The organism is Acinetobacter sp. YH12134, from assembly GCF_013418555.1.
In the GTDB taxonomy this organism is placed as follows: Bacteria; Pseudomonadota; Gammaproteobacteria; order Pseudomonadales; family Moraxellaceae; genus Acinetobacter; species Acinetobacter indicus.
The window spans coordinates 1-46,221 of the sequence record NZ_VPBT01000024.1; the positions used below are offsets into that span (position 1 = coordinate 1).

The 46,221-nt window shown below is 46.8% G+C and carries 40 protein-coding genes, 4 tRNA genes, 2 pseudogenes and 1 riboswitch; of the genes and pseudogenes, 25 read left to right on the plus strand and 21 right to left on the minus strand.

Going from position 1 to position 46,221, the window contains the following annotated elements:
• Positions 1–641 (plus strand): annotated as a pseudogene (locus FTU69_RS12395) (IS30-like element ISAba125 family transposase); the annotation flags it as partial.
• A 62-nt stretch (positions 642–703) separates the two neighbouring features.
• Here FTU69_RS12395 and FTU69_RS12400 read toward each other — a convergent pair.
• Positions 704–1,456 carry a DUF4184 family protein gene (locus tag FTU69_RS12400; RefSeq protein WP_180103966.1) on the minus strand — a complete coding sequence of 251 codons (753 nt, stop codon included), beginning with the start codon at positions 1,454–1,456 and terminating at the stop codon, positions 704–706.
• A 143-nt stretch (positions 1,457–1,599) separates the two neighbouring features.
• Here FTU69_RS12400 and znuD point away from each other — a divergent pair, with 143 nt between their 5' ends.
• Both znuD and FTU69_RS12410 read left to right on the plus strand, forming a co-directional pair.
• Entirely contained in the window at positions 1,600–3,750 is a 2,151-nt protein-coding gene (gene znuD, locus FTU69_RS12405) for a zinc piracy TonB-dependent receptor ZnuD (protein ID WP_180103967.1), read from the plus strand.
• A 105-nt stretch (positions 3,751–3,855) separates the two neighbouring features.
• Positions 3,856–5,319 (plus strand): phospholipase D family protein, encoded by a 1,464-nt coding sequence (locus tag FTU69_RS12410; protein WP_168383308.1) that lies wholly within the window; start codon positions 3,856–3,858, stop codon positions 5,317–5,319.
• Between the two features lie 236 nt (positions 5,320–5,555).
• Here FTU69_RS12410 and FTU69_RS12415 read toward each other — a convergent pair.
• Together FTU69_RS12415 and FTU69_RS12420 are read right to left on the minus strand one after the other, a co-directional pair.
• Positions 5,556–5,935: pseudogene (locus FTU69_RS12415) on the minus strand (transposase); the annotation flags it as partial.
• Positions 5,936–6,136: 201 nt separating this feature from the next.
• The gene (locus FTU69_RS12420) at positions 6,137–6,592 is read right to left on the minus strand and encodes a hypothetical protein (protein ID WP_005180018.1); all 456 of its coding nucleotides are present in this window, start codon (positions 6,590–6,592) and stop codon (positions 6,137–6,139) included.
• Between the two features lie 183 nt (positions 6,593–6,775).
• On the opposite strand from FTU69_RS12420, the gene FTU69_RS12425 reads away from it, so the two are divergent.
• Positions 6,776–7,201, plus strand: a complete 426-nt coding sequence (locus tag FTU69_RS12425) for an RcnB family protein (RefSeq protein ID WP_180103968.1) — start codon at positions 6,776–6,778, stop codon at positions 7,199–7,201.
• A 147-nt stretch (positions 7,202–7,348) separates the two neighbouring features.
• On the opposite strand, the gene FTU69_RS12430 is transcribed toward FTU69_RS12425, so the two are convergent.
• The 4 genes from FTU69_RS12430 to FTU69_RS12445 form a co-directional block, all read right to left on the minus strand.
• The gene (locus tag FTU69_RS12430) at positions 7,349–7,846 is read right to left on the minus strand and encodes a phosphate-starvation-inducible protein PsiE (protein ID WP_005180016.1); all 498 of its coding nucleotides are present in this window, start codon (positions 7,844–7,846) and stop codon (positions 7,349–7,351) included.
• A gap of 151 nt (positions 7,847–7,997) precedes the next feature.
• Positions 7,998–9,779 carry an acyl-CoA dehydrogenase C-terminal domain-containing protein gene (locus tag FTU69_RS12435; RefSeq protein WP_180103969.1) on the minus strand — a complete coding sequence of 594 codons (1,782 nt, stop codon included), beginning with the start codon at positions 9,777–9,779 and terminating at the stop codon, positions 7,998–8,000.
• A gap of 173 nt (positions 9,780–9,952) precedes the next feature.
• A complete protein-coding gene (locus FTU69_RS12440; protein ID WP_180103970.1) occupies positions 9,953–11,755 on the minus strand; it encodes an acyl-CoA dehydrogenase C-terminal domain-containing protein in 1,803 nt (600 codons plus the stop codon).
• 297 nt (positions 11,756–12,052) lie between these two features.
• Entirely contained in the window at positions 12,053–12,664 is a 612-nt protein-coding gene (locus tag FTU69_RS12445; RefSeq protein WP_180103971.1) for a hypothetical protein, read from the minus strand.
• A 134-nt stretch (positions 12,665–12,798) separates the two neighbouring features.
• Between FTU69_RS12445 and baeS the strand changes: the two genes are divergently transcribed.
• The 3 genes from baeS to FTU69_RS12460 all read left to right on the plus strand — a co-directional run bounded on the left by baeS (position 12,799) and on the right by FTU69_RS12460 (position 15,703).
• Positions 12,799–14,469: a sensor histidine kinase efflux regulator BaeS gene (gene baeS, locus FTU69_RS12450; RefSeq protein WP_180103972.1), complete on the plus strand. Its 1,671-nt coding sequence runs from the start codon at positions 12,799–12,801 to the stop codon at positions 14,467–14,469.
• 15 nt (positions 14,470–14,484) lie between these two features.
• Positions 14,485–15,171: a response regulator gene (locus tag FTU69_RS12455; protein ID WP_005180005.1), complete on the plus strand. Its 687-nt coding sequence runs from the start codon at positions 14,485–14,487 to the stop codon at positions 15,169–15,171.
• Between the two features lie 265 nt (positions 15,172–15,436).
• Positions 15,437–15,703, plus strand: a complete 267-nt coding sequence (locus tag FTU69_RS12460) for a hypothetical protein (RefSeq protein WP_180103973.1) — start codon at positions 15,437–15,439, stop codon at positions 15,701–15,703.
• 69 nt (positions 15,704–15,772) lie between these two features.
• Here the strand turns inward: FTU69_RS12460 and FTU69_RS12465 are convergent, their stop codons facing one another.
• The 3 genes from FTU69_RS12465 to FTU69_RS12475 all read right to left on the minus strand — a co-directional run bounded on the left by FTU69_RS12465 (position 15,773) and on the right by FTU69_RS12475 (position 18,955).
• The gene (locus FTU69_RS12465; protein WP_180103974.1) at positions 15,773–16,153 is read right to left on the minus strand and encodes an MmcQ/YjbR family DNA-binding protein; all 381 of its coding nucleotides are present in this window, start codon (positions 16,151–16,153) and stop codon (positions 15,773–15,775) included.
• Between the two features lie 75 nt (positions 16,154–16,228).
• Positions 16,229–17,674 (minus strand): YdiU family protein, encoded by a 1,446-nt coding sequence (locus FTU69_RS12470; protein WP_180103975.1) that lies wholly within the window; start codon positions 17,672–17,674, stop codon positions 16,229–16,231.
• Positions 17,675–17,788: 114 nt separating this feature from the next.
• Positions 17,789–18,955 (minus strand): acyl-CoA desaturase, encoded by a 1,167-nt coding sequence (locus tag FTU69_RS12475; RefSeq protein WP_005179996.1) that lies wholly within the window; start codon positions 18,953–18,955, stop codon positions 17,789–17,791.
• Positions 18,956–19,183: 228 nt separating this feature from the next.
• On the opposite strand from FTU69_RS12475, the gene FTU69_RS12480 reads away from it, so the two are divergent.
• Positions 19,184–19,675, plus strand: coding sequence for an META domain-containing protein (locus FTU69_RS12480; RefSeq protein WP_005179993.1), 492 nt, complete (start codon positions 19,184–19,186; stop codon positions 19,673–19,675).
• Positions 19,676–19,737: 62 nt separating this feature from the next.
• Here the strand turns inward: FTU69_RS12480 and FTU69_RS12485 are convergent, their stop codons facing one another.
• From FTU69_RS12485 to FTU69_RS12495, 3 genes are all read right to left on the minus strand, one after another.
• Complete coding sequence (locus tag FTU69_RS12485; protein ID WP_180103976.1) at positions 19,738–20,451, minus strand: glycerophosphodiester phosphodiesterase; 714 nt, start codon at positions 20,449–20,451, stop codon at positions 19,738–19,740.
• A gap of 145 nt (positions 20,452–20,596) precedes the next feature.
• The gene (locus FTU69_RS12490; protein WP_104504091.1) at positions 20,597–21,178 is read right to left on the minus strand and encodes a cob(I)yrinic acid a,c-diamide adenosyltransferase; all 582 of its coding nucleotides are present in this window, start codon (positions 21,176–21,178) and stop codon (positions 20,597–20,599) included.
• Positions 21,179–21,273: 95 nt separating this feature from the next.
• Positions 21,274–23,127 (minus strand): TonB-dependent siderophore receptor, encoded by a 1,854-nt coding sequence (locus FTU69_RS12495; protein WP_180103977.1) that lies wholly within the window; start codon positions 23,125–23,127, stop codon positions 21,274–21,276.
• A 37-nt stretch (positions 23,128–23,164) separates the two neighbouring features.
• A riboswitch (cobalamin riboswitch) is annotated at positions 23,165–23,386 on the minus strand.
• Positions 23,387–23,531: 145 nt separating this feature from the next.
• Here FTU69_RS12495 and FTU69_RS12500 point away from each other — a divergent pair.
• From FTU69_RS12500 to FTU69_RS12515, 4 genes are all read left to right on the plus strand, one after another.
• The gene (locus FTU69_RS12500; protein WP_075168221.1) at positions 23,532–24,176 is read left to right on the plus strand and encodes a phosphoribosylanthranilate isomerase; all 645 of its coding nucleotides are present in this window, start codon (positions 23,532–23,534) and stop codon (positions 24,174–24,176) included.
• Positions 24,157–25,401 (plus strand): tryptophan synthase subunit beta, encoded by a 1,245-nt coding sequence (gene trpB, locus FTU69_RS12505; protein WP_005179981.1) that lies wholly within the window; start codon positions 24,157–24,159, stop codon positions 25,399–25,401. Before FTU69_RS12500 ends, trpB begins: the two co-directional genes overlap by 20 nt.
• Positions 25,402–25,770: 369 nt before the next feature.
• Complete coding sequence (locus tag FTU69_RS12510) at positions 25,771–26,289, plus strand: DUF1543 domain-containing protein (protein WP_180103978.1); 519 nt, start codon at positions 25,771–25,773, stop codon at positions 26,287–26,289.
• A gap of 167 nt (positions 26,290–26,456) precedes the next feature.
• Complete coding sequence (locus FTU69_RS12515; RefSeq protein ID WP_005179978.1) at positions 26,457–27,449, plus strand: DUF2804 domain-containing protein; 993 nt, start codon at positions 26,457–26,459, stop codon at positions 27,447–27,449.
• A 99-nt stretch (positions 27,450–27,548) separates the two neighbouring features.
• Here the strand turns inward: FTU69_RS12515 and FTU69_RS12520 are convergent, their stop codons facing one another.
• Entirely contained in the window at positions 27,549–28,427 is an 879-nt protein-coding gene (locus FTU69_RS12520; protein WP_168397002.1) for a metal-dependent hydrolase, read from the minus strand.
• Between the two features lie 120 nt (positions 28,428–28,547).
• Between FTU69_RS12520 and FTU69_RS12525 the strand changes: the two genes are divergently transcribed.
• Positions 28,548–29,633 carry an AraC family transcriptional regulator gene (locus FTU69_RS12525; RefSeq protein WP_160241008.1) on the plus strand — a complete coding sequence of 362 codons (1,086 nt, stop codon included), beginning with the start codon at positions 28,548–28,550 and terminating at the stop codon, positions 29,631–29,633.
• 11 nt (positions 29,634–29,644) lie between these two features.
• Here the strand turns inward: FTU69_RS12525 and FTU69_RS12530 are convergent, their stop codons facing one another.
• A complete protein-coding gene (locus tag FTU69_RS12530; protein WP_163145459.1) occupies positions 29,645–30,976 on the minus strand; it encodes a Na+/H+ antiporter NhaC family protein in 1,332 nt (443 codons plus the stop codon).
• 364 nt (positions 30,977–31,340) lie between these two features.
• Here FTU69_RS12530 and trpA point away from each other — a divergent pair, with 364 nt between their 5' ends.
• From trpA to FTU69_RS12550, 4 genes are read left to right on the plus strand one after another with little or no spacing between them, the layout of a single operon-like run.
• Positions 31,341–32,144 (plus strand): tryptophan synthase subunit alpha, encoded by an 804-nt coding sequence (trpA, locus tag FTU69_RS12535; protein ID WP_180088782.1) that lies wholly within the window; start codon positions 31,341–31,343, stop codon positions 32,142–32,144.
• Entirely contained in the window at positions 32,141–33,037 is an 897-nt protein-coding gene (gene accD / locus FTU69_RS12540; RefSeq protein WP_005179967.1) for an acetyl-CoA carboxylase, carboxyltransferase subunit beta, read from the plus strand. The genes trpA and accD overlap by 4 nt, the downstream gene beginning before the upstream one ends.
• Entirely contained in the window at positions 33,034–34,317 is a 1,284-nt protein-coding gene (gene folC / locus FTU69_RS12545) for a bifunctional tetrahydrofolate synthase/dihydrofolate synthase (protein WP_180088780.1), read from the plus strand. The genes accD and folC overlap by 4 nt, the downstream gene beginning before the upstream one ends.
• On the plus strand, positions 34,314–35,354 hold the full coding sequence (locus FTU69_RS12550) for an SPOR domain-containing protein (protein ID WP_180103979.1): 1,041 nt from the start codon (positions 34,314–34,316) through the stop codon (positions 35,352–35,354). The genes folC and FTU69_RS12550 overlap by 4 nt, the downstream gene beginning before the upstream one ends.
• Before the next feature lie 33 nt (positions 35,355–35,387).
• Here the strand turns inward: FTU69_RS12550 and FTU69_RS12555 are convergent, their stop codons facing one another.
• Positions 35,388–35,969, minus strand: a complete 582-nt coding sequence (locus FTU69_RS12555; protein ID WP_180088776.1) for a dual specificity protein phosphatase family protein — start codon at positions 35,967–35,969, stop codon at positions 35,388–35,390.
• A 135-nt stretch (positions 35,970–36,104) separates the two neighbouring features.
• Positions 36,105–36,746 carry a peroxiredoxin gene (locus FTU69_RS12560; protein ID WP_005179960.1) on the minus strand — a complete coding sequence of 214 codons (642 nt, stop codon included), beginning with the start codon at positions 36,744–36,746 and terminating at the stop codon, positions 36,105–36,107.
• A 339-nt stretch (positions 36,747–37,085) separates the two neighbouring features.
• Here FTU69_RS12560 and secA point away from each other — a divergent pair, with 339 nt between their 5' ends.
• The 8 genes from secA (at position 37,086) to FTU69_RS12600 (ending at position 43,460) form a co-directional block, all read left to right on the plus strand.
• Positions 37,086–39,803 carry a preprotein translocase subunit SecA gene (gene secA, locus FTU69_RS12565; RefSeq protein ID WP_005179958.1) on the plus strand — a complete coding sequence of 906 codons (2,718 nt, stop codon included), beginning with the start codon at positions 37,086–37,088 and terminating at the stop codon, positions 39,801–39,803.
• 156 nt (positions 39,804–39,959) lie between these two features.
• Entirely contained in the window at positions 39,960–40,313 is a 354-nt protein-coding gene (locus tag FTU69_RS12570; protein WP_005179954.1) for a hypothetical protein, read from the plus strand.
• Positions 40,314–40,473: 160 nt separating this feature from the next.
• Positions 40,474–41,694 carry a bifunctional glutamate N-acetyltransferase/amino-acid acetyltransferase ArgJ gene (gene argJ, locus FTU69_RS12575; RefSeq protein WP_016658664.1) on the plus strand — a complete coding sequence of 407 codons (1,221 nt, stop codon included), beginning with the start codon at positions 40,474–40,476 and terminating at the stop codon, positions 41,692–41,694.
• Between the two features lie 144 nt (positions 41,695–41,838).
• Complete coding sequence (nadA, locus tag FTU69_RS12580) at positions 41,839–42,906, plus strand: quinolinate synthase NadA (RefSeq protein WP_016658665.1); 1,068 nt, start codon at positions 41,839–41,841, stop codon at positions 42,904–42,906.
• A gap of 154 nt (positions 42,907–43,060) precedes the next feature.
• Positions 43,061–43,137 (plus strand) — tRNA-Pro (locus tag FTU69_RS12585).
• 41 nt (positions 43,138–43,178) lie between these two features.
• Positions 43,179–43,255 (plus strand) — tRNA-Arg (locus FTU69_RS12590).
• Between the two features lie 34 nt (positions 43,256–43,289).
• A tRNA-His gene (locus FTU69_RS12595) sits at positions 43,290–43,365 on the plus strand.
• An 18-nt stretch (positions 43,366–43,383) separates the two neighbouring features.
• Positions 43,384–43,460: transfer RNA gene (locus tag FTU69_RS12600), tRNA-Pro, on the plus strand.
• Between the two features lie 133 nt (positions 43,461–43,593).
• On the opposite strand, the gene FTU69_RS12605 is transcribed toward FTU69_RS12600, so the two are convergent.
• From FTU69_RS12605 to FTU69_RS12615, 4 genes are all read right to left on the minus strand, one after another.
• Positions 43,594–44,073, minus strand: a complete 480-nt coding sequence (locus FTU69_RS12605) for an OmpA family protein (protein WP_168370024.1) — start codon at positions 44,071–44,073, stop codon at positions 43,594–43,596.
• A gap of 7 nt (positions 44,074–44,080) precedes the next feature.
• The gene (locus tag FTU69_RS12610; protein WP_168381532.1) at positions 44,081–45,169 is read right to left on the minus strand and encodes a sensor domain-containing diguanylate cyclase; all 1,089 of its coding nucleotides are present in this window, start codon (positions 45,167–45,169) and stop codon (positions 44,081–44,083) included.
• Positions 45,166–45,309: a hypothetical protein gene (locus FTU69_RS14820; RefSeq protein WP_016658668.1), complete on the minus strand. Its 144-nt coding sequence runs from the start codon at positions 45,307–45,309 to the stop codon at positions 45,166–45,168. The genes FTU69_RS12610 and FTU69_RS14820 overlap by 4 nt, the downstream gene beginning before the upstream one ends.
• Before the next feature lie 70 nt (positions 45,310–45,379).
• Positions 45,380–45,763 (minus strand): YfiR family protein, encoded by a 384-nt coding sequence (locus tag FTU69_RS12615; protein ID WP_257223648.1) that lies wholly within the window; start codon positions 45,761–45,763, stop codon positions 45,380–45,382.
• Positions 45,764–46,221: the final 458 nt, after the last annotated feature.

Below are 46,221 nucleotides of genomic sequence, written 5' to 3' on the forward strand. Positions count from 1 at the left end.
CAAAGGGTGAGTTGAAAAAAGACTTATTATCCTGTCTGCGTCATGAAAATAAAAAGCGAAAAGCTAACGGTGAACCTAAAAAAGATTCTATATTACAGGATATTAAAACTATTCATGAGCGCCCAGCCGAAGTTCAAGAAAGAAAAATACCGGGTCATTGGGAAGCCGATTTAATTAAAGGTAAAGACAATAAAAGTTCGATAGCAACACTTATTGAACGAAATACACGGCTCTGTATCTTGGCAACATTACCTGATGCAAAGGCAGAATCAGTGCGCAAGGCTTTAACTGAAGCTCTGAAATATTTACCTGCAGAACTACGTAAAACGTTGACCTATGACCGTGGACGTGAGATGTCAGAACATAAAATCCTCGAAGAAGATTTAGGCATAGATGTATATTTCTGTGACCCACATTCGCCATGGCAGAAAGGTACATGCGAAAATATGAATGGTTTAATTAGGCAATATTTACCTAAAGGGATTGATTTAAATCAGGCAGATCAGCATTATTTAAATCAAGTTGCCATGTCACTGAATACTCGTCCTAGAAAAGCGTTAGATTGGCTTACACCATTAGAGAAGTTTGCTCAGCTTGTTGATTATCATAAGGCTTTTGAAACTGTCGCACCTCATGTTTGAATTCGCCAAGCAATCTTGACGAAATAACTGTAAAGAATGGCCTAGATTTTAAAGTTAGGTCATTAATTTTTATCCAATGCTAAAAATAAAATACAACCTAGGGTTAAAGCTATGAGTGCACCCTGACTAAACTCATTAAAAGCCCGGCCCAGAAAATAATAACGATGGCTATACCACAGTTCATCACTGAAATAGCGGGCATAATCCCAGACCGAATAAGTACCTAGCAAAATGGCCAGGCCAATCAGGATGGCTGCCGCTTGTTTGACCTGTCGGCTCACTGGCCAGTGCTGACGATAGCGCTGATAATAGCGCCAGCACATCCACAGCAAAAACGGCAGGGCCAGAAGCGAACTGCCAATCTGCAAAATAAAATGCAGTGGATAGGTCTGGGAAAACCAGGACACCGGCTGGCTTAAGACGTTATGAAAGGCAAAAGTGCGAAAGTCGACGTGAGTTAAACCATCCCAAATTAAATGGGTGGCATTGCCCAGCAATAGCCCGAGGACTACCGCAAGCAAAAAACCAAGGGTCGACTTGAACGAATCCAGATTGAGCTCATGTTGTATGCCTAGCGCCCGATACAGCACCGGACGATAAATCAGATACCACGCCGCACAAAAAGCCAGACCCAGCCATAAATTTGGATGAACAATTGAACTCCATAAATGGTTCAAGCCGCCCTGATCGGTGGTAAATAAACGGCTTAAATCGGGCAGCATACAGCCAATGGCAAGGGCCGCAACGGGAAGACGATGACCTGTCAGCTGGGCAATGGGGGGTGCTAAAACCGCATGAGATAAGGTAAAGGGCATACAGGCGTAGACAATAAAAACAGAAAAATCCGCGAGGCCCTATAGCTTAACCAAGCAAAGATGAATTTTATGTTTTTTATTGCAAAACAGTTGAAATGTTATATTATAACATTTCATTGAATTTGTTACTCTGAGCCTGAGTCATGTCCTTCCATAAGAATTTAATAACACTGTCTATTTTCGCTGTTGTGGCCCCTGTAGTTTTTGCAGATGAGGCGAATCTATCCAATGCACAGCAACTTGAAACCATCCAGCTAAAAGCCCATCCTCTGGTTCAGACTGCAGCAGACTTTGCGGTAGCAGATCAGGTGGTGGAACAGAAAGTATTGGCGGAACGCTCAACAACCATTGGTGATGCACTGGCTGATGAACTGGGTGTATATTCAAATCAGTACGGCACAGGTTCAAGCCGTCCCGTGATTCGTGGTCAAGATGGCCCGCGTGTCAGAGTCTTACAACACGCATCTGAAACTGCCGATGTATCGACTTTATCTCCAGACCATACGGTTACGGTAGATCCAATTCTGGCAAAACAGGTTGAAGTGATTCGCGGTCCATCGACTTTACTCTATGGTGCTGGTACCGTCGGTGGTTTGGTCAATGTAACCGATCAGAAAATTCCAACCCAAATCCCAGCAGATGGCTTAGAGGGCACCGTCGGCGTGCGCTATAACTCGGGTAGCGATGAGAAGCTGGCCAGTGCGGGGGTAACAGCAGCAATTGGTGACAACTTTGCCTTACGTGTAGAAGGCTCCAAACGTAAAGCAAATAACTATATTACGCCGGATTACTGGGTAGAACATCATAATGATGAAGCTGGCCATGAAGATCATGATCATGGACATGATGCTGAAGAAGAACATGAAACACATTTTGATAAAGCCCGTCGTGTAGACAATACCTTTGCAGAAGGGCAAACCGTGAATATTGGCGGCTCATGGATTCATGACCGTGGTTTTGTCGGGGTGTCTTATAGCAACCGTCAGGACAAATACGGTTTACCAGGGCATAGTCATGAATATCATGACTGCCATCCTCATGGTAATGAAATTCATTGCGGCGGACATGGCGTTTCAGCTCCAGATGAGGATGGGGGCGAACATGCTCATGGTGGTCCATGGGTCGATCTGGAATCACACCGTTATGATGTCCGTACAGAACTGGATCAGCCATTTGCCGGTTTTGACAAGTTACGTGCCCATGCCAGCTATACCGATTATGAACATGACGAGCTGGAAGAAAGTGAAGTTATCAGTAATTTTAAAAGCAAAGGCTATGATGCCCGTTTAGAGTTGGTTCATAAACCAGTCGCGGGTTGGGAAGGGGTCTTTGGTACCCAATATAGCCAACAGAAAATTAATCTTGCGGGTGGTGCGGAAGAACATGATGGGCATTCTCATAGTGGCGTGCTGATGGCAGACACCAAGACCGAAAAATATAGCCTGTTCGGTTTAGAACATAAGCAGTTTGGTGATGTGCATGTGGAATTGGGTGCACGTGTAGAACATCAAAAAATTGATGTAGATTCAACTCAAAAAGACTATTCGGATACCGGTGTGTCAGGTTCAGCAGCAGCCAATTGGGAATTTGCTCCAAACTATAAGCTTTCTGCGGTTGGCTCGCATCAGCAACGTTTACCACTGGCACAAGAGTTGTATGCGGACGGTATTCACTTTGCCACCAATACCTATGAGCGTGGAAATGAGGATCTGGATGTTGAGAAGTCAAATAACCTTGAGTTAGGTCTGCATTATGAAGGTGAAAAACTCGACTATCATGTGCATGTTTATCACAACTGGTTTGATAACTATATTTATGGCTCAACAACCGACAGCGAAGGAACATTCCGTCTAGTTGATTATAAACAAGACAAAGCCCGTTTCTACGGTACAGAAGCGCAGTTAGGCTATGCCATTAACGATGCTTATAAAGTTAGCCTGTTTGGTGACTATGTGCGTGGCAAAATTGATGGTGAAAATGCCCCGCGTGTACCCGCAGGCCGTTTAGGTACCAAAGTAGAAGCCGATTTTGCTGATGGCTGGTCAGGTCTGGCAGAGTACTATCATGTCTTTAAACAGGACCAGATCGCCAGCTATGAACAGGAAACCCAAGGCTATAACATGGTCAATGTCGGTCTGGCGTATGCAGGTGCCATGGCGAATAACCAGGACTACCGCGTGTTCTTTAAAGCCAATAACCTGCTGGATGATCAGGTTTATTCACACACCTCATTCCTGTCCAATATTCCGCAAGTGGGCCGTAATTTTACCGTTGGTTTAGAATATAACTTCTAAGCAGAACTTAAATTTATTGCCAAAATCAAGAGGATGTCACGGAAATCCTCTTGAAAAAAGCCTGAAGAAAACCTAGCCTGAGCTGATTGGGTTAGGTTTTTTCTTATGCGTATCTTTCAACGAATTCACAATAAACTGAACTGGTCACCACGGCGTTATCTGGGCGTGATGATGGGCCTGCTGGCGTTAAGCTATTTATCCTCGGCACTGTATCATACCTATAAGCCCTTACCGGATGGTTTGAATTATGCGGGACCACTACGTCATGCCGAAGTCAAATTTCTGGCCGATCAGACCTATCTGGATGCACAGGGCCAGCAGCATTATGATCATCAGATTTTTAATGAAATGCTGCGCCTGATTGATGAAGCACAAAGCTTAATTGTGCTGGATATGTTTCTATTTAATCCGCAAACCGGAGCATCACAGGCCCAGCATCAACCGCTCAGTCAGCAATTGACCGATGCACTGATTCAAAAACGCCGTACCCAGCCGGATATTGAAATCAAGCTGATTACCGATCCGATTAACTCGGTTTATGGCGGGCTTGCGCCAGAGCATTATCGGCAACTGCGCCAGGCCGGAATTGATGTGATTGAAACCAATTTAACCCCGCTACGCGCTTCCAATCCGATGTGGTCCGGGTTCTGGTACATCTGCTGTCAGGGCATCCGCAATAATCCGGATGCCGGCTGGCTGGCCAATCCGTTTGGTGAGGGCAAAATCACCCTGCGTAGTTATTCCGAGCTGCTGAATTTTAAGGCTAATCACCGTAAAACCATTGTGGTTGATACCTCGGACGGCTGGGAAGCTCTGGTGACCTCAATGAATCCGCATGATGCCAGTTCCCATCACTCCAATGTGGCGCTGGTGGTCAAAGGCAACACCGCGGTAGATATTCTGAAAACCGAGCAGTCGGTGGCGCTCATGTCCGGCAGCAATATTCCCGGGGTGATTGTCGGTGAGTTTCAGGCCGCTGCTACTGAACCTCAGGTGCAGGTACTAACTGAAAAAGCCATTTATGATGCGACCTTAAACCTGATCAATAGCGCTAAAGCCAATGAACAGATTGATCTGGTGATGTTCTATCTGTCCGAGCGCCAGATTATCAAAAGCCTGCTTGCAGCCCATGAGCGTGGGGTGAAATTGCGGGTGCTGCTGGATGCCAATAAAGATGCGTTTGGTCTGGAAAAAAATGGTGTACCGAACCGGCCAGTGGCAGCAGAATTACATCAGGCTGGTATTCCACTGCGCTGGTGTAATACCCAAGGCGAGCAATGTCATAGCAAAATGCTGATCAAGCGCAATGCCCAGCAACAGGAGATGATTTTAGGTTCGGCCAATTTCACCGCGCGGAATTTAAAAAATTATAATCTGGAAACCAATTTACGCGTGTTAGGCCCGGCTCAAGCACCGGTATTTCAAGATGCCCAGCAGTATTTTGATACCGCCTGGTCAAACTTAAATGGCCGTCAGATGAGCGTGGATTATGCCCAGTATGCCGATGAATCGACGCTGAAATATGGGCTGTATCGTTTGATGGAATGGAGTGGCTGGTCGACGTTCTAATCTCCCTTATTCCACGCTTCTGTTTGGGAGCCGTGGCTTCTGCTTATAAGAGAGCTGGAAGAATGAGTTTTCTTCCACCTTGTAGAGAGGGTTAAGGAGGATGTAGTGGTCAACAAATATTGGACACAGTTTTAAGTTTTTGTTCAGCCTCATAAGGGCTGATCCCTTGATTAAAATGATGTGGTCGGATGCGGTTGTAGTACTGCATTAAATAAAAACCAATGTCTGCTTTAGTGATAGTAACTTGAACGCAGAATACCAAAGGCACGACAGACCAACTCAACAGGACGTAACTTTCTTAACTGGTCTATCAGTGCATATGTTTGAACTCGTCTGACATTAAGAGAGCTGTAGCCTTTTTTAGAATCATCTTCTCCTGTTCGAGCTGATAAATACGGGCTTCAAGTTCTTGTATCTTGCGCTGTTCAGGAGTTAAAGCATTTACTACTGGAGTTTGTCCGCTACGTTCGAGTTGAAGCTGGTCAACCCAGCGTCTCATAGCAGTTTGACCAACATCTAAAGCGCGGCAAGCCTGTAAGATAGAATAGCCCTGATCGAGTACAAGGCTAGCAGCTTCAACTTTAAACTCTGGAGTAAATGTACGTCTTGGTTTCATAAGCACCTCATTGGTGAATCTATTATCACCTAATTTGGTGTCCAACTTTATTAAACCACTACAGGAGCAATTTCCTTTTTCTTACAAGGGGAGTTAGGAACAATAGCTTTTTCTCCTCCTCGTAAGAGAAGGTTAGGGAGACACATTTTCCCTCTCCTGGTAGGAGAGGGTCAGGGAGAGGTCAGTATTAAGGTTTAACGCTTAGTTTTGCCCCGGATTCGGTGGTACCAGTTCATCCAGATCTTTATCAGACAGCTCATCCAGCTCGCTCAGGTCGGTTTTAATTTTCCACTGGCTTTCATCCTCAACCGGATTCGGCAAACGCGCTTCCAGCCAGTCGCAGACCACATCGGGCGGGAAATCGGCATGATTACACTGAATTACCCAGGACAGAAAATCTTTGGCCTCACCATTCATATAAGGTGGTGGCGATACCGGTAAAAACTGCGTTGGCAAACGTTCATTCTTGGAAATATAGTTCAGCACATGACCCAGTTCCTGTACGGTTTGCCAGGCCAGTGGATGCGCTACATTAATCTGAAATTTAAACCACCATGCCTGAGCACCATCTGTGCCATAGGCATCGATCAAGTTTTTTTGAACACTGGGTACTTTGCAGAAATATTCATAAAGACGATCAAAACTTAAATCAGACACAAGCATGAACCTAGTATGAAAAAAAGCGAGTGTAGCATAAAAGTAGGCCATTATTTTCACTGAGAAATACGGCCGATCTGCCACCATTCATCTAAAAAAGCTGGATAAAGTATGTATGTTCATTTTTTATCCTTAATCCTGTTTTATAGTAAAATCAATGGGCTGATGTTTGGGAGTCGGGTAATGAAAAGAATGCAAACAGGTTTATGGTTGGGCATTGGGTTATCTGCCATCTCGACATTGTCGCTGGCCGATACCAATCGCTGGGCCAGTTATCAGGGTGTGGAGCGTAAATCGCATGCGCAGCATTATCCACAGCATCGCCCGTCTTATCCGCAGCACAGGCCGCCACAATATTATCCACCACGTCCGCATTGGGGCCATCAACCGGTACGTCCGGGTATTAGTATTCAATATCAGGCGCCCACCACCATTTACCAGAATTCGCAAAGTTATAGCTGGGTCAATGGTGACCCGAATGTGGCCCGGATTGAAAGCAGCACGCAGACCATCATTACCGACTGGCGCCGTTTAGGTTTGCCGGCTCCGCCAAATGGCAGCTACTGGATTTATGAAAATGGCCGTTATATTTTGGTGCCGAACCGTTAGATCATCTGGAGCGCTTAAGCGCTAAGGCAAACTATTTGAACCAAACTGATGATCTGATGAATCTTCACTCAAAAATCAGCGCGCCGTAGTGGTATCCAGGCGCGCTTTTTGTTCTTCAGATTTGAATGATGGATGTGATTTTGGTGTTTAGGCCAGTTCATCATCTTCCGGGCGTGGGGTCTTGCCTTGTGGCAATGGTTTTTCACTGTGTTTATCCCGAATCACCGATGGATAATTCCAGGAAGCAAAACGTACCACCAGAATCGCAAAGGCTAGAATCAGAATCGAACCGGTAATAATCACCAGGTCAATATCCGCTTTATGGTCGTGCTGGATATCGGAAATCAGCAGCCGGGTCAGGGCGGTAATGGCAATATAAATCAGGAAGCGTACTGGCATGTGGTTGGTTTTAAAGTAAATACCCACCATGGCACCGAGCTCCAAATAAATGAACAGCAGTAAAATATCATCAATCGTGGCATATTGTTTGACGGTCAGAATATCGACCACAGTATGGCCGGCCGACCAGATCACCATACAGCCAATCACGAACAGGGCAATATAGTGAAAACTTTCAACGGCCAGATTACCCAGCCGGTCGAGGAGGGTTTCTATTTTTTCTACTTTGGGATGCCGTGCTGTCATATGCTCCTCCTGATGATGATGCTGAATGAATGAGACAAACTCATGCAAAAACTGTGCACAACTACAGGAAAAGTGGTGTAAAAACAGCAGGAAAACATGGATGCTATAAAAAAACGCCTGACAGTGCAGGCGTTTTTTAGAGATAAAAAGCTTAAGCCTGATGAGTGAAATAATCTTCCGAGAATTTCATGATCACATCAGAACCGGCTTTGATACGGGTAATCCGCATTTCCAGTTCTGGCAGAATGCGTTGTACAAAGTACAGACCCAGCGCCAGTTTGTTCTGATAGAACTCACCCTGTTTGGCCTGCGCTGCTTGAGCAATACGGGCAAACATATAGGCAAAGCTGAGCAGGCCAACCGCGTGTAAATAATCGACCGCTGCCGCATTCGGGAATTCCGCATTTTCAGACGCCGCATTCAGAATGTATTGCGTTACCGATTCGACTTCTGTGGCTGCATCTAAGGTCGCATCTTTAATGAAGTTCAGATCGGCATCTAACTGGTTGGCAAAGTCACGGATTTCAGCAATATATTCTGCAATATAGGCTCCCTGACATTTAATGGTTTTACGGCCAATTAAATCTTGTGACTGGACGCCATTGGTACCTTCGTAAATTTGCGCAATACGTAAATCACGTACACATTGCTCCATGCCCCATTCACGGATATAGCCATGACCACCGAAGCACATTTGCGCATCCAATGTTGCCTGTAAAGCGGTATCGGTTAAATAGGCTTTGGCAATTGGCGTTAGTAGCGCCACACGGTCATTGGCTTTTTTCACCGCGTCTGCATCAGTCGAGAATTTGGTGATGTCCAGCTGTTGCCCGACGTACACTGCAAATGCACGAGATGCTTCGTTGTTGGCACGCACATTCAAGAGCATACGACGTACATCGCCATGTACTAAAATGCTGTCAGCCGGTTTGTTTGGTGATTGTACACCTGAAGCGCTGCGGCCCTGTAAACGGTCAGTCGCATATTGTGCTGCATTTTGATAAGCAAATTCAGACGCACCTAAACCTTGGATGCCCATTGAAAGACGTTCATAGTTCATCATCACGAACATGGCTGCCAGGCCTTCATTTTCTTTACCGACCAGATAGCCTTTGGCACCATCGAAGTTCATGACACACGTGGCAGAGGCTTTAATCCCCATTTTGTGTTCGATAGAGCCTGGGCCAACGGGGTTACGTTCACCGAGTGAACCATCGGCATTGACCAGGAATTTCGGCACGATAAACAGCGAAATACCGCGTGAACCGGCAGGTGCATCTGGGGTTTTGGCCAGTACCAGGTGAATGATGTTTTCAGCCAGGTCATGATCACCACCGGTAATAAAGATTTTGGTCCCGGTAATGTTATAGCTGCCATCTTCGTTGCGTTCCGCTTTGGTTTTAATAATCCCCAAATCGGTACCGGCATGTGGTTCAGTCAGACACATGGTGCCAGACCATTCACCTGAATAAATTTTTGGTAAATAGGTTTCTTTTTGTTCCTGAGAAGCATAGCTGCTCAGCGCCATACCCGCACCAACTGACAGCAGTGGATACAGCATGAATGACGGGTTAGTAGCAAAAATCATTTCATCTGACAGAACGGTCAGCATTTTTGGCATGCCTTGACCGCCCCATTCTTCATCGGCACCCAGGCCAATCCAGCCGCCTTCAGCATATTGCTTGAATGCTTCTTTAAAACCGGCCGGGGTAGTTACGCTGCCATTGTTATATTGAGCACCTTCTTCATCACCAGTGCGGTTTAAGGGCAGGGTAACGTTCTGGGTAAATTTGGCCATTTCTTCAAGAATGGCTTCTGCGGTTGCAGCATCGAGGTGGGCGAGATTTTCGTTATTTTGCCAGAATTGTTCTGCTTGGAAGACATCATTCAGGATGAATTTCATATCGGCAAGCGGTGCGTTATAAATTGGCATAGTTCATTTCACCTGTTTCTTGTTTATTCATAGTGATCAGGTCAGTCTAAACGATGAGATTTCAATTGATTAGACGACGAAAGGTTAATATAGCGCGATAAATAGAGAAAAAGGACCGCCAACAGCTGGCCGTCCTTTTTACATCCATTACAAGTTACTACACATCACGTGCATTAGAAGGCAAAGTGTTCAGCATCAAGCGCCATCAATGGATCCAGGCCAGTCGCAATCACGTCAACATGCGAGCGTACACGTGGCAGGATCTTCTTGAAGTAGAAGCGTGCAGTGGTTACTTTGGCATTGTAGAAGTCGACATCGGTAGTACCCGCAGCCAAGGCTTCTTGTGCAACCAGTGCCATACGAGCCCATAGGTAAGCAAGCGTTACATAGCCAGAGAAATACATGTAATCAACTGCCGCAGCACCGACTTCTTCAGGGTTTTGCATTGCACGCATACCAATTTGCATGGTCAAATCGCCCCATTCTTTGTTCAGCGCTGCAAGCGGTTCAACAAATTCTTGCATTGCTGCGTTGTCTTTGTTGGCTTCTGCGAATTTGTGAATGATCTTGGTGAAGTCTTTCAGCATCGCGCCTTGCGTACCCAGAACCTTACGACCTAACAAGTCAAGTGCTTGGATTTCAGTAGTACCTTCGTATAAGCAAGCAATACGTGTATCACGTACGATTTGCTCCATACCGTGCTCGGAAATAAAGCCGTGACCACCAAACACCTGTACACCGTGTTTTGCAGCTTCTGAACCGGTTTCGGTCAGGAAGGCTTTGGCAATTGGCGTCAATAAAGACAAGATGTTGTCAGAGAATTTACGATCTTCTTCAGTTGCACCTTGTTCAACGATATCTGCGTGTAGACTCAACAGATGCACTAGTGCGCGACCACCTTCTGCAAATGCTTTCTGCGTCAACAGCATGTTACGTACCGCAGGATGCACAATGATTGGATCTGCTTCTTTTTCAGGGGCTTTCGGGCCAGAAAGTGAACGCATTGCCACACGGTCTTTGGCATAAGCCAATGCACCTTGGAAAGAACCTTCAGATGCTGCAAGACCTTGAACGGCTGTACCAATACGCGCAGTGTTCATGAACGTGAACATGCAGTTTAGACCACGGTTTTCAGGGCCAATCAAGAAACCTTTCGCGTTATCAAAGTTGATCACACAAGTTGCGTTACCATGAATCCCCATTTTGTGTTCGATTGAACCGCAACGAACTGCGTTACGCTCCCCTAAAGAGCCATCTGCATTTACATTGAACTTTGGTACGATAAATAAAGAAATACCCTTAGTACCTTTAGGTGCGCCTGGTAAACGTGCCAATACGATGTGCACGATATTCTCTGCCATGTCATGTTCACCAGCAGAGATAAAGATTTTCTCGCCAGAAATTGCATAGCTACCGTCTGCTTGTGGTTCAGCTTTAGTACGGATAATACCTAAGTCAGAACCTGCATGAGATTCGGTTAAACACATGGTACCCGTCCACTCACCTGAAACAAGCTTTGGCAGATAGGTTGCTTTTTGTTCATCTGAACCGTGATGTTCTAAAGTACGTACAGCACCATGAGAAAGACCTGGGTACATGCCCCATGCCCAGTTCGCAGTACCCACCATTTCTGAAATCACGTTTCCTAAAGAAACAGGTAGACCTTGACCGCCATATTGCTCTTCAGCAGAAAGCGATGGGAAACCCAGTTCGATATATTTTTGATACGCTTCTTTAAAGCCGGTCGGCGTGGTGACTACACCATCGTTCCAGGTACAGCCTTCGCGGTCGCCCACCTGGTTTAAAGGAGATAATTCGTTTTCACAGAAGTCTGCAGCAGCTTCTAAATATTGGTCAACTAACTCACGGCTTACGTTTCCAGAGAATGCAGGGAGTTTTGCATAATGTTCTTCAGCATTTAATAATTCATGCAAAACAAATTGCATATCACGTAGTGGCGCTTTGTATTGTGGCATATCGGGTTCCTCAATACTGGTTTAACCAGCGGTTATAATCCTAAATCAGTGAGTTCACGCGCCTTCACAGGCGCATCTTGAATGTTTTAATCGTGCAACATCTTCTAATTGGGTACAAGCATTTCAATGGCTTTTCTTGGTGACTGTAAAGTCAAAGATTTTTAACTTGAAATAGCTAAGTGTATTGAGTGTAAACAGATTTATCGGTATAGGAAGTGGACAAATAGTCAAAAACGTAAACAGATATGTCCAATAAAAAAGGCGCACCATGCGCCTTTTTTTATTTGCTGACTTCGCTTAAGCCACTTTGGCCGGAATGGTCACAGCGGTATTCGGTTTAAAACGCAGGCTGCATTGACCATTGACCGATTTATCCCCCAGTTTAATCTGGACAGTCTGACCGGTGGTTTTACCGTTACAGGCATTGGCCATAGCCTGTTGACGAGCCTGACGCTGTGCCAGGCGCTGATCATACTGTTTCACCAGTTCGGCACGTTTGGCATCGGTTAAGGCACCCGTCTGAGCAGCATGCTGTTTAAACTGGCGTACATCACCACGCATTGGACGATGTTCACGGCTGTGTTTAAGCTGCTGGCGTTCCGGCGTAAATACCAAGGTACAGGTCCCATTCACGGTTTTTTCACCAGCTTTAACCTGAACCACCTGTCCGGCAGCTTTGCCTTCACAGGCCGTTTTGATCTGCTGTATCATCTGGCGGCGTTCAGTACGCAGCTGCTGCCATTGTTCACGTTGTTCCTGGCTTAGGTGTGCATGTTTGCCGTGCATGGAATGAGCCATACGGCCTTCACGTTCCGGCGTTGCTGTACTATTGGTTGACTGACAGGCTGTCAGTGTCCCGACACTGAGTAAACCCACTGAAACAAGCGCAATTTTTGTCATCGTTTTCATGATTATTGTCTCCACACAGAACCGCGATACAGTTATTTTTACCTGCGACAAGAATAAATAATAAAGATGAAGAAACAATGGAGAGTTTTTTCAAACACTGTTCGCTACAATAGTGAAATAAAAGAAAAATTGAGATGAGTGTTTTGAAAATACGCCGGATTCCAATCGCCCTGCGCCTGTTTTTGACTGTGCTATTGACCGCGCTGGTCATTTCCACGGTCAGCCTGTGGGTGCTGCACTGGAATATGCAACGCAATTTCACCAAATACGTGGCCGATGTCGAAATGCAGAAGCTGGATCATGTGATTCATAATCTGGCCGGTGTGTATGGCGTCTATCATGATTGGGGCAATGCCATTCAGGCACAAATCCTGCAAATTGAAGGGCAGGCCGGCCCGGAAGATTATGACCGCCTGTCGCGCTGGTGGTTGCGCCGTCAGTACGATATTGCCTTGCAGCAGCGTTATTTTGAAGAACATACCTTAATGAATGTGGCGCCAACGCTGGCTGAACCAGATCCGCAAAAACGCCAGGCCTCGCAGGAGGAATTGAAATGGCTGGAAATGAATCTGCCTTCCGAGTATCGCCCCTTTGAAGGCCTGAAATTTCCTTTAAGCGCGCAGCAGAATACCACCCGGGTTAATCAGGGCAGTGCCCAGAACCCGCGTCCGAATCAGCCACAATCGGATGGCAAAAAACAGTTTATTTCCATGCCGGACCGTTTGGGTCTTAGTTCACGTCTGGCTTTATATGATGCCAAGCGTCAGTTTGTGGTCGGTGAGCCGGCAGAAGGACAAATGTCGTATCGCCCGATTTTAATGAACAATCAGGTGGTCGGCTATCTGGGTTTAAAACCGGTGCTGGATCAGGATGATGCGCTCAGCATTAATTTCTTTAGCGAACAAAAGCGTTATCTGCTGCTGATTTATGGTCTGTCCTTTATTGCCAGTTTACTGGTGGCCTGGTTATTGGCGACCTATTTTAAAAAGCCGATTCAGCGTCTGCTCAATGGGACCCGTGAACTGACCAAAGGCAATTATCAGTATCAGGTGAAAGTAAACCGTAATGATGAACTCGGTGATTTATCTACAGAGCTGAATCAGCTGGCAGTCATTTTAGATCAACATGAAACCTCACGCCGGCAGTGGGTGGCTGATACCTCACACGAATTAAAAACCCCGCTGGCAGTATTACAGGCCCAAATTGAGGCTATGCAGGATGGTATCCGTAAAGCCACACCGGAACACTTAGATGCAATGATGCGTCAGGTCAGCAGCCTGAAAAAACTGACTCAGGACCTGGCTGATTTAGCCCAGGCCGAAGCCATGCAGCTGAAATTCTATCTGGCCTCAACCAACCCTTGGCAGGTGATTGAACAGGAAGTCGAGAATTTCCGGCCGAAGTTTGAACAGGCCGAGTTAAGCGTGCGTCTAGAAGGTGAAGCTGTGCCTTTACAATTAGATATAGACCGCTTTAAACAAATTATGGTGAACTTGATTGCGAACAGTATTCGTTATACTGAGGCCGGTGGGCAGGTTCATATTCATAGTGAGCAGACGGCAACAGAATGGAGTGTCTATGTCGATGACAGTCCATTTGGCCTGACCGATGAACAGCTGGCCCGTTTAGGCGAGCGTTTTTACCGGGTGGATGATTCGCGTACGCGGAGCACTGGCGGTACCGGTTTAGGTCTGGCGCTGTCTGCTAAAATTGCGCAGGCCATGGGTGGCCAGCTGAGTTTTGCGCATTCGCCATTGGGTGGCTTGCGCTGCAAACTGACTTTCCCGATTCCGACCAAACAATAAAAGGAAAAGATATTCATGAAACATGTCATGCTGGTTGAAGATGAAGTTGAACTCGCTCAATTGGTCCGCGACTATCTTGAAGCTGCTGGGTTTGAGGTCAGTATGTTTCATGATGGACAAGAAGCCTATAACAGCTTTTTGCAGCGTAAACCGAGCCTGATGATTCTGGATCTGATGGTGCCACGTATGGATGGGCTGACCATTTGCCGTAAAGTACGTGAGCAGTCTGATTTACCCATTATTATGGTGACGGCGCGTACCGAAGAAATTGACCGGGTATTAGGCTTGAATATGGGTGCAGATGACTATATTTGTAAGCCATTTAGTCCGAAAGAACTGGTGGCACGTGTGCAGGCAGTGCTGCGTCGCTTAGACCGCAAGGCTGAACCGGAAACCAATGATTTATTCCGGATGGATAAAGCCCAGCAACGCATTTGGTATCAGCAAAAAGCACTGAACCTGACCCCAACGGAATTCCGTTTACTGGAACTGTTTTTAGAGCATGTTGGGCAGGTTTATTCCCGTGCCCAGTTGCTGGACCATATTAACCCGGACAGTTTTGATGTTGCAGATCGGGTGATTGACAGTCATATCAAAAACCTGCGCCGCAAGATTTCCGAAGCGGCAGAAACCGGTAATCGTCATGAGTGGATTCAGGCAGTCTATGGGGTTGGCTACCGTTTTGAATATCCGGAAGATTAATTTCATGCGGAGTGAAAAAGCGAATAGATATGTGCCTATTCGCTTTTTTTATGAGAGTAGGTTGTGCAGTATTTAGGGGCAGGATGGTGATAAATCAACAGACTGATCAAGCATAAGACCAAGATAAAAGGGGGGGATTTCTAATATTATAATTTTTAAATGAATTTAATTTTTAACAAGAATATTTTGTAAATTTTAATAAGCCTGAAAATTGAAGTAAATAAAATTCCGGTATAATCCGCAGCCCGCTTTTGGGAATTTTTCTATGCACGTCAATACTGAGCTTGTCGCACGCTTAATTCAGCGCAATATCACCCCCGCGATACACTATTTTGAACAAACCCAGGATAGTTCCCGCCTGAAACATCAGATTAACTTCTGTGTACAGCAGATTATTGTCTGTTTAAATTCCGATACAGTGGCCACCATCAAAGCACTATTGCAGTATTTAATTGCAAAAAGCCAGCACAGCAGTGAACATTCAGGGTGGCGCAAAGCCTTTGAGTTGTTCAATGATAAATATAAAGTTTAATCGCTGATTTTACATACGAGAGACAGGATTAAACTGTGGGCACGATTTATCTCTGTGTTTTTGCCCGAGCTAAACACGCGAGCCTACAGTTTTGAGTAACGCTATACGTTGTCGATCCAGTTTCTTGAGTTTGGACACCACCAACGCATAAGAATTCAGCACTAAATCTTCGATTAAAGCTTCATCCAGCTCTTCATCTTCATACACTGAAATCCAGTGCTGTTCATTCATATGCCAGCCGCTACGAATATACGGATAAATATCACGCAGCATGGCACCATGATCTGGCGCTACTTTTAAATTAATGGCCGCTTGTCCGTGCAGATGAAACTGTAACATAAAGACTTTATCCTGCACTTTAAACACATCACAACCCTCACCAAAAGGCTGGGTCACTGTGACTTCAGGCAGGGTAGTAGCGACTTTTGCCGCAAGTGGATGCAAAGCCATACGCAATTTAGGTTGAAGGGCACTTTGTGGATAATGCTGAAATTATCCACAATTTACCAGGCTAATGTGGATACTTTAAGACGAGCAGCTGACCATCACTTCAGGCACATCGCTTGGCAGCGGCGCTAAATCTTCCGGTTTTTCCAGCGCAGTCTGTCGGGTATAGGGTTGACTGAGCAGGCGAAATAAACGCTCGACTTCAGAAAAATCATCCCGCTCGGCCAGTTCAATTGCTTTTTGCGCCATATGGTTGCGCAGGATGTAATGTGGATTGACGGTGGTCATGGCTGCATCCAGTTCATCGGTATCCTGATGTTCACGAATACGCTCATATTGCGTCAGGAAGGCTTCAAACTGACGACGGTCTAAGCAATCATCTTTAATCGTTTCATAGTCTTTATGTTGCAGGCGAATAAAGCTTTGGGTGTAATCCAGCTGCTCGCTTTGCAAGATTCTTAAAAAAGCCATCGCACAGTCAAAGCTGTCTTTATGGAAGCTGGGTAAGCCCATTTTCTGGTTTAAACCATGCTTGTAGTGTTCCAGGAAGGTCGGTTCAAAATGGGCCAGACATTGAGCCAGATCCGTTTTCCATTGCTCTTGGTCATCGTCTGCCGGACAAAGTGGAATCAGGTTGTTCAGCCAGGTCCACAAGTTCCAGTGCCCAATACTCGGCTGCTGCTGATAGGTATAACGTCCCTGATAATCGGAATGGTTGTTGATCCAGTTCGGACGGAAGCGCTCCATAAAACCGTAAGGGCCAAAATCCAGGGTAGAACCGGTGATATTTAAATTATCGGTATTCATCACCCCATGGGCAAAGCCGACCAGCTGCCATTGGGCAATCATCACTGCGGTACGCTGCACCACCTGTGTGGCAAAAGCTAAAACAGGCTGCTCGGCCTTCAGACATTCCGGATAATGCCATTCGATACATTTCTGGGTAAATTCAGGCAGTAAATCTGGCTGATATTGATTGATCCATTCAAAATGCCCCAGCCGAATATGACAGTCCGAGGTACGTAACATCATTGCACCCGGTTCCAGTTTTTCACGCTGTACCCCTTGGGTGGATGAAGTAAATCCCACGGCATTACTGGAAGGTACGCCCAAGGCATTTAAGGCATGACCGGCCAGATATTCACGAATCACCGAGCGTAACACCGCGCGACCATCGCCCATCCGTGAATAGGGAGTGGCACCGGCACCTTTTAAATGCAGATCAATGGTCTGCTGATGCTGGTCAACAATCTGGGCAATCAGTAAACCACGTCCATCACCGAGCTGACCGGCCCATTGCCCGAATTGATGCCCGGCATAAACCATAGCCAATGCCGGAAATTCAGCAAATGTTTTCTGGCCGCTACAGATTTCGACCCACTGTGCTTTGTCTTCATTTGACCATTGCAGTTCATCGGCCAGTGCTGCATTGAAATGCCCGGCTTTGGCGCCTTTTAAAGGCAGCGGTTGTTGCTGGTGATACAGACGGGAAGGCAGGGTAGGATAGCGCGAGTTAAATTGCATTGCAGAACAGCCATTCAGAACAGGCCTTCACTATAACAAACTTGGCTGGAGAAAAGTGTCGTGTTTCCGAATAGAAAAAGCCTCCATCAGGAGGCTTTTTGCAGGGCTTTGGTATTATTGTGAAACCGGATTCTTTTTCAGGTTACGCATCAGAATGTTCAGGGTTTCCCGATGATGGGTTAGACGCTGTTCTACCAGCTGGAATTCAACTTTCAGCTTGTCATCCATTTGATGGATTTTTTCTGCCACCGCCGATTTCTTGGCCTGAATTTCCTGCTCTTTTAACTTGGCCCAGTCATTTAGGGTATGGGTAAAGGCTTCATATTCTTGTGCCAGACGCTGTTTGACGCTGCTGATGTCGTCATTGACATTGTGGCCATATACCGCCAGGTCCTGCTCGGCATATTTGAACTTCATCGCCAGTTCCGCTTTTTTAATATTAAAGCTTGGAATACGGCGCAGGTTTTTTGCCAGCCCCAGTTTCGAACAGCTCCAGATTAACCATTTGGTTGGGTCATATTGCCACCATTTCACGCCATTACGGTAATCGTACTGGAAGATATGATGATAGTTATGATAACCCTCGCCCCAGGTGGCAATAGCCAGCCAGAAGTTGTCACGCGCCGTATTTTCGTCGGTATATGGACGTTTGCCCCACATATGACACAGCGAGTTAATAAAGAAGGTCACATGGTGGCTCAGAATCAGACGCATCAAACCGCCTAATAGCAGAACACCCCAGATATCGCCAACAGCCCAGCCAATTGGGAGTAAAATGCCGACATGCACCAGAATCACTAACGGTACATAGTATTTATGCTGGAACATCACCAGTTTGTCATTCAGCAAATCTGGCGCATTTTTATAGTTCGGTTCTGCTGCCGGATAGTCGCGCAGCATCCAGCCTAAATGGGCGTACCAGAAACCGTTATTGATCGAATACGGATCTTTATCGACATCATCGACATGACGGTGATGGGTACGGTGACCTGAGGCCCAGAACAGGATACTGTTCTGTACGGCAAAGGTGCCCATAATCATTAAAATGATTTTCAAAGGTAAAGTGGCTTCATAGGCACGGTGCGCCCATAAACGGTGATAACCTGCTGTAATACCCAAGCTGCTAACGCCAAGTAAAACAAACATGCTGATCCAAGCTGCGAGGCTAAAATCATGGTGGTAAGCATATAACGGGATGGCAATGATTGCGACAATTGGCAAGAACACCAGAGCAAAAACGGCAACCCAGTTAATTGGGGCTTTGGGTAGGGGAGCATTCATCTCCAACAGTACTCCTGAAAGCTGGGGAGGTGTAAAGAAGTGCTTAATCCATTACTTTATGTATGGAATAAGATTTGAGCATATTAGCATGCGCGTTTCGGCGTCACTAGCATTATTGTACAGATGTATTGTACTAAACAGTAACAGAATAAGATTGAAGCTTCATTGATTTTATCGAAGGCTGCGGCATGATAAAGATAAATCCTTGATCAATGCGAAATCAATCACATGAGATACCGTAAAATTAGTTTAATTTTGCCGTATTTGATCGCGGTGGTTTTCATTACGGCCTGTCAAAGCACACCGCCGTCTTCTACAGCCTCCAAAGTCCAGTCACAGCCACGTGCGGTAAAAGCACCGGCAGCGGTTAAACGCAGTAGCGATGGTCTGCAGGATATTCGCTGGGAAATTCAAACCATTCAGGGGAAAAAGGCACGTTATTTTCATGCCAGCCCGTATTTAATGCTCAATTCCCGTTTTCAGAATCTGCAGGGCAATACCGGCTGTAATTCTCTTTTCGGCCGCTATCAGCTGCAGTTCAGTCAGGGCCGTTTAAGCCTGAACAGCCGTGCCACGCATAATAGTTGTGATCATGCGCTGGCACAGGAAGCCGACTTGATGGATGCCTTGCAACGGGTCAAACGCTTCCAGTTACAGGGTAAAACCTTATATTTGCTGGATGAGCGCGGGCTAATGCTGATTCAGGCCAATCAACGCTAAATAGAAGTTCAATCAATATAAAATCAGCCTGTAACATGCAGGCTGATTGAGCATCTGTTGTTTTAAATATGTTGCATCATCAGTTTTGGGAAATCGGTAATTAAACCGTTAATGCCTAAATCTTTCAGCTGTTTGGCACGTTCCACTTCATTGACCGTCCAGACACTCACCCCCAGTTGTGCTTGCTGGGTGGCCTGAATCATGCGCGGGGTCGCCAGTTCATTCATCCAGCCAATCTGACAGCAGCCAAAGCGCAATGCCTGTTCAATCGCCTGTTCCTGGATATCTTCTTCAATTAGTAAACCGCGCTTAAAGGTCGACTGCTGCGCCTGTAAGGCCTGATGGATTTTCAGGTCAAAACTGGTAATCACAGCAGAATGTTCAAAGCCTTTGAGCTGCTGATGCAAGGCCAGAGTCAGCTGTTCAGCCTGCGCCTGGGTTTCCACCGCTTTAATTTCAACTTCGATATGTTCAAAGTTCTGGATTAGGGCCAGGGTCTGGTTTAAATACGGGGTGATTTCAAAGTTCAACCAGTTTTTCCAACCATAGGCCTGATTATAATGATGTAAATCTTGCGTGCTGCATTCATACAGCGGACGGTCCTGACCGGTGGTCCGGATCAAATGATCATCATGCATAATGACCAGTTGCTGATCTTTGAGCTGACGTACGTCAAACTCGACGGCGCGTACGCCTAAATCCTGAATATACTGAAAACCGCCCAGGGTATTTTCCGGGGCTTCGCCGCGGGCACCACGATGTCCAATTATACGCATAACAGGCTCAGCGTTTGGGGAGGAAGTTTCATTGTGAGCCTTTAAGATGACCGGGATGTGACAGCGCTATTGTGCGCTGATCTTAAATTTATACAAGTCAGATCAGCGCATATTTTCATCAATTTTTTCTATGAAAATGACGGCTTTATTCAATCGTTTCGTTAATATTTTTTTGCCACAGCACTTCAGCGCCACCTTCACTGCGTTGCAGGGTGCGTGAAGCCACAAATAACCAGTCAGATAAACGGTTTAGGAGCTGTAAAGAGGTGGCCTGAATATTCTGGTCACGGCTATGCACCGACATCACGCTACGTTCGGCACGGCGGCAGACAGCACGGGCCTGATGGGCATAGCTACACGCCAAGGTGCCGGCAGGCAGAATAAAGTCCTTAAGCATCGGCAGGGTTTCATTCATCCGGTCAATGTCGTTTTCCAGAAACTCGATTGACACCGGTTGGACCAGAGTAAAGCCCGGAATGCAGACTTCACCGCCTAAATCAAATAGCCAGTGCTGAATCAGGCTTAAAGATTTATCCCAGCTGGCTTTGTCCTGAATGGTGCTAGCGGTAATCTGTGCGCGCAGTACGCCAATGGTGGCATTCAGTTCATCAACATCGCCGAGTGCAGCAATGCGTAAATCATCTTTGGCAACACGTGAACCATCACCCAGACCGGTGGTGCCTGAGTCGCCAGTACGGGTATAGATTTTACTTAAACGGTGGCCCATAGCTGTTCCTTGAATTTTTAATCATGTGAATATAAAAAGGATCATGCCACAGTCACGACATGATCCCAAAAGTATTTGCTTGAACTTGGATAAGCTTAATATTTAAAGGTCACACCGGCAGAAGCGAGGCGGCCGCCGCTTAAGTAATACTGACCATCGTAGTTGCCCGGAGATGCCATTTTGTAGTTTACATCGCCCACATTTTGGATGTTAAAGAACAATTTGGTGTATGGATTGGCATGGTAATAACCATGTAAATCAATTTGCATATGACCTGGAATCATATCTTCATCGTAGGCACTGCTGTCTGAACGGCTATTAGCAGTCAGCGTTGCAGATAAACCATAGACGTCTTCAGCTAAACCCAGCGATAAGGCAACTTTTTGACGTGGACGACGGCTTAAGTCTTCACCTGAAGCATCATTGGTGGCTTTGCTATAGCTATAACTGGTTTTTGCAAACCATTGATCTTGATTAAAGTGCACAGAAACCTCAGCACCATCAATGGTCACAGCATCAATATTGGCAAGCTTCCACTCGTTGGCTGGATCGCTATCAATCAAGTTGTCAATTTCAGTACGATAGATTGATAGGCCACTGCGCCAAGCTGAATTCATCTGCCAGTCTGTCCCAACTTCGTAAGACAGGCTTTCTTCTGGTTTAAGTTCGGGGTTGGCATAGTAACCATAATACAAGTCATTCATGGTTGGGGCTTTAAATGCCGAACCAATATTGCTGTAGACACTGACATTTGGCTGGAAGAAGTAACGTACAGCTGCTTGCCCTACGGTATGAGAGCCATATTTTTGGTTATCTTCAACACGTACACCCACTTGGGTTTTTAGCTTGTCGGTCTGCAATTGGTGTTGGGCATAATAGCCTGTGCTATCCAATTGTTCTTGAAATGAATCTGTCGGTTTACGGGTTTCAGTATCTAAGACCTTATGGTTAACACCCAGCGTGAGGTTTTGATGAGGGGTGAGGTTTTGACGAACACTGAGGTCATATTCGTCAGACACAAAGGTGGTTTCTTCCACCACATTCAATTGTGTTAACACATCTTTAAAATGTGATACTCGTGCTTTGATTTCAGTATGTTCACTGGATTGATAACGCGTGCTTAAAGTCGTGACTTGGTTTAAAAAGTCATGTGCACGTGAGCTATAGGCATAAGTCGTCCAACTGTAGTTTTCGTACTGTGAGCGACCTTCATTTTCAGAGTGTTCAAGCGATACATCGAAAGCATCACTGGTATAACCGAATTTGCCCGAAAAACCTTTTTGATCGTAGCTTGCAGGTTCTGCACCTGCATAATCAAAAATTTTGGTGCCGTCAGTTTCAAGACGTTGTCCACGCAGTTGAGCATAAAACCCATTTTCTACAGCATCTAGCCCTAAAATGGTTTTATAGGTGCTGTTTTCACCTACTTCAGCAGAAATGAATGCCGAGTTTTTGGTTGGGGTCTTGGTAATCATTTGCACCACGCCACCAATGGCATTGGTACCGTACAGTACTGATGCTGGCCCTTTTAAAATTTCAATCTGTTTAATTTCAGTGGTATCAATAAAGCTATTCGATGCTAGACCGCTGGCATCGTTATTTAAACGGACACCATCACGCAGTACCAAGGTGTGGTCGGACTCGGTGCCGCGCATAAATAAAGAGGCAATTTGACCATAACCGCCCGATTGCACCATATTGATGGAGGCATCGGTCATCATCAGTTGAGGAAAAGAGGCAATGGGTGATTGCTCAATTTGATCTGCACCAATCACGTTGATACGTGCAGGCACATCTTCAATGTTTTCTGCAGAGCGAGTCGCCGTGACGACAATGGTGTTGAACTTGGTTTGCGCTGTGAGGGACTCGTTGGCAAAACTTGAAGATGAAAACCCCATCGCAAGAGCGATTGCACCTACCAAGGCAGTAGGTTGAAATTGAATAGACATGATATGTGCTCCATACATTCACCCCACGTGAATGATTGAGTTAAAGGGCACAACAAGCAGGTATCCGGACTTCAATGTGGCGCCAGGCATCTTGATGATGACCTGGACCTATATATCCACCTTCCCATATCTGCATACAGTGGTGTAAATCGCATGATTTAAACTGATATATGTTTCATTGTTACCGTTGCGGGGGCAGTGTCGGATTTTCACCAACTTCCCTAAAGCCAAGGCTTAAACTTGCTGTGAAACGGGCGCAGTATAAGTGCCGTATGCATTTTAAACAACTTGTGCAAGAATTATCAGGCTGAACTTTACTCAAGTGAAAAAAATTGCATTACAATGAGCCGGCCCCATATTTATAGATAGGCTATAAAGCGGGCATTACGAGAGCCAAACAAGTTATGCGAACCCGTGCCAAAATTTGCGGCATCACCCGGGTTGAAGATGTACATGCCGTCGTCAACAGTGGTGCAGATGCAATTGGTTTTGTATTTTATCCTCCAAGTCCGCGCAGTGTGAGCGCAGAACAGGCCAGCGTTCTGGTACAGGCCATTGCGCCTTATGTGCAGGTGGTGGGTTTATTTGTAAATAGCTCAGCCCGTGAGATTCAGGCCATTCTCAATACAGTCGCGCTGGACATCCTGCAATTTCATGGCGATGAAAGCCCGGAACAGTGCCAGTCGATTGCGCAGCAGGTTGGACGTCGCTGGTACAAGGCGATTCAGGTTAAACCGGGCCTAGATGTGGTGGCTGAAATTCAAAAATATCAGCAGGCCGGTGCCAGCGCTGTACTTTTAGATGCCTGGCATCCTGAATTAAAGGGCGGAACCGGGCACAGCTTTGACTGGAGCAGCTTTCCCCAACTGGATATTCCACTGATTTTGGCCGGTGGATTAAACCCTGACAATATTGAAGACGCCATTCACACCACAGCCGCGTTTGCTGTAGATGTGAGCGGAGGCGTAGAATCCGCAAAAGGTATTAAAGACCAACAACTCATAGAACGCTTTATGCAAGGAGTCCATCGTGGATCAGCAAACTGTTAATACAGAAAAACAGGCAATTGACTATACCCAGTTCCCTGATGCAAAAGGGCACTTCGGTATCCATGGCGGACGTTTTGTGTCAGAAACCCTGATGGCGGCTTTAGAAGACTTGGAAAAGCTCTATTTCCGCATGAAGAATGATGAACAGTTTCTGGCAGAATTCGACCGTGATCTCGCTTATTACGTCGGTCGTCCAAGTCCACTGTATTATGCTGAGCGATGGTCGAAAGAGTTGGGTGGTGCACAGATTTACTTAAAACGCGAAGACCTGAACCATACCGGCTCGCATAAAGTGAACAACACCATTGGTCAGGCGTTATTGGCCAAACTTTCAGGTAAAAAACGTATTATTGCCGAAACTGGTGCCGGTCAGCATGGTGTGGCGACAGCAACCATCGCGGCGCGTTTAGGTCTTGAATGTGTAGTGTTCATGGGTGCGGAAGATGTTAAGCGCCAGGCCATGAACGTGTATCGTATGCGTTTGCTGGGTGCCAAAGTCGTCGCGGTAGAAAGTGGCTCTAAAACTTTAAAAGATGCCATGAATGAAGCGATGCGTGACTGGGTCACCAATGTCGATTCAACCTATTATGTGATCGGAACTGTGGCGGGTCCACATCCCTATCCGCAACTGGTGCGTGATTTCCAGTCCATTATTGGCCGTGAAGCACGCCGTCAGATTCAGGAACAAGCCGGCCGTCTGCCGGATGCACTTGTGGCCTGTGTGGGAGGTGGTTCTAATGCTATGGGCCTGTTCTATCCATTCCTGAATGATCAGGAGGTGAAAATGTACGGGGTTGAAGCGGCGGGCTTAGGTATTGAAACGGGTAAACACTCTGCGCCATTGAATGCCGGTCATGTCGGTGTCCTTCACGGCAACCGTACTTACCTGATGTCAGATGAACAAGGCCAGATTATTGAAACCCATTCGATTTCTGCTGGTCTGGATTATCCGGGTGTGGGTCCTGAGCACAGCTTCCTGAAAGATATGCATCGTGTGGATTATGTGCCAATTAATGACCAGGAAGCTTTGCAAGGTTTCCGTGACCTGACCAAGATTGAAGGCATCATTCCGGCATTAGAAAGTTCACATGCGATGGCGTACGTGACCAAGCTGGCGCCGACCATGTCGAAAGATCAAATTATTATTGCAACGGTTTCAGGCCGTGGTGATAAAGACTTGATGACGGTAGCGCGTATTGATGGCGTGGAAATGGTGGATATGTAAAAAATCTCCCTAACCCTCTTTAAGAAAGAGGGAATAGCCCTCCTTAGTAAAAGAGGGTTGGGAGGGTTTAAATCGCATTCAAGCAATTGGGTGCGATTTTTTTATTGTTGTAATGAAACTTCCCCACTTTTTTAAAGGAGGGACGAGGGGAGGATGATTATTCAGATCCGATTTTTGACACAAATTCAGGCAATTATAATTCATCCAGATTTTCCCTTACTTTGGAAAAGCCCAAAGTAAGCAAAGACTTTTGTTGAGCAGATCTGACGTCCCTGTCATGCTGCTCAACAGGCGACATCCCGATCGCCAACGCGTATCATATTGCTGATTTATCTTCTACCTGGTTAAAACCATCTTCTGGAGTTTCCCATGCCAAGTCTGTTTATCGTCATGTTAGGCGGTCGTCATGCCCGCGCCAATACCGAAGTGCACGATGTGGTCCTTGCTGTGGCTGATACGCTGGAAGAGACTTTCCCTCAGCTAAGACAGGCCTGGTTTGGCGAACAACAAGGCTTACATATTGATGCCTGGGCGCAAATCAATGGGGTGGAATTTGAAGGCCAACAATATCAGCTGCAATTTAGTAATGCGGCCCCGAATCAGGCGCATGAAAAACTCTGGCTGATTAATTTAGGCGGCTACGATGCGCGTGAGTTTGGTGAATTGCATCGCTATGTTCTGGTGGTTGCACAAAATACCATGGTGGCCAAACAGCGTGGCAAGGCATATTTTGCTGCACACTGGCAAAAGCAGCATACCGACCGGGTGCTGGATGTTGATGACTGCATCGCCATTGATCAGGTGCATGGCCGTTATGTACAACTGGTGGCCGGGGAATTTGCCGGAAACCGCTGGGAAAATACCTATTTGCCTATTGCCGAGTCCTGACTGTAGCAGACTTAAGCAATTGGTTTGGCTTGGATATTGTGAAAGAAAGCAAACTATGTTTTTGTTATTGTTTAGATAAAATAATCTTATTTTTATTTTTCTGGCCAGATTTTATAGGCATAATAAAGCGGTAGCTACAGTGTCTCAAACCACATGGAATGTCGTACATGGATTTAATACAACAGAATGGACAGCCACGTTACGGACGTTTTAAGCAATTACCGACCAGTATCCAATACCATCATTATCAATATAAAAGCCCCTATGGTGATGTGCTGTCTGGTTGGCGTAAACGATTAAAATATAAAAAGTTTAAATTTTGTTGTATTCAGCATGAGCACTACACCATCGGCCTGGCCATTGTTGATATTGCTTGGGCCGGGCATGGTTTTGTTTATATCTACAATCATTTGACCGGTGAAGTGCTGGAATGGGATGCGATCAGTTTTTTGGCCCGGCATACGGTGCTGGACGAGCAGCCGCTGTTTAACCATAGTCATTTTCATAAAGCCGGTTATCAGCTGGATATTCAGCATGCCAATGGAGTGCGTTATATCCGGGTGACTAAATACGGCGAACTGCGTCTGAGTGCGCGAATTTTCTGTGCCGGCACTGATCCATTAAGCATGTGCAGTCCGAATGGGATTAATGGCTGGACCTATACCCAAAAGCTGACCACGCTCGGCTGTGAAGGTTTTTTTATCAACAAACAGGGACAAACCATCCAGTTTCATGACAAAACTTTTGTTTCTCTGGATGATACTTGTGGTTTTTTACGACCGGAAACGGCCTGGTTCTGGCTGTCTTGTAATTTCTGGGATGCCCAGAACAAGCGGGTCGGCATTAATCTGGCTTCTGGCGTCAATGAAAGCTTTGGCAATGAAAACTGCCTGTGGGTCAATGGCCGCCTGTATCCACTGGCAGATGTGTTATTTGAGCAGCAGTCAGATAACCAGTGGAATATTGTCTCGCTGGATCAAAGCCTGAATTTAACCGTGACCACCGGCTGGCGCCGTTATGAAAATCTGAACCTGCGCCTGGTGGGCAGCCAGTTTAGCCAGTGGCAGGCCAAAGTCAGCGGCACCATTGTGCAGGATGATCAGGAAATTGTGTTCCTGAATGAATATGCCTTGCTGGAACAGCATTATGCCAAATGGTAATTGTTAGTCGCTGATCCTGATCATCAAAAAGCTACGGCTCATCCATCGAATAAAAAAGCTGAACCTGACATTCAGCTTTTTTAATCCACCATAACTTCTTTAATCTTTAGCCGCCTGCCAGAAGGCTTCACCGGCCTGAATCGGATCATTGGTCTGTTCCAGGGTGTTAATCCAGACCTCATACTGGGCAATAATCGGATGCTGGCTGGGATGAAAATCTTTTTTAAACCAGTCTTTATATAGCCGGCCCATCCGGGTTAAGGTGCCTTTTTTGCCAAAGAACCACGGCAAACCTTTGGCATTCAGTTGCAGGCGTTGCCACAGACTAAAGCCATCCTGTTTTAACATGATATTGGCCCGATAAATGGTAAAACCAAACATCAGGAACGTGGTCCAGACTAGGGAAAAATGCCGCATCGCTTCAGAAACTTGGGCCACATCGCGCATTACATCAAAGGCCACATCGCGGTGTTCCATTTCTTCAATCGCATGCCAGGCAAACAAGGCGCGTACATACGGATGTGCTTCAGCTAACGTCGAGCGATGGGCATAAAAGGTTTCAGCCATGAGGGCGGTCAGATGCTCGGCTGCTGCCGTGGTGGCAATATTATATTCCGGGGAGCGTTTTTCCAGTTCAAATTTAAAAATCCGGTTGAGCTGGCGGATAAACTGATCCACCGGCATACCCTGATTTTTCATTAGCTGGTTCATTTTGTCATGCGCGATGCCATGCTGGGCTTCCTGGCGGATAAAGTCGGCCACGCGTTGCTGCAGTTCTGGCTGCTGAATCTGCTCGCGGTACAAGCGTACCGACTGAATAAAATAGCGTTCCCCATCGGGAAAGGTCAGGCTTAAGGCATCAAACATGCGGGTCAGAAAAGGATCTCCACCAAACCAGAAGCGTGGAATCTGTTCCAGCTTAAAGTCGAGATTGCTGCGCACCACTGGTTGCGCCTGATATTGGACTATGGCATTCATCTTGTTTTACTTTATCTAGTCGTTCATATCTGCAGTATGTCGGGCTTTAGCGGCTTTGTTTTGACAAGTCTTGCCAGTTTTTATACATTTTATGCCATAGTGAAAATAAGAAATGTCAGGATGACAACTTACCCGAGTGATATTCAGATTCCAAACGGCTATGTACACTTGTGGCAGTCCTACCTGCAGGCACAAGGTGTGCAGCCGCAACAGCTCGAGCTGTCAGACAGCTTGCAGCAATATGTGCAGCATGTACTGAGTTTGCCGATTGATGGCCAATCTTCCTGTCAGGCTTTTATTACGCTGCTGGAACAGACCCGGCAGCAGTTGAACACAGCCTATCTGGTGTTTGAACTGGCGCGTTTTATCCGTCCGGAACATTTTGGTGTGCTCGGCTATATGGCCTCGCGCAGTAATAGCGTGGCCGAGGCCTTGCAGTATATTGCCCAGTTTAGCCGGCTGGTGATTGATGCTAACGAAGCGGTTCCCATGCAGATTCAGCAGCAGGATGATTTGCTGATTGTGTCTTGGCCGAATCCGCAGGATCAGAGCACGCTGATTCACGAAATCACCTTTGCCTGTATGCTGCAGCTGGCCCGGCAGATGTTTGCGGCCGAACACTTTCCCTTGCGCCGGGTTCATTTTGCCCATGCTCCGCAAACGGCGCTGTATCAATATCAAAAGTTTTATGGCTGCGAAGTGTTGTTTGATCAGCCGGATTATCAGCTGGTGCTGAGCATCGACAGCCTGCAGCTGCAACCACAGCAGCCTGATCCAACTTTAATCGGGATTTTAAAAAAACAGGCTGAAGAAGCGATGGCGGCCAAACCTTTGCTGGAAGGGCTGGACCAGAAGCTGCGTCATTTGATTGCCGATTATTTAAGGCTGCAGCAACAAGCACCCAAGCTGGATGAGCTGGCTGTCGAGCTGTGTATGTCCAGTCGCACTTTGCAGCGTCAACTGAGTGAACTGGGGACCTCATTTAAACAGCTGCTGGACATGGAGCGGATCAAACGTTGTGAATTACTGTTACCGCAAAAGCTGAGTCTGACCGAGATTGCCAGCCAGCTCGGTTATTCCGATCAGTCGGCTTTGGCGCGTGCCTATAAAGCGCATTGCGGCCAGACCTTAACCGAGCGGCGGCGGGTACTGCGTCAGCAACAGACCACCAATAAAAAGCGGCTGAATAGCCGCTTGGAAAATTAAAAAGTACAGTCTTAAGCCGTGCGCAGTTTAGGGAAACGCAAGGCAATAGCGGCAATCGCAAAAATCGCCAGCACCCAGCAATAATAGACACTGCCAATCAGCTCTACCGGTGACATTTTGGCAATCGAGCAGGCCAGCAATAACTGGGCGCCATAAGGAATCAGGCCCTGTACCACGCAGGAGAAAATATCCAGCAGGGCGGCAGCGCGTTTCGGATCGACGCCATATTCCTGCGCCACTTCCCGCGCCATATCTCCAGACAGGATAATCGCCACGGTATTGTTGGCCACAAACAGGTTGGAAAACACCACCAGAAAGCTAATCCCCAACTCACCAGCACGTTGCGCGCCAACCTTAAACAGGCGAGTCAGCTTGTAGATGCGTTGAATCAGCCATTCCAGGCCACCTTCTTTTTGCATAATGGCCGATAAGCCACCCAGGAACATCGACAGCAACGCCACTTCAAACATGCCGACAAAGCCATCATAAATAGCGCCATTCAGCTTGAGCAGATCAAACTCGGGCAGCATCAACAGTCCCATCAGTGCCGAGAGTAAAATCCCGATGGTTAACACTGCCAGCACATGCAGGCGGGAAAAGGCCAGCACAAACACCGCCACATAAGGCAAGATGAGCCAGGCGTTATACTCCTGATAGGCAATGGCCTGGGTATTCTGGTTGATCAGCATATAAATCAGCACTGTGATCAGCGCGGCCGGTACGGCAATCCAGACATTGACCTTGAACTTGTCACGCAGCTGTACTTTCTGGCTGCTGGTGGCGGCAATGGTGGTGTCAGAAATCATCGACAGGTTATCGCCAAACATGGCACCGCCAACCACCGCACCAATGGTATAGACCGTGGCAATTTGCGTGGCTTCGGAAAAACCAAAGGCAATGGGCGCACAGGCTGCAATGGTGCCCATTGAAGTGCCCATGGCGGTGGCGACAAAGGCTGAAATCAGAAACAGCATCGGCAGTACAAATTCCGGCTGAATAATCGACAGGCCCAGCTGTACCGTGGCATTGACACTGCCAATGGCGCCACTGGTGCTGGCAAAGGCACCGGCCAGCATAAACACCATAAACATCAGAATCAGGTTCGGATGGCTGGCGCCCTGCAAAAATTCTTCAATGGCCCGGTTCAGCTGGCCACGATAGAGCAATAATGCCAGGATAATGGCTGGAATGGCTGCCACCGGCGCCTTGACCTGATAGAAGGCAAACTCGGTCCCAATCAGGGAATGGTAAATGCCACTGCCTAAAAAAATGGCTAAAAATACAATAAGTGGCAACAGCGCAAGCCCGCGAGCGTGCACTTTTGCCTGGGAGTCGGAAATCATAGAAATAAGAAAAAGTCTGAAAACGGCGCTAGTATAAAGCAGCTTTTGCTATTTCTGAAAACTTTAAATGTAAATGCTAACTGTCCTATTTTTATCATCTTTTTTGCTCAGTCATTGGGTTTTTCTAACTGCTTGAGATTGCTGGGAATAGCGAAATTAGGCATCTTTGATCATTGAGAAAAAAACCGAAATATCGGTAAATGTAGCTTTCGGGTTGTTCTGGAATTCGCGCTTTGCTGATGAAATCGGGCATCGACCAGCTGTGCTCTGTTCAATGAGCAAAAAATAGCGTTACAATGCGATGTCCTGTATTTCGACAATAGCAACTTATCAGTTTTGAATTATTCAAGGAAAGCACAGCCCTATGTCACGTTTAGCCACCCGATTTGCACAGTTGAAATCTCAACAACGTAAGGCCCTCGTATCTTATGTCATGGCAGGTGACCCACAGCCACAGGTAACGGTACCACTGTTACATCAAATGGTTGAGGCGGGTGTAGATGTGATTGAGCTTGGACTGCCATTCTCTGACCCGATGGCCGATGGTCCAGTCATTGCCTTGGCTGCAGAACGTGCATTGGCAGGGGGAACCAATACCCTCGATGCACTGAATATGGTCAAGGAATTCCGCCAAAAAGACACGGAAACACCAGTGGTGCTCATGGGTTATTTAAACCCGGTTGAGGTCATTGGCTACCAGAAGTTTGTCGCCTATGCGCATGAATGTGGGGTAGATGGTGTCTTGCTGGTGGATCTGCCGCCAGAAGAAGCTGCCGATTTAGACCAGATCTTACAGCAGTACGATATGGACCAGATTTTCCTGCTGTCACCAACCTCTACCGATGAGCGTATCCAGCATGTAGTGAAACAGGCCAGCGGCTTTATTTACTACGTGTCGCTCAAAGGCGTGACCGGTGCAGCCACTTTAGATGTCTCTGAAGCGGCGCAGCGGATTGAGAAAATCAAGGCAGTCACCGATGTACCGGTTGGTGTCGGTTTCGGTATCAGTGATGCGGCATCTGCCAAAGTCATGGGTGCCGTGGCAGATGCAGTCATCGTCGGCAGTGCTTTCGTAAAACAGTTTGCCAACCTCGAACCAGAACAAGCCGTGGTTGAAACGGTTAATAAAGTCAAGGAGCTTCGAGCCGCGCTCGATGAGTTAGTATGAGTCAAGAAGTCAAGCCAGGGAAAATCTTAAGCCCAACTACGCCGTGGACAGAACGCGGCGTACCGGGAATTCATGTACCGGATGAGCAGCAAGCCTTAAAGGCGACATTCACTGAACCAACCATCGAATGTCCGGAGTGTCATGCACTGGTGACTCGTACAGCCATGTCTTTCAATGCCTATGTCTGCCCGCAATGTGACGAGCATTTACGCATGAAAGCGCGTGACCGTTTAACCTGGTTCCTCGATCAGGTCGATGCCGAACTGGGTCAGGAATTTTCTGCCAAAGATCCACTGAAATTTGTGGACAGCAAGCCGTATCCGGACCGTATGGCCGAAGCACAAAAGAAAACCGGTGAAACTGAAGCTTTACTGGTCATGCAAGGTTTATTAAAAGGCGTGCCGGTAACCACCTGTGCCTTTGAATTTGACTTTATGGGCGGCTCTATGGGCACGGTGGTCGGTGACCGTTTTGTGCTTGCAGCGGAACGTGCCATTCAGCAACGTCAGCCGTTAATCTGCTTTGCCGCATCGGGCGGTGCGCGTATGCAGGAAGGCATGCTGTCTTTAATGCAGATGGCGCGTACTTCAGCAGCCATTCAGCGTTTAAAAGAAGCGGGCTTACCATATATCGTGGTCTTAACCCATCCGGTATATGGTGGCGTAACGGCATCGTTGGCAATGTTGGGTGATGTTCATCTGGCGGAACCAAAAGCCATGATTGGCTTTGCCGGTAAACGTGTAATTGAGCAAACCGTACGTGAAAAACTGGATGAACCGTTCCAGCGCGCGGAATACCTGCTTGATCATGGTGTGGTCGATCAGATTGTTCATCGTCATGCATTACGTGATACTGTATATCGCATTGTCACGAAACTGATGAATTTGTCTTGAATACAGCACCACTTGCAACCGACTCTTTAGAAACATGGCTCAATTATTGGAGCCATGTTCACGTTACAGGGATTGATTTAGGTCTGGAACGGGTGATTCCTGTGGCTGAAAAGCTGGGCGTCACTCACCCGGACGCAAAAGTGTTTACCGTCGCGGGTACCAATGGCAAAGGTTCCACCACCACCACTTTGGCCGCGATTTTAAATGCTCAGGGTTATCAGGTGGGGCTGTATCAGTCACCGCATATTTACCGTTTTAATGAACGGGTCAAACTGGGCGGCGTCGAGGTCGATGACCAGCAACTGATTGAGGCCTTTGTACAGGTCGATCAGGCGCGTCGCGACTGCAATTTAAGTTTATCGTTTTTTGAAGCCACCACGCTGGCGGCTTTTGTCATTTTTAAACAGCAGGCCTGTGATGTCTGGGTGCTGGAAGTTGGCCTGGGCGGCCGTCTGGATGTGGTCAATGTGGTACATCCTGATGTTGCCGTGATTACCAATATCGGGCTGGATCATACCGACTGGCTGGGCGATACCATTGAAAAAATTGCCTTTGAAAAAGCCGGCATTATCCGCCCGAATATTCCGGTGATCTTTGGCGGCGTGCAGGAATTACCGCAAGCCATTCAGGACAAGGCAGCACAGTGTCAGGCCCCGCTGCATGTCGCCAATCGTGATTATTTTTATCGCACCGCTGCAGATGGCCAGTCCTGGTTATTTGCCAGCAGTGGCAGCACCTTGAAATTACCGCTTGGCACGCTGGCGCTGGAAAATATATCGACCGCAGTTGCCGCCGTGTTACTTAGCGGTCTGAACATCCAGCAGCAGGCGATTGCCGAAGGCATCCAACAGGCCCAGCTCCCGGGCCGTTTTGAAATTCGCCAGATTGCCGGCAAGACCGTAATCTTTGACGCCGGGCACAATCCGCACGGTGTAGAGTTTTTGTTAAAGCAATTGCGAAATTATTTAAATTACAATAAACAGTACACCGAAGTGATCAGTGTGTTTTCCATGCTGGCCGATAAAGATGTGAATTCTGTCGTTGCCTTATTGAAAGAACATGTTTTAATGTGGAAAATTGCACAATTAAATGTTCCTCGTGCGGCAGACATCACACAACTGGATGCGGCCTTTGAGGGCGAAACAGTACAGCACTTTGATAGTGTTCAATTAGCTTTTAAATCAGCGCTGGATGAAACGAACAATAATCAGCTGATTTTGGTATGTGGATCATTTCATACCTTAGAAGCGGTATGGGAGTATTTGGAAGAATGTCAATGAATAACAAACAGCGCTGGATGGGCGGCGTTGTTTTATTGGGTGGTGGTGTGTTATTGGCAGCATTACTCCTGAAAGGCCAAGAAGAAATACATCAAAATAATGTCAAAACGCCAGAACGGGTCGAACAGTTACAGCAAAATACTGCGCCTGAAGCCGAAATGATTCAGCTACAACCGTTAACGGTAGATGTAGAAACTGAAAAACGTCTGCTGGAAGAGCAGCGCCGTGCCCGTGAAAAAGCTGTGGCTGAACAGGAAGCACGTGCCGCTGAATTCCTGGCCATGCAGCAGCAGGCAGAAGCAGAAGCCGCACGTAAGGCTGCAGAAGAATATGCGGCCTTAAATGCGCTACGTAATGGCCAGCAGCAAAGTTCCGACAATATTCCGCCAGAACTGGTCGAAGATGAGCAGGCCAAACAAAAACGTCTGGCTGAAGAAAAACTGGCGGCCCAGAAAAAGCTGGAACAGCAAAAAGCAGCTCAAGCCAAAAAAGCTGCCGAGCAGAAAGCGGCTCAGGAACGTACTGCTGCCGAGAAAAAAGCAGCAGAACAAAAAGCTGCGGAAGAAAAACGTTTAGCCGAAGAGAAACGTCAGGCAGAAGCCAAACGCAAGGCCGAGCAGGAACGCAAGGCTGCTGAACAGAAAGCCGCAGAACAGAAAGCCGCAGAAGAGAAGCGTAAAGCTGAGGAAAAGCGTCAGGTAGAAGCCAAACGTAAAGCCGAAGAAGAAGCCAAAAAGAAAGCTGAAGCTGAGAAAGCACGTAAACTGCTGGAAGGCGAAGATGATGGCAAACAGTGGATGGTGCAGGTGGCACTGGCAGCCAATGAAGCCAATGCCGATGCACTGGCTGCGCGCTTAAAAGCCAAGGGCTATAAAGTCACCAAGAGTCCAACCTCTAAAGGGATCCGGATTATGGTGGGGCCATCTAAAGACCGTGAAAGTGCCGATGCAGCACGCAAGAAAATTGCGGCGGATGCCAGCCTGAACATGAAATCGGCCTGGGTGATTGACTGGGTGCCATTAGACAAGCGGAACTAGTTGTAAGTATCCTTCGGCATTTTGCCCTTAGTTTTAATCTGATAGATTCGACAGCTGCTGTCGAATCCATTTTATATTTTCAGGACGAAATAAGGCATCAATATTGACCCAGATCGGATGGAAGCCAAAGCCGCCATATTTCATTTCTGCCAGCGCCTGTTCCACCGGCCAGTGTTCAAATATAATCCGGTACATGGCCACACTGGCCCCGGTCCGGTCTGCACCATGATAACAATGAATCAGCACTTTTTGCTGTTGGGCTTGGGCGCTTTGAATCTGCTGCATCACCTGCAATAAATCTTCCCGATCAATGGCCCAGGTGTGAATCGGTAGATGCACCGATTGCAATCCATGCTGCTGCAGCGGTTTAGCCTCTGCCGCTTTGGGACGCAAGTTGATGACCACATCAATCTCATGCTGTTGTAACAATGTTGCCAGCTGCTGATCGGGCTGTTCGCTACGAAACAGCATCGGGCTGACCTGATAAAAATTGTGCTGCGCATCCAGCGGTTGAGCCCAGGTACTCGGGCGTTGCTGTTCAGATAAGGCCGGTGTGGTCATGCAGCCCGTGCAACAAATACAGGTCAGGACCAGGGCAAGCAGATTTTTGAGCATAGTGTTCTAATTGGTTGTGCTGAAATTGGTTGTGCTGGACCATCCCAGTGTAGCACGGCTGAGGTGCTGACCTTGTACCATGAAAAATGCCCGTCCGAAGACAGGCATACAGGAAGATGAACGGATATTGATTATTTAGTCACGATTCGGCTGCGGGGTTAAACGCAGGTATGGTTTTACTGCGGTATAGCCTTTCGGGAAGCGCTGTTTTAATTCGGCTTCATCTTGCAGTGAAGGCACAATCACCACATCTTCACCCTCTTGCCAGTTGGCCGGGGTGGCCACTTTATAGTTGTCGGTCAGTTGCAGGGAATCGACCACGCGTAAAATTTCATGGAAATTACGTCCGGTAGAGGCCGGATAGGTAATAATTAAACGCACTTTTTTATTCGGGTCGATAATCACCAGGGAGCGTACCGTCAGGGTTTCGCTGGCATTGGGATGGATAAAATCATATAGCGTCGATACTTTACGGTCCTGATCGGCAATAATCGGAAAATTCACGCTGGTGTTCTGGGTTTCGTTAATGTCATTAATCCAGCCTTTGTGTGACTCGACATCATCGACCGACAGGGCAATGGCCTTGACGCCACGTTTTTCAAATTCCTGTTTGAGTTTTGCGGTATAGCCCAGTTCGGTGGTGCAGACCGGGGTGTAGTCGGCAGGATGTGAAAACAGGATGCCCCAGCTGTCGCCCAGAAATTCATAAAAGTTCAGGGTGCCTTCGCTTGATTCCTGAGTAAAGTCGGGTGCGGTATCGCCTAATCGTAAACTCATTTTAACTGCCTCATATCGTTGTTGTATTGGGGGATGGAATTGACTATGGCGCAATTCTTTTAGCATTGAAAATACTTTTTTTGTAATTCTTTATGAGTATATGGAATAAGTAGTTGCATGAAATGCTGAAAAAACATGCAGTCATATTGTCATGCTTTGACTATATCATCTGATTAAAATTTGCTACATTATTTTGCCTTAGCTTCGCTGTACGGATAGAAATCATCAGAATTTTTTGATGGGTTGTGTGTAAAACCCTTGTACTTCAAATTTCTAGCACCATAATAACGACTGAGAACAAATTATTCTTTTGACAAGCAAGATTTAGAGAGTCTATTCATGTTGGCAAGTCTGATCGGAGGAATCTTCGGTACCAAAAATGAGCGCGAACTCAAACGCATGCGTAAAATCGTAGACAAGATTAATGCGCTCGAGCCGACGATATCAGCCTTAAGCGATGCAGACTTATCTGCAAAAACCGAAGAATTCAAACAACGATATAACAAGGGCGAAAGTCTAGATAAGTTATTGCCAGAAGCGTTTGCAGTCTGCCGTGAAGCCGGGAAACGGGTCATGGGCATGCGCCATTATGATGTACAGCTGATTGGTGGTATTACCCTGCACGAAGGTAAAATTGCAGAAATGCGTACCGGTGAAGGTAAAACCTTAATGGGGACTTTGGCCTGTTACCTGAATGCCTTAAGTGGTGAAGGCGTACACGTGATTACCGTGAACGACTACCTGGCACAGCGTGATGCCGAGCTCAACCGTCCACTCTTTGAATTTCTGGGTTTAAGCATCGGCATTATTTATTCGATGCAGGACCCGACCGAAAAAGCGCAAGCCTATCGTGCCGATATTACTTACGGGACCAACAACGAATTTGGTTTCGACTATTTGCGTGACAACATGGTGTTCTCGCTGGCAGAGAAAAAGCAGCGTGGCCTGACCTATGCCATTATCGATGAAGTCGACTCGATCCTGATTGATGAAGCACGTACCCCGCTGATTATCTCGGGTCAGAGCGAAGACTCATCACAGCTGTATGCGGCGATTAATACCATTCCGCCTAAACTGCATCCGCAAAAAGAAGAGAAAGTGCCAGATGGCGGTCACTTCTGGATTGATGAAAAACAGCGTTCGGTTGAAATGACCGAAGTCGGTTATGAAACCGTAGAAAATGAGCTGATTCAGATGGGGCTGCTGGCAGAAGGGGAAAGCCTGTATTCTGCTTCCAACCTGAATCTGGTACATCACGTGTCTGCGGCCATTCGTGCCCATTTCCTGTATCAGCGCAATGTGCATTACATCATCCATGATGGTGAAGTGATTATTGTCGATGAAAACACCGGCCGTACCATGCCGGGTCGTCGCTGGTCTGAAGGTCTGCATCAGGCAGTTGAAGCCAAAGAAGGTCTGGAAATCCAGCCTGAAAACCAGACTCTGGCCACCACCACCTTCCAGAACTACTTCCGTCTGTACAAAAAACTGTCCGGTATGACCGGTACTGCCGATACTGAAGCGGCAGAAATGAAAGAAATTTATGGTCTGGATGTGGTAATTATTCCAACCCACCGTCCAATGATCCGTCAGGACCATAACGATTTAATCTATTTAAATCGTGAAGGCAAATACAATGCGATTATTCAGGAAATCCTGCGCGTGCAGGAATCCGGTGTCGCGCCGATCCTGATTGGTACCGCCACCATTGAAGCCTCAGAAATCCTCTCGGACAAACTGAAAGAGGCCGGTATTCATCACGAAGTTCTGAACGCCAAACAGCACGAACGTGAAGCCGATATTATTGCCCAAGCCGGTGCACCACGTGCGGTGACCATTGCCACCAACATGGCGGGTCGTGGTACCGATATTCTGCTCGGTGGTAACTGGAAAGCTCTGCTGGCCAAAATTGAAAACCCGACACCTGAAGATGAACAACGTCTGAAAGAAGAATGGGACCAGAACCACGAAGCGGTACTGGCCTCAGGCGGTTTGCATATTATTGGTTCTGAACGCCATGAATCACGCCGTATTGATAACCAGCTGCGTGGTCGTGCCGGTCGTCAGGGTGACCCGGGTGTGTCGCGTTTCTATCTGTCACTTGAAGATGACCTGATGCGTATTTTCGCCGGTGATCGTGTGGTGGCCATGATGCGTGCCATGGGCCTGAAAGAAGATGAAGCCATTGAACACAAAATGGTGTCGCGTTCGATTGAAAATGCCCAGCGCAAAGTTGAAGCACGTAACTTTGATATCCGTAAGAACCTGTTGAAATACGATGACGTCAACAATGAACAGCGTAAGATTATTTACTCACAGCGTGATGAAATTCTTGCCGCAAACTCATTGCAAGATTACATCGAAGAAATGCACCGTGAAGTGATTCAGGGCGTGATTGCCAACTATGTACCACCAGAGTCGATTCATGATCAGTGGGATATTGACGGTCTGGAGCAGGCGTTACGTGAAGATCTGGCTTTAGATCTGCCAATTAACCAATGGTTAGAAGAAGATCGCCGTCTGGATGAAGAAGGTCTGGTCGAACGTATTTCTGATGAGCTGGTGGCTCGTTATAACAGCCGCCGTCAGCAAATGGGCGATGAATCTGCAGCGATGCTGGAGCGTCACTTTATGCTCAACTCGCTGGATCGTCACTGGAAAGACCATCTGGCGGCAATGGATTACTTGCGTCAAGGCATTCATTTACGTGGTTATGCGCAAAAGAATCCGGAGCAGGAATACAAGAAAGAAGCCTTTAACCTGTTTGTGAACATGCTCGCTGTGATCAAGTCTGATGTGGTGACAGACTTGTCCCGCGTACACGTACCAACAGCTGAAGAGCTGGCTGAACTTGAAGCACAGAAACAGGCACAAGCCGAGGCGATGCAGCTGAATCTGTCTCATGCCGATGTGGACAGTCTGACCGGTGAAACTTTCGAAGCCGATGCGCAGCAGACGACTCCAACCGAAACGGTGTTTACGCCACCGGCAAGCCGTAACTCGCCATGTCCATGTGGTTCAGGTCTGAAATACAAGCAGTGCCACGGTAAAATCTAAGCCATTCAAAACATCTCGCAAAAAGCAGAATTTCGATTCTGCTTTTTTTATTCCGCTAAGTGTTTGAATAGTTTTGCAAGATGTGAATACAGATTGCAGTGCAGGAAATTAAATGGTATTTAGTTGCACATTGCACACCGAAAAGTGGAAAACACAATGAAAAAAGTATTACAACCTTTACTGATTGTTGCTTTAGCAACGCCTGCTTTGGCTTTTGCCAATACCCAAACCACCACGCCGGCAAAAGTACAGGCCGCAGTCGGTGTAAGCACCACCCAAGCAGTGGTCAATAATGACCAGGTGACGGTTGCAAGCCCACGTACCGGTATCCGTTATACCTTTGCCAACCCGAATAAACGTCCGATTGTGCTCCAGACTGCAGCCATTGCTCCGGCCAATGCTGCCAATGCCGACCGCATTGTTGCTTCTAACCCGGCCCTGTCTGCAGAAAGCCAGCAAAAAGCCAAACAGGCTTTATTAAACGAAGCTGCGCAACTGGCCAAAAACTAAGGATCAAGCACACAACACTAACCAGCCTGCGGGCTGGTTTTTTATTGCACGGCAGTTGAGTCTGGCCACAATTTTGTGGATGATGGGTTCTGCTCGATTTTTTCCTGATTTTGTTCTAAGCTGTGCACACTGAATTATTAACTGGTTGGACGTTTTAAAAATGGCAGTAGGTGACGTTTCTATGCCACAGATGCATGTGGTCAAAGGGGTGAGAATTGGGACAGCAGAAGCCTATGTTCGTTATAAGAACCGACGTGACCTTGTTATTTTTGAACTGGCCGAAGGTGCCAATGTCGCCGGTGTGTTTACCCAAAACGCCTTTTGTGCAGCGCCTGTGCATATCTGTAAAGCGCATCTGCAGGCGGGTAATCCACGTTATTTAGTGATTAACACCGGCAATGCCAATGCCGGAACCGGTAAAACCGGTATGCAAAATGCAGCAGCAACCTGTGCCAAGCTGGCTGAACTGGCAGGTGTACAGACCGCCGAAGTATTGCCATTTTCTACCGGTGTGATTGGCGAGCAGTTACCAATTGAGCGTTTAACTGCGGGTTTACAACCGGCCCTAGACAGCTTGCGTGCTGATGCCTGGGACGATGCTGCTCGCGGTATTATGACCACAGACACCACACCGAAAGGTGCATCTGAACAGTTTGAACTGGATGGCATCACTTATACCATGACCGGTATTTCTAAAGGTGCCGGCATGATTCGCCCGAATATGGCGACCATGCTTGGTTATGTGGCCACTGATGCTCCAATCAGCCGTGAACTGGTACAGCAACTGTTGAGTAGTACGGTTAATGTCTCGTTTAACCGCATCACTGTCGATGGCGATACCTCAACCAATGACTCCTGTATCTTCATTGCAACTGGCCAAGCCGGTGGTACAGAAATCAGCTCGACCGAAGATCCGCGTTATGCCGTAGTATTAGAGGTTTTAACCCGGGTGATGACACGTCTGGCGCAGCTGATTGTGCGTGATGGTGAAGGCGCGACCAAATTTATTACCGTTGCAGTCGAAGGTGGACAAAATACCCAGGAATGTTGCGATATTGCTTACAGTATTGCTCATTCACCGCTAGTAAAAACCGCTATTTTTGCCTCAGATCCAAACTGGGGCCGTATTCTGGCGGCCATTGGTTATGCGGGCGTGCCAAATTTAGACGTTGAAAAAATTCAGGTTTGGTTAGATGATGTACAAATCTGTAAAGATGGCGGCGCCGCAGCGGACTATACCGAAGAAGCCGGCGCACGTGTCATGGCGCAGCAGGAAATGACCATTCGTGTAGATTTAGGTCGTGGCCAGGCTCAAGATACCGTCTATACCTGCGATTTATCTTATGATTATGTCAAGATTAATGCAGACTACCGTTCTTAAGTCCCTGATGTATTTCTGAAAAAGCCTCCGTTGTGAGGCTTTTTTACAACGCTGTATTTTTAATGATTGGTCAAGCACTGACACTGACCAATTGCTGATGTAACTGCTTGTGCAAACAAGCATTTCGATAGAGAAGACGCTGTTATGAATGATGCGACCAATTTAATTGCCAATGAAGCAAAGTCGATTGTGCAGGCGCATTTAGACCGTTTGGGTGAACCGAAAGAAAATCATTTAACTGAAGAAGCCAAGCAGGCCAAATTTGCCTTAATTCAGGCCGAACTTAAAAAACGTGATGCAGTACTGGTGGCACACTATTATTGCGATCCTGAAGTGCAAGAGCTGGCAGAGCTGACGGGTGGTTGTGTATCGGATTCACTGGAAATGGCACGTTTTGGTCGTGATCATGCAGCGTCAACCTTGGTGGTGGCCGGGGTGAAATTTATGGGCGAAACCGCCAAAATCCTGTCACCTGAGAAAACAGTGCTGATGCCGACGCTGGAAGCCACCTGTTCACTCGACCTGGGCTGCCCGGTAGATGAATTTACCCAATTCTGCGATGCCCATCCTGATCATACCGTAGTGGTGTATGCCAACACCTCGGCTGCTGTGAAAGCCCGTGCCGACTGGGTGGTAACCTCAAGCTGTGCGGTTGAAATTGTCGAGCATCTCGATAGCCTGGGTGAAAAAATTATCTGGGCACCGGATCAGCATTTGGGTCGTTATATCCAGAAAAAAACGGGCGCAGACATGCTACTCTGGGATGGTGCCTGTATCGTGCATGAAGAATTCCGTGCCCGCGGGATTGCACAAATGAAAGCGCTTTATCCGGATGCAGCGGTGCTGGTGCATCCAGAATCACCAGAATCGGTGGTGGATATTGCTGATGCAGTCGGCAGTACCTCGCAATTGATCAAGGCTGCCCAGACTTTGCCACATGAGCGTTTAATTGTGGCGACCGACCGCGGGATTTTCTACAAAATGCAGCAGGCGGTACCGAACAAGATTCTGGTGGAAGCGCCGACCGCCGGTGAAGGCGCGACCTGTCGTTCATGCGCGCATTGCCCGTGGATGGCTATGAACGAACTAGATGGGATTTTGCAGGTTTTACAGCAGGGTGATCAGGAAATTTTTGTTGATCCTACGCTGGCAGAACGCGCCAAATTACCGCTCGATCGCATGTTAAACTTCAGTGCGCAGCTAAAACGCTAAAAATTGATTGAAAAATGTCTAAAATGCTTGATAAATAAGCGGTTGAAGAGATTTTTCATATTTTTTTAAAGATAGGTGTTGACGTCCACGGGCGTCGCGCCTAGAATGCACACCGTACCGCACGATGTGCGATACACGAAAAGCTGAGATGAAACGGAGCATAGCACAGCCTGGTAGTGCACCTGGTTTGGGACCAGGGGGTCGTAGGTTCGAATCCTACTGCTCCGACCAATTTCTCAAGGCAACGATGTGTTTTTGGTATCATCGGTTAAGCGCTTGTAGCTCAGTTGGATAGAGCATCCGCCTTCTAAGCGGATGGTCACAGGTTCGAATCCTGTCAGGCGCGCCATTTTGGTGGCTTGGTATTGTAGAACTAATTGATGGTGGATGTAGCTCAGTTGGTAGAGCCCTGGATTGTGATTCCAGTTGTCGCGGGTTCGAATCCCGTCATTCACCCCAACTTTTAAAGTTGAATATCGGAGCATAGCACAGCCTGGTAGTGCACCTGGTTTGGGACCAGGGGGTCGTAGGTTCGAATCCTACTGCTCCGACCAATTTCCCTAAAGTTGAAAGATAAAAGATACCGCGTTAAGCGGTTTTTTTATGCCTGAAATTTGAGTCTGCGGATCAAATCTCCCCATAAAAAAAGCCTCTGCAAGAGGCTAGTTCTACAAAGTGGCAAAATACTTAAGGCACAATCACCACATTTACACGCCGGTTCATCGCCCGGTTTTCAGGAGAGGTATTGGGCACCAGTGGTTGTTCTGCACCGCGAGGAATTACCGGTAAATGGTTTGGTCGAAAACCTTGTTGCATAAAAATCTGTGCGACATTTTCAGCGCGTTCTCCGGACAGCTTCAGGTTATAGGTCAGGTCGCCGACATTGTCGCTATGTCCAATAATTTTGACTTTATCTAGTTTATATTTCAGTAACTTGCTCGAGAGTTGCTGTAAGGCTTGCTGGTTATGCGCCTGGATCTCGGCCTGATCAAAACCGAACAGCAGTTTTTCTGGTAGGCCTAAGCTCCAGCCCTCGCTGGTCAGGCTAAAACCTTCCTGCTTGAGCATGCGGGCCTGTTTGTAATTGAGCTGCCCCAGACTCATGCAGGCACTGAGGGTAGTCAGTGCAAGCAGCAGACAAGCAGTTTTAAAAATATGTTTTAACATGAATAAACTAACCTTTGGCCATGCGCCCGTGCTCTGCAAAAATGTACCAGTGTTGTGCGAGCTGCTTGGCCTTATACATGGCCATATCTGCATTATTGATCAGCATTTCAGGAGATGATGCTGACTGCGCGAGTGCGATGCCAATACTAAAACTGAAATAAATAGGATGATGATTAAAAATTAAAGGCTGGCGACAGCAGTGGAGTAAATTTTCACTTATTCTAATTAAATCATGATGATCTTCAATATTTTTTACAATAATTGCGAACTCATCACCACCGAGGCGGGACACAAAATCATGCTGGTTTAACGCTTGGCGCAAGCGTTTGGCCATTTCCAGCAGCACGGCATCACCGGCGGCATGGCCGTGGCGATCATTAATTTCTTTAAAGTTATCGTTATCAATAAACAGCAGGGCAATGCTGTCTTGCGTACCTTGGGCAAAACTCTGTGCCAGCATTTGATGGAAATATTCACGATTAGGAAGTTGGGTCAGTCCATCATGACGGGCCTGATGCGACAATTGATGATTTTCATGTTGCAGGGCCCGGGTTGAGGCTTCAATTTTGTCCAGCAGTTCATTTACCACGCGATTAATTTCCTGAAACTCAGAAATTTCAGACGAGGGCAGGCGTAGCTGATAATTTTTATTGGTGCTGATGGTCTGGGTGGTCTGTACCAGCGGATTGACCGCTTTCATCAAATGTCGGTAAACCGCATTTGCCGACCAGAACAGTAAGGCCAGCAGTAAAATAAAGCTAATGGTCAGCGCCAGTAGAATGGTATAGAAAAAACTGACATGGGTTGAGGCATTGCCATAGACCACCAGTTGTCCAAAATTTTGCTGCTGATGCTGAATCTCGACTGTCACTGGCTCACGAAAATACAGCCAGTCCAGTAAATACTGAATAAACGGTAACGCATTTTGATGATGATGAATGGTCGACAGGACCTCACCATTGGTTGCGATGACTTGAATCGAATGAATCGGATATTGCTCGGCATATTCAGTCAGAATCTTCTGAATTGTATAGGTGTCATGAAAGACCACAGCGGGCTGAATCCGCTCTGCCAGAGAACCGGATAAAATACTCAAACTCTGTTTGGCATAACTTCCAGGGTGTAATTAGACACCACACAAAAAATACCTAGGCATAAACCAAAGGTCAGAATAAAAATCACCAGCTGGTACGAACGGAAAATAGGTCGTAGCGATACTGCTTTGGGCTTATTCATGCTTTAGGCCCCCGTTTTTACCCAGTAATAATACCCGGGGGTCAATATGTACCTGCGATTGCGTCAGACTTTACATATTCACCCTAAATGAATACTGCTGATTTTTCTTCTGGTAAAGGCAAAAGACGCTGCCCAGCTCACAGGCTGAATTGGTGGTGCTAATGCTTAAGGCGGGATAACGCACTGTACTGTTCAGAATATTCTGTTCTTCATGTGGGCTTAGGTTGGAAAAGACAATGGCCTGACAACTGGTCTGTTTTAAATCGTCTAATTGTAGTGGGCTGATTTTATAAACATGCTGTGTGCTACGCTGGCTTTTAAATTGTTGTGCTAGCGCTGGATTATTCACAATACAAATATTCGGCGTGTTTTGCTCCCATTTGGCATAACTTAAAATGGCATACACCATTTGCGGTGCACCAGTGGTTGGGCTATTGGCATGGGCAGGGTGCAAAAATAAACACAGCAAAAAACACAGTGTTTTGTGTAAGGGGAGAGAAGGCATTTTTATAAAAAATTAAAAATAAAATTATGGCCGCAGTCTAACTAAAATAAAAATGAAAGAAAAGGATAAAAAATAAACTGAAAAACCTGAAATTGGTCATAAAAAATACAGTTAAGATATATTTCCCAAAATAATTAAAAATAGGGGTTGCGTCAGGTTTTATTTGCTCTATAATGCACATCCATCGGCGGTGATGTTGATAAAAACTTGTTGATAAACAAGGATTTAGCTAAAATAGTTGAGTTCTGGTTTAGGTGGTAAGTTTAGAAATAAAATCAATATTGCATGTTGACTTTCTAAAAATAGAGAGTAATATAGCCGACCTAGCTTGATGCTGACGAAGCATCGAGAAGATCATTAAGAGATTATGAAGAACAACTTGTGTGGATTTTTACTGGTTGATTAAT

Coding starts and splice junctions, on each gene's coding strand:
- FTU69_RS12400 (WP_180103966.1), bottom strand. CDS start 1,456: ATGCCCTTTACCTTATCTCATGCGGTTTTAGCACCCCCCATTGCCCAG.
- znuD (WP_180103967.1), top strand. CDS start 1,600: ATGTCCTTCCATAAGAATTTAATAACACTGTCTATTTTCGCTGTTGTG.
- FTU69_RS12410 (WP_168383308.1), top strand. CDS start 3,856: ATGCGTATCTTTCAACGAATTCACAATAAACTGAACTGGTCACCACGG.
- FTU69_RS12425 (WP_180103968.1), top strand. CDS start 6,776: ATGAAAAGAATGCAAACAGGTTTATGGTTGGGCATTGGGTTATCTGCC.
- FTU69_RS12430 (WP_005180016.1), bottom strand. CDS start 7,846: ATGACAGCACGGCATCCCAAAGTAGAAAAAATAGAAACCCTCCTCGAC.
- FTU69_RS12435 (WP_180103969.1), bottom strand. CDS start 9,779: ATGCCAATTTATAACGCACCGCTTGCCGATATGAAATTCATCCTGAAT.
- FTU69_RS12440 (WP_180103970.1), bottom strand. CDS start 11,755: ATGCCACAATACAAAGCGCCACTACGTGATATGCAATTTGTTTTGCAT.
- FTU69_RS12445 (WP_180103971.1), bottom strand. CDS start 12,664: ATGAAAACGATGACAAAAATTGCGCTTGTTTCAGTGGGTTTACTCAGT.
- baeS (WP_180103972.1), top strand. CDS start 12,799: ATGAGTGTTTTGAAAATACGCCGGATTCCAATCGCCCTGCGCCTGTTT.
- FTU69_RS12455 (WP_005180005.1), top strand. CDS start 14,485: ATGAAACATGTCATGCTGGTTGAAGATGAAGTTGAACTCGCTCAATTG.
- FTU69_RS12460 (WP_180103973.1), top strand. CDS start 15,437: ATGCACGTCAATACTGAGCTTGTCGCACGCTTAATTCAGCGCAATATC.
- FTU69_RS12465 (WP_180103974.1), bottom strand. CDS start 16,153: ATGGCTTTGCATCCACTTGCGGCAAAAGTCGCTACTACCCTGCCTGAA.
- FTU69_RS12470 (WP_180103975.1), bottom strand. CDS start 17,674: ATGCAATTTAACTCGCGCTATCCTACCCTGCCTTCCCGTCTGTATCAC.
- FTU69_RS12475 (WP_005179996.1), bottom strand. CDS start 18,955: ATGAATGCTCCCCTACCCAAAGCCCCAATTAACTGGGTTGCCGTTTTT.
- FTU69_RS12480 (WP_005179993.1), top strand. CDS start 19,184: ATGAGATACCGTAAAATTAGTTTAATTTTGCCGTATTTGATCGCGGTG.
- FTU69_RS12485 (WP_180103976.1), bottom strand. CDS start 20,451: ATGCGTATAATTGGACATCGTGGTGCCCGCGGCGAAGCCCCGGAAAAT.
- FTU69_RS12490 (WP_104504091.1), bottom strand. CDS start 21,178: ATGGGCCACCGTTTAAGTAAAATCTATACCCGTACTGGCGACTCAGGC.
- FTU69_RS12495 (WP_180103977.1), bottom strand. CDS start 23,127: ATGTCTATTCAATTTCAACCTACTGCCTTGGTAGGTGCAATCGCTCTT.
- FTU69_RS12500 (WP_075168221.1), top strand. CDS start 23,532: ATGCGAACCCGTGCCAAAATTTGCGGCATCACCCGGGTTGAAGATGTA.
- FTU69_RS12510 (WP_180103978.1), top strand. CDS start 25,771: ATGCCAAGTCTGTTTATCGTCATGTTAGGCGGTCGTCATGCCCGCGCC.
- FTU69_RS12515 (WP_005179978.1), top strand. CDS start 26,457: ATGGATTTAATACAACAGAATGGACAGCCACGTTACGGACGTTTTAAG.
- FTU69_RS12520 (WP_168397002.1), bottom strand. CDS start 28,427: ATGAATGCCATAGTCCAATATCAGGCGCAACCAGTGGTGCGCAGCAAT.
- FTU69_RS12525 (WP_160241008.1), top strand. CDS start 28,548: ATGACAACTTACCCGAGTGATATTCAGATTCCAAACGGCTATGTACAC.
- FTU69_RS12530 (WP_163145459.1), bottom strand. CDS start 30,976: ATGATTTCCGACTCCCAGGCAAAAGTGCACGCTCGCGGGCTTGCGCTG.
- trpA (WP_180088782.1), top strand. CDS start 31,341: ATGTCACGTTTAGCCACCCGATTTGCACAGTTGAAATCTCAACAACGT.
- accD (WP_005179967.1), top strand. CDS start 32,141: ATGAGTCAAGAAGTCAAGCCAGGGAAAATCTTAAGCCCAACTACGCCG.
- FTU69_RS12550 (WP_180103979.1), top strand. CDS start 34,314: ATGAATAACAAACAGCGCTGGATGGGCGGCGTTGTTTTATTGGGTGGT.
- FTU69_RS12555 (WP_180088776.1), bottom strand. CDS start 35,969: ATGCTCAAAAATCTGCTTGCCCTGGTCCTGACCTGTATTTGTTGCACG.
- FTU69_RS12560 (WP_005179960.1), bottom strand. CDS start 36,746: ATGAGTTTACGATTAGGCGATACCGCACCCGACTTTACTCAGGAATCA.
- secA (WP_005179958.1), top strand. CDS start 37,086: ATGTTGGCAAGTCTGATCGGAGGAATCTTCGGTACCAAAAATGAGCGC.
- FTU69_RS12570 (WP_005179954.1), top strand. CDS start 39,960: ATGAAAAAAGTATTACAACCTTTACTGATTGTTGCTTTAGCAACGCCT.
- argJ (WP_016658664.1), top strand. CDS start 40,474: ATGGCAGTAGGTGACGTTTCTATGCCACAGATGCATGTGGTCAAAGGG.
- nadA (WP_016658665.1), top strand. CDS start 41,839: ATGAATGATGCGACCAATTTAATTGCCAATGAAGCAAAGTCGATTGTG.
- FTU69_RS12605 (WP_168370024.1), bottom strand. CDS start 44,073: ATGTTAAAACATATTTTTAAAACTGCTTGTCTGCTGCTTGCACTGACT.
- FTU69_RS14820 (WP_016658668.1), bottom strand. CDS start 45,309: ATGAATAAGCCCAAAGCAGTATCGCTACGACCTATTTTCCGTTCGTAC.